Origin of the sequence: Bacillus sp. FSL K6-3176 (genome assembly GCF_038003325.1) — a bacterium.
Lineage (GTDB): Bacteria > Bacillota > Bacilli > Bacillales > Bacillaceae > Bacillus > Bacillus altitudinis.
The window spans coordinates 1,322,664-1,380,334 of the sequence record NZ_JBBOOX010000001.1; the positions used below are offsets into that span (position 1 = coordinate 1,322,664).

Consider the following 57,671-nt stretch of genomic DNA (forward strand, 5'->3'; position numbering starts at 1 on the left):
TTGTTGTCTTCCTTTCAAGAATTGCGGCATGGATCGCAAGCCGTTTCGTTCCACGAGAAGAGCTTGTGCCGATTGTTCACTTTATCGCTGTGATCGTCTTCCAAATTATTTTCTCTATCTTAGGAAGCCTTGTCGTATTTGCTTACTCTAGACATCGTGAATTCCATGCAGACCGCGGCGGTGCGGACCTTGCAGGAAAAGATAAAATGATTCATGCGCTTCGTTCACTAGAGGCGTATACATCAAGAATTAAAGATGATGATCAAGCAGCTGTTGCTACACTGAAAATCAGTGGTAAAAGAAAAGCTTCTCTTTTCTCAACACACCCTGATTTAAACGAAAGAATTAGAAGACTAGAAGCAAAATAAGAAAGATCAAAAGACATTCTGCGTAAGGATGTCTTTTTCTTTTTGATGAAAAAGTAAATAAAGCACAAAATACCTTTAAAATCTTCTTTCTTTTCATTAAAATGATATAGTATTCGAAAAGAAAGATAAAAGAAGGAATAACCATGAATCCAATGAAAAAACTAATCGACCGGCTGTCGGCTTTTCAGCTGATTGCCCTTTATTATTTTCTTGCTGTGACCGTGTCGTTCATTCTACTCAGCCTGCCAGTGGCTCACCAAGAAGGAGTCAAATGGACATTTATTGATGCGCTGTTTACAGCTGTGAGTGCTGTCAGTGTCACGGGTCTGACTGTTGTCGATACGTCACAAACATTTAGTGTGACCGGGATGTGGATCCTTGCATTTGTTTTGCAAATCGGGGGTATCGGCATTATGACACTTGGTACATTCGTCTGGCTGGTTATGCGAAAAAGGATCGGCATTAAAGAAAGAAAATTAATTATGGCAGACCAAAACCAGAGCAACTTATCAGGAATTGTAAAACTCATGAAGCAGGTCTTATATTTAATCTTACTGATTGAGTTTGTAGGCGGTCTGATTTTAAGTATGTATTTTCTAAAGTATTACGATGTGCAAGGTGCTTTTTTACACGGATTTTTCTCTAGTATCAGTGCCACAACCAATGGAGGATTTGATATTACTGGAAATTCGTTAATTCCTTATAAAGATGACTATTTCGTCCAATTTATTACGATGCTTCTCATCATTTTTGGCGCTATTGGCTTTCCGGTACTTGTCGAAGTAAAGGATTATTTATTCAATCAAGACCGAAAACATGCATCGTTTTCATTGTTTACGAAAATTACAACAATCACGTTTGGCCTGCTTGTTGTCGTTGGGGCAATTGGGATTTATGCACTTGAAGCCCGGTTTACTTTTCTAGGGAAGAGCTGGCATGAAATCTTGTTTTATTCTTTGTTTCAATCAACAGCTACCAGAAGTGGCGGGCTTTCGACATTAGATATTACGCAATTGACAGAGCCGACACTGTTATTTTTATGTTTGCTGATGTTTATCGGGGCATCTCCAAGCTCGGTAGGGGGCGGAATTCGGACAACCACGTTTGCCCTTAATTTACTTGCTTTGTTTCATTTTGCGAGAGGAAATAAGTCCATTAAAATCTTTAAAAGAGAGCTTCATCAAGCGGACATTAATAAATCCCTCATGGTGACGATGATGGCCTTTATTTTAGTGTTTGGTGCTACGTTTCTGTTAACTTTATCAGACCATCATACACTTCTTGAAACTTTATTTGAAGTTTGTTCTGCCTTCGGAACAACGGGACTGTCGCTCGGAATTACGTCTGACTTGTCCGTATTTGGTAAGTGTATTATTATGGTCGTCATGTTTATAGGACGGATTGGAATTCCAAGCTTCTTGTATTTAATTGGCCGCCGGGAAAGTGAAGCGAATTATCATTATCCGAAAGAGCGTGTGATCATCGGCTAACCAGCATTCCTACTGAATGCTGGTTTCAGCGTGTAGACAAACCCTCGCATTCGTTGTCAAATCTGTGCTCCGGTGCTCACGAATGTCAAATTCGCTCCGCTCCGCCGGTGCTCGACTTTTCTAGACTGCAAAGGTTTTCTATCACGCTGAAAAGAAGAAGAGCTAAAATAAAGATCATTTTAACTCTTTATCAACAATCAGACCAGCATTCCTACTGAATGCTGGGTTTTTTTATTTCCATTATATAACTGGCTAAATCACAAAGGATGTTCGCAATCTATAGGTAAGAGGTGAAAGAGACGTGCTGGATGTGTTATGGAAAGCAATTGTAATGCTGCTCGTTGGTACTTTGCTGCTGAGAATAGCAGGGCCTAAATCCATTAGTCAATTAACGGTTCAACAGACAGTCATCATGATTTCGATTGGATCGATTATTATCCAACCCTTTATTGAGCATAATTTACTTGAAACCATTTATGCGGCCGCCATTTTTATTGTGGCGCTTGTGATTATGGAAAAGCTGTCGATTCAATTTGATTTTTTTGAAAAATTGGTTTCAGGGAAGTCTGTGGTGATTTTAGAGGATGGAGAAATGCTTGATCACAAGCTGAAAAAAACGCGGCTGACAAGGGACCAATTCAAAATGCGCTTAAAGCAGCAGGGCATCACAGACATCAGCAGTCTCAAAAAAGCAACGCTAGAAGCGAATGGGCAAATTGGATATGAGTTAAAGCCTGAAGAAAAACCAGTGACAGTCAAACAAATGAAAGAGCTGTTTGATCAATTGAGCGAAGAACTAAACATGTTAAAAAGGAATGATGACAGATGAAAAGAAAAACAGCAAAAAATGAAGCACTCACGAATAATATGACGCCTACAGAAAGCATGGCACACGATCAAGGACAAACACAATTTGACGAGCAATCAGAAGACCGTCAGGCGAACCGAAATTCTCATCAAGGTAAACAGGGGGGAGCATCTCGTGACTAAAAAACATGTGAAAAGTAAAGATATGAAAGACCATAAAAAACCGATGAACCCTGATATCTTGGAAGAGGAATTTGGCAGCGAGCTGGGAGATATAAACAGCAGTAAATGGATTGATACCTTAATGAATCCTAAAAAAAACGATGAATGTCATACTGAACAGAAAAACAAAAAATAAATAGAAAAAAAAACGATCCAGAGAGATCGTTTTTTCTATTTAATATAACTGTTTTGTCTGCCAGTAATGGTTCGCATCAGACTGGTCATTTTGAGCTCGATGACTGGTTGTGCAACAGTTTTAACAAATGTACTAGATAGGGTAAAGGTTAAGAGGACCGTAAGTAGCAATAGAATCAATACACTTGCCGTATTTAGAGCCCAATCATCAAACCAAGTCGTTCTTAAAAGCTTAATCACAAAGCCATGAAGTAAATAGACATAAAGCGTTCTTGTGCCCCATTTGGTAAAGAAGAACCGGCGGGTTGGGACTAATGCAAAGAAACTAAAGGTAGCAGCAAATGCAAGTAAATACCATGCCATTCGTTTCATCGCTGCAATGAGTCCTTCATCTCCAAGAGAAGCGTAAGACTGTGACCCAAATAAAAAGGAATAATCGAATTCATAAAAATAGCAAAACATGAACACGGCCAACAGTACAAGAAGTGCAGTCAGTTTCCCTTTGCTTGTTCGGATAAATTCAAAGTGCTGCTTTTTTAAATAAAAGCCAGCTAAAAACATCGGCAAAAAGACAAACGTACGAGATAGGCTGAGCGTATCGCTAATGCTGTCCACGTAACCGACAAGTAACGCCATCGATAAACTGACAATCATTGCCCAGTGGAATGGCAGTTTTGAAAAAGGAATGAGTAGTAAGTTCCAAAAGAATAAACTGATTAAAAACCATAAAGACCATTGCGGATCAATCGGATTTAAGTTAGAGATGCTTTGATCCTGTAAGAAATAATAATACACAGAATAGATGACCTGAAAAATCAAATATGGGATGATCAGCTTAACTGCGACTTTTTTCATAAAACCTGGTTTTCTAAAACCTTTGGCAAAGAAGCCAGACACCAATATAAAAGCGGGCATATGGAATGTATAAATAAATTTATATAAGTAGAGTATCCAGTCATTATCATGTATGAATGACCGTAACAAATGACCAAAAACAACTAGAAAAATCAGAAGAAATTTTGCATTATCAAAATAACTGTCTCTCGTTGACGTCATAACATCACCTTTCCTGCTTCTTTTCGAACATAAACGTTCTAAGTGCACTGTTCCCTCATTTGCCCCATTTTAAAATACAAATTGGCTCATTTCGCTATTTGATGTGAAATTGTAGAGCGGTTGTAAAAGAAGCGTAAGAAAAGAGAATCGTTATACAATCGTGTCATCCAAATGAAACAAATGAAGCAAGCCTCGTGTAAAAAGTTCTCTTTTTTTATGAGTCGAATGAAGGAACAATGAAAATCTTGTAGAAATATTGTAGAGGAATGAGGCTGGAAAAGGAGTGTAAGAGAATGACTGAAACGCTCGATGGTGCGAAAAATATCAGAAAATTAGAAAAAGAAAACGAATATTTGCGAAATGAATTGATTCAGCACAAAATGCTGTTAAATAAGACGTTAGATGCCATTTTTATATTTGATCAGCACCTCAACATTATCCAAGCCAATGAAGCGACATGCAGGCTTGTACAAACACCGAAAGAAGACCTCCTCAATAAATCCGTTCTAGATTTCCTATACGGCATCCCGAAAAACAAAATTGACTGCTCACTTGAGATTTTTTTTCGAAAAGGAACTTTAAAAAGAGAGATCTCTATTCAACTAGAAAATGGAGAGACAAAATATATTGAATTTGCAGCAGAGCACGACGTGGTGAATCAACAATATATTGTCGTCATGCGTGATATTTCTTCAAAGAAAATATTAGAGCGAGAACGTTCGATGAATGAGCAGCTGTTTAAAGATTTATTTGATCGAGCGATTGACGGTATGGTCATTTTTGATCAGGATGGTTGTATGATTGACGCCAATCACTCTTTTTGCCAGAGCTTTGAACTTCAAAAAACAGATTTAACAGACCGCTACTTAAATGAATTTGTTGAAGAAGAAAACCTTCCAGCGCTCCAGCAGCTCTTAACTTCATTGAAAGAAACAGGGAAAGCAAAGGGAGAACTTCCTGTTACCCTTCAATCTGGGCAGCACAAATTATTCGAACTGACCATCACATCCAATGTGATGAGTGGTTTTTACATGTCCATCATGCGTGATATTACAGAAAAAAGATTAATGGAAGAAAAGCTGCTAAAAAGTGAAGAACGTTTTAGAGAAATATTCGAAAATGCGATGGATGCCATCATCATTTGGGCGGATGATGGAGAAATTGTCAGGGCAAATGAATCCGCCTGCCGAATTTTCGAATTACCGATGCATCAGCTGATTGGCAAGAAACTCATGGATTTTCTAGTCAAATCTGATCGCAGATACCGGCCGACAAGAAGACGGTATATCAGGAATCTTGAAATCAGAGAAGAACTCCTCTTTAGAATGGCGAATGGCCAATTCAAAGAGCTTGAGTTCACCTCTAAGCATGCGGTATTAGAAGGACAGCACTTAACCATTTTACGGAATGTCAGTGACAGAAAGCGAATGGAAGAGGAGCTTCGAGAAAGTGAGCTCAAATTCCGTAAAGTATTTAATGGCTCTATGGATGGCATTGTTCTTTTCGATAATCAATACCGGATTATTGATGTGAATCCTTCCGCAAGTGAACTGCTTGGCCTCAAAGATGATCACTTAACGGAAATGAACCTTTTTCATATCCTTGCGCCATATCAAATTGAAAATTTGGCGCAGCCAGCTCAGGCGATGTCATTAGATGAGATGGACAATGAAGTTCCATTTGTGCTGAACCATCCAGATCAACGTATTTTGGAGTTTTCTTTTAAACGAAATATTATTCATAACATGAATTTGGCCATCTTTAGAGATGTGACTGAGCGCAAGGAATTAGAGGAGCGGGTAAGAAAATCGGATACGCTTCATGTTGTCGGAGAGCTTGCCGCTGGAATTGCCCATGAAATTAGAAATCCAATGACGGCTTTAAAAGGCTTCATTCAGCTGCTCAAAGGAAACATTGAAGGGGAGTATTCGCTCTATTTTAATGTCATCACATCAGAGCTAAAAAGAATCGAATCCATCATTACAGAATTCCTGATTTTAGCAAAACCGCAGGCCATCATCTATGAAGAAAAAAATGTCGTGCAAATTGTCAAAGACACAATGGATCTTCTTCACGCACAGGCCAATCTTGGCAATGTGCAAATGCACTTAAATGTGCTGGATGATATTCCGCTCATCTACTGTGAACAAAATCAATTGAAGCAAGTCTTTATTAACATTTTAAAAAATGCGATTGAAGTAATGCCTCAGAAAGGAAATGTTTACGTGAGCATTCAAAGGAAGGGGGAGGAGCACATTGTGATTTCTCTTCGTGATGAAGGCTGCGGCATGACAGAGGATAAACTAAAGCGTCTCGGAGAACCATTTTATACAACAAAAGAAAGAGGCACTGGACTTGGGTTAATGGTTAGTTATAAAATTATTGAAGAGCATCAAGGAACCATTGAAGTAGAGAGTGAAGAAGGGGTCGGAACAGTGTTCCATCTCACGCTTCCACTCCGGCAGCAGAAACAAGAAGGGGAGCTTTAATGTGTATTATACAGTCTATACCGCACCAATCGGGGCATTATACATACTAGAGAAAGATGGTGCCATCATTGAAGTGAAGTTTGATGATGAATCGTTTTTGGTCAAAAAACAGAGAGACCGTTTTAAACAAGAAGAAACGCCTGTATTAAAAGAAGCGAAAAAACAGCTGGATGAATATTTTAAGGGCGATCGGAAAGTGTTCGATCTCCCGCTTAAGCAAGCAGGCTCTCCGTTTCAAGAGCAAGTGTGGGAGGCACTTTCTACTATTCCGTATGGTGAATCAAAAAGCTATGCTGATATTGCAGAAGCGATCGGCAATCCAAAGGCTGTCAGAGCCATTGGACAAGCTAATAGACGCAATGCATTGCCTATTTTTATCCCGTGTCACCGGGTCATTGGAAAAGACAGGACTCTGACTGGTTATGCAGGGACGAAGACAGGGATGAAAGCGATCCTGTTAGAATTAGAAGGCATCCCATTTGTTCAAAAATAAATGAATTGACCTGTTCCAAATGTTTAGCGAGCGACATATCCTTTTATTAAGCTAAAAAAGTTGGTCTAGGGAAAAAGGAGGCTGCTAACATGTTATGGGGCAAAAAAGATAAAATGTACGCCGTCACATCACTATGTGTCAAAATGAACGTATTGACAGAAGAGCAGAAAAAAGAAATATTAGCAAAAACGAACGAAACAAAAAAGCGCGGTGCTCTTAAATGATAAGAACCCCGCGCTTTTGTTTGATTAAAGTGACACGCTTTCGGTGAATAGTGCATCAATCTCTTCTGTATAGTTGGAAGTGATAATGCCTTTTTCTGTAATGATTCCGGAAATGAGGTGATGAGGAGTGACATCAAAGGCAGGGTTAAATACCTGCACGTCAGGAGGCGCAATTTGGATGCCGTTTAATTCCTTTACTTCCTGCGGGTCGCGTTCTTCAATCGGAATATCTGACCCATCCTGAGTTGACACATCAAAGGTCGAAAGAGGCGCTGCCACAAAAAATGGAATTTGAAAGTGTTTAGCTAAAATAGCCAGACTTAACGTTCCAATTTTATTTGCTGTATCACCGTTTCTAGCGATTCGATCTGCACCAACAATAACGGCAGAAATTTGTTTTTCTTTCATCGTATGGGCTGCCATATTATCCGTGATAAGCGTCACATCTACGCCGCCCTGCATTAATTCCCATGTCGTCAGACGAGCGCCTTGAAGGACAGGACGTGTTTCACATGCGTAAATGTGAAGATCGAGGTTTTTCTTTTTCGCTAAATAAAAGGGTGCAAGCGCTGTTCCGTACCGGCTTGTGGCAATGGAGCCTGCGTTGCAAATGGTCATAATTCGATCACCAGATTTAAAGAGCTGAAGAGCATTTTGACCGATTTGCCGGCATGTTTCTTCATCTTCGATTTGAATTTGAATGGCTTCATGGACAAGATCAGTTTTGGCTGCATTCACCGAAGCAGCACGCTGAGTGCGCTGATAAAGCCGGTCTAATGCCCAGGCAAGGTTCACAGCGGTTGGACGAGCACTGTTTAAATATTCTTTCAGGCGAGCGACTTCTCGCTTAAAGATATCAATGTCTTCTGTATCAATCTCTTGTGCACTGAGTGCAAGCCCAAAAGCCGCTGTAATGCCAATAGCAGGTGCTCCGCGCACTTTTAGCGTCACAATGGCATCATACACATCTTCTTTTGTATATAAATGCTCAAACACGGTTTCAGCGGGTAATTTTTGCTGATTCAAAATGTTGATACGGTTTTCTTCCCATTCGACGGAACGGGGAACTTCAAATTCTTTAGACAAAACTCGTCACTCCTTTACAGTTTGCTGGAATAATGCGACGAGGTCAGACGCTGTTTCCACTGCATGATATTGTTTGATCAATGTTTTTCCTAGTGTAAGTGCTGCTTTTTTCTGTTGAAGCCTTCTAGAATGTGATGGAATCGCATCGAGATCAGCCGCATGCGCAAGACCGATGGTTCGGCGAACAAGCTCACAGCCAGCAAAGCCGGTGGCTTCTTTTAAAATACGGTCAAAGGTTGTTTCTAAAAAGCTGTCCGATACACTAAACGCTTCAATACTGTCTTCTTTCCATGCTTTTGTGAACACTTCTTTGAATGTTGCCCACACATTGACGACATGATCAAAAAGGTGCTGCTGATCCTGCTCATTCTCATGAGATAAAGCATTGATGAACAGATTGGCAATAAAGTGACCGATATCGAATCCGAAAGGACCGTAAAAAGCGAACTCTGGATCAATGATTTTCGTTTCCGTTTCGTTTGCAAAAATACTGCCTGTATGAAGATCTCCATGTACCAGTGTTTCAGCAGAGGTTAAGAAGATCCGTTTCAATTCGGCTGCTTTTGCTTGCAGTTCAAGATCAGCCCATAGTGCTTGTGCCTCTTCTCTTAATTGCTCTTCGAAGTCATTCGTTTCGCTGTCAAAGAAAGGATCTGTGAAGACGAGTTTTTCTGTAATGTCACAAAGATCAGGATTCGTAAACTGTTTCACGAATTGTTTTTTGATTTTAGGATTTGTGGCAAAGTCAGACGTGTAAAATAGTGTTTTGCCTAAAAATTCTCCGACATGATCTGATAAATACGGGTATTGTTTTCCGGCAATTAGCCCTTTTCTGACGATTTCAAGGTGTGATAGATCCTCCATTGCCGTCACTGCAAGAGCTGTATCCGAATAATAGACGGCTGGTACGAGATGTGGTGCATACTCTGATTGCTTGATGAGTGCTGCACTTTCAATTCTTGCGCGGTCTAATGTCAGCGGCCAGCTTTCTCCAACGACTTTTGCGTAAGGAAGGGCCTGCTTGATAATCAGTCCTTTTGCTTGTTTGTGATCATAAATATGAAAGACGTAATTTAAATTTCCGTCGCCAATTTCAGTACATGTCAAATGACTGCTCTCTCGAATCAAGCCAAGTCTAATGGCAAGTGCAACTGCCGAACTTTCTGTTAATTCTTCATATGATGCCGTAAGTGTAACCAATTGCTTCCCCTCCAAATCATATAAAAAAGCCTCTTTCTCCTGAGAGAAAGAGGCTTGATGGCGTGTATGCTCGAAGCCTCTCTTATCTCTCAGCACATACGTCTGATGGAATTAGCACCGTGCCCTATAAGACAATGAATTGTCTTGGCGCTGTTCTTGCTGCGCCCCACTTCACAGTGGTATTAACGGTCGGTTGCTGTTGGGGTCAAAAGGCCAAATCCCTCGCCCAACTCTCGATAAGAGAAATCAATATGTAATTGTTTCATGTCTGCTTGCATTTCTTAATTCTAGATATTATCAGAGCTGCAGTTCACATGTCAATCTTTTTTCAAAATTGCTTTACAATTCATAAAACAATCCATTACAGTGATTGTATTGTCACGTAACTTGAATAGAAGGTGAAAAAATGGAATTCCAGCAATCAGATGTATTGAAACATTTACCGAAACAATTTTTTGCGTCGCTTGTTCAAAAAGTGCAGAAGAAAATGCAGGAAGGGGCAGATGTGATTAATTTAGGTCAAGGAAATCCTGATCAGCCCACTCCTCCACATATTGTGAAAGCGATGCAGGAAGCGGTAGCAAAACCTGAAAATCATCAATACTCCTCATTCCGCGGGACAGCGAAACTAAAGAAGGCTGCAGCTGCTTTTTATGAAAGAGAATATGGCGTCACGCTTGACCCAAAAACAGAGATTGCCATCTTATTTGGAGGGAAAGCGGGACTAGTCGAATTGCCTCAATGTTTACTGAATCCAGGTGATACGCTGCTTGTTCCAGATCCAGGATATCCAGATTACTGGTCAGGCGCTGTGCTTGCCGGAGCTCGCATGGTCACAATGCCTCTTCTTGAACAAAATGATTTTTTACCTGACTACCACCAACTGTCTAAGGAAGATAAGAATCAAGCAAAATTGATGTACTTAAATTACCCAAATAATCCGACTGGTGCGACTGCAACCCGGACATTTTTTGAAGATACTGTTGCGTTTGCGAGTGAAAATAAGATGTGTGTAGTCCATGATTTTGCATATGGTGGCATAGGATTTGACGGCGAAAAGCCCCTCAGTTTCCTGCAAATAGACGGAGCAAAAGAGACAGGTATTGAAATCTATACATTGTCCAAAACGTATAATATGGCTGGCTGGAGAGTCGGTTTTGCAGCAGGGAATGCCTCTGTTATCGAAGCCATTGAGCTTTATCAGGATCACCTGTTTGTGTCACTGTTTAAAGCAACTCAAGATGCAGCAGCAGAAGCACTTTTAAGCGATCAAACGTGCGTCCAAGTACAAAATGATCGGTACGAAAAAAGACGAAACACTTGGATTGCTGCATGCAAAGAGATTGGCTGGGACGTCAGTGCGCCAAAGGGCTCTTTTTTTGCTTGGTTAAAGGTGCCTGAAGGGTATACATCTGAAACTTTTTCTGATGTATTATTAGAAAAAGCACATGTTGTTGTTGCACCGGGGAATGGCTTTGGTGCTCACGGTGAAGGCTACGTCAGAGTCGGTCTTTTAACAAGTGAGGAGCGGCTAAAGGAAGCCGCTGATCGTATCGCTGCCTTGCAGTTATTTGAAAAAAAGCCATTGACAACGTAAAAAAATGGTGCGATAATTCAGGCAATATTTAAGAAAATTGAATATTCTTATCAAGAGTAGGCAGAGGGACTAGCCCAATGAAGCCCGGCAACCGACTTCCATGAAGCACGGTGCTAATTCTTGCAGCAAGCGCTGAGAGATAAGATTCGGATGAATGAGACGAAACCTCTTTAACGCGCTGATCAAGCACTTAAAGAGGTTTTTTTATTGACCATATACAGGACGCAATCGAAAGGGGATTCCTAGTGAGTGAACTACTGGCAACATACGTATTAACACATCGAGAGGATGAACAAATAGACCGAAAAGCAGAGCAGATCGCACTTGGGTTAACGGTCGGGTCATGGACGGACTTGCCGCAGCTCAAAAAGGAGCAGCTGAAAAAACATAAAGGCCGTGTGGTGAGCGTAAAAGAACAGTCCCCCGCAATTGGTGGTCTGTATCAATCAGAGGTGACCATTGCTTATCCTGAGGCGAACTTTTCAGCTGATATACCAGCGGTGTTGACGACGATTTTTGGAAAGCTTTCACTGGATGGGAAAGTAAAGCTCGTCGATATCGAATTTTCGGAAAGGTTTAAACGCTGTCTTCCAGGACCGGTATTTGGCATTGAGGGGATACGAAAGAAAGTAGGCGTGTTTGATCGGCCGCTATTGATGAGTATTTTTAAAGGCGTGATCGGCCGTGATATGGAGGATTTAAAAGAACAGCTCCGCTTACAGGCTTTAGGTGGAGTAGACTTCATCAAAGATGATGAGATTTTATTTGAAAGCCCATTAGCGCCTTTTGAAGATCGAATCAAGGAAGGAAAAAAGATATTAAAAGAAACATATGAAGAGACAGGACATCGCACGCTTTATGCTGTTAATTTAACTGGGAAAACTTTTGATTTGAAAGATCGAGCAAGAAAGGCAGCCGAACTCGGGGCTGATGCGCTTTTATTCAACGTTTTTGCCTATGGACTTGATGTCATGCAAAGCTTGGCTGAAGACCCAGAGATCCCATTGCCGATCATGGCACATCCAGCAGTGAGCGGTGCAATGACATCCTCTCCAGACTATGGATTCTCGCATTCCCTTCTTTTAGGCAAATTAAATCGATATGCTGGCGCTGATTTAAGTCTTTTTCCCTCTCCTTATGGATCAGTCGCCCTTCCGAAAAAAGATGCCTTTGGCATTTTCGAAGCATGTGTGAAAGAGGATACAGTTCAACAAACATTTCCTGTTCCTTCAGCAGGCATTCACCCGGGAATGGTGCCGATCTTAATCAAAGATTTTGGACTTGATCATGTCATTAATGCAGGCGGGGGAATTCACGGACATCCGCGGGGAGCAATCGGAGGAGGGAAAGCCTTTCGTTCGATCATTGATGCGGTGGTCAAAAAAGAGTCTATCGAAGAAAAAGCATCAACTTGTCAAGACTTACAAGCAGCACTTGATCTTTGGGGAAGGGTAGCAGAATAAATGAAAAAACCAATTGTATGTTGTGATTTTGATGGCACGATTACGAAAAATGATAATATCATTCGCATCATGAAGCAGTTTGCTCCAAAAGAATGGACGAAATGGAAGGATGGTGTTCTAGCAAAAGAAATCACGATCCAAGAAGGCGTCGGACAGATGTTTCAGTTACTGACGAGTGATCAGAAAGAAGCCATTCGGTCATTTATTTTAGAGGATACAGAGATTCGTGAAGGATTTGAACAGTTTGTCGATGATGTCAAAAAAGCAGACATTCCTTTCTATGTACTCAGCGGCGGTATGGACTTTTTTGTCTATCCCATCCTGGAAGGGATTGTCGAACAAGAGAATATTTATTGTAACCATGCATCATTTAAAGAAGACCATATTCAAATTGAATGGCCGCATGCCTGTGATTCAGAATGCCAAAATGGCTGTGGCTGCTGCAAGCCTTCCATTATTCGAGAGCTGACGCAGGAAGATGATTTTATTATCATGATTGGTGATTCAGTGACTGATATTGAGGCAGCGAAACATGCGGATCTCACGTTTGCGCGTGATTATTTACTGAACGAATGTAAAGAGCTAGGACTCGTACATAAAGAGTATGAAACATTTGTTGATCTAAAAGCGCAATTTGATCAAATAAAGGAAGTGAAGGAATGGCAGACGAGAAGAGTAAACGCTGGAAGGAACTAGCAGACGTCAAACGTGAATTGGCACAAAGAGACTGGTTTTACGGAACGAGCGGCAATTTATCGATAAAAGTGTCGGATGATCCCATCACGTTTTTGGTGACGGCAAGTGGCAAAGATAAACGAAAAGAAACCGATGAAGATTTTGTTCTTGTTGATGCAGCAGGTCAGCCGGTTCATCCGAATGAGCCGCTCAGGCCATCAGCTGAAACACTGCTTCACACATACGTTTATGAGCGGACGAAAGCAGGATGTTGTCTTCACGTCCACACGATCGATAACAATGTCATTTCTGAGCTGTATGGCGATAAAGGAGAAATTCGTTTTAAAGGCAACGAAATCATCAAAGCGCTTGGTTATTGGGAAGAGGATGCAGAAGTTACTGTTCCTATTATTGAAAACCCAGCTCATATTCCGCACCTTGCAGAGCAATTTGCAGTGCACCTGACGGACGATGCTGGTGCTGTACTCATTCGTAATCATGGCATCACCGTTTGGGGGAAAAGCGCATTTGAAGCCAAACGAGTCTTAGAGGCTTATGAATTTTTATTTACCTATCATTTGAAAGTAGCGCTTTATCAAAAGCAGCTTGTTAAATAAAAAGGAGGAAACACACATGGCGACCATTTACATTCATAATGAAGAGAACACGTTACTTGAGAACGAACAAGAGGTTCAGGCGTATTTAGAACAGCAAGGGGTCATTTATGAACATTGGGATATTGAAAAACTACCAAAACAGTTATCAGAAAAGTACGATTTAACAGATGATGAAAAGGAAGAAATTTTAACTGTGTTTCAAGAGGAAATAAAGAGTATTTCCGAGCGAAGAGGATACAAAGCGCAGGATGTGATTTCATTATCAGATGCGACTCCTAACCTTGATGAACTGCTTCAAAACTTTAAACGTGAGCATCATCATACGGATGATGAAGTCAGATTTATCGTGAGCGGTCATGGAATTTTTGCCATTCAAGGCAAAGACGGCGTCTTTTTTGATGTGAGACTGAATCCAGGTGATTTAATTTCTGTGCCCCCGAATATTCGTCACTACTTTACACTTCAAGAAGATCGTCAAGTCGTCGCAGTTCGCATATTTGTCACAACTGAGGGCTGGGTGCCAATTTACGAAGAAGAAACGGTTTAATAGTGGGAGCTGATCATTTCGCATGAGGCGGAAGATCAGCTTTTTTTTAGGAAAATAGACATAAAATGAGAGAGAAAATAGTTGATTTTGGTCTTCTGCATAGGATAAAATTCTGTTTAATCAATGTGTCAGTCCTGTCCAATTTTGAAGTTTACCCCCAGAATTCATTGGGTAAAAGGTCTTTAGGCTGTAAAAAATTAAATAAAATAAGCATATTTAATTTAATTTACAAATAAAGTATAATTTTGGTGTCGGATCATTTAGAGCGTAGACAGACGAATTCATAGCGGGAGCTGAGATCATGAATATTTATGTACGGAAAGAACAGCTATTAATGTCAATTGATGAAAAGAGAAGACAAATGGTAGAAGCTGCTCAAGTAGAAGGCTATACAGGTGAGACGACAATTAAATATAGTCAAGAACTGGACAACTTGATGAATGAGTATCAATATCTTCTTTTTCATGAACAACAATCTGTTGCTTCCTTTCATGATCTTGTATCACAAATGAGTCTCCTTTCTGTCAATCGTCCTTCTTATTGACATCAAAAAAACCGGTCTTGCCATTAGCAAAACCGGCTGAATGTTTCAGCTATTAGTGTGCAGAAGGGAGCATGATGATCACGGTTGTTCCTTTATTCACTTCGCTCTCGATATCGATTGTCCCCCCATACATCGAAATGATTCGTTTACACACAACAAGCCCAAGACCTGTTCCTTTTTCCTTCGACGTAATAAAAGGGAGGAAGATATGTTTCAGCATCTCTTCTGGTATACCTTCACCTGTATCTTTCACTTTTATGATGACCTGTTCTTTTTCAGCCTCAATGACAATCTTCAAATGACCGCCATTTGGCATCGCTTCTAACGAGTTTTTCGCTACATTCAATACCACTTGTTTAATGTGATCCTTCGTGCAATACACGCCAACATCTTGAATGGTATTGATTTGCAAATCAACCTCGACATTATAAAGGTTCGCCTCAGAAAATACAATGGGCATGATCTCACTCACAATTTCTTTCACAGAATTATTTTGCCACTTTTCAGCCGTTGGTTTTCCTAGCACAAGAAACTCACTGACGATTTGGTTAATCCGTTTAATTTCTTCCTCGATGACAGAAAAATAAAGCTGATCCTCTTCTGAACGATACTTCTTTTGCAAAAGTTGAATAAATCCGCTAATGCCTGTTAATGGATTGCGAATTTCATGCGCTGTACTTGCCGCGAGTGTTCCAATGAGTTCAAGTTTTTGTGCTTCATTTTGGTGGCGTTCCTGCTGGGTTTGTCGTCTTAAAATGATATATTGGACGAGTGTGAATAAGATATTTAAGAGAATAAATGCACTGGATAAAGGAAACAGCATCACAGACAGTACTTCACTTGTTGTCGCACGCTGCGGAAAAACCTCCAGCTTCCAGCTGTTTTCATCTAAATATGTAGACACGGTGCTATCACTTTCAGATGCTGGCTGTGGACCACTTGTAAACACAACGTCTCCATTTTGATTCAGCATCTTAAAATGAAGCTCTGGGTTTAATACATTCATAATATTTCTTAAATAATCAATTTGAATCGCAGCGACTAGCACATCCGTGACTTCGTCGTTTTCATTCAAAACAGGGACACAAATGGAGAGAATCCGCTGCTTAGTAATGCGGCTTACATAGTTATCTGTGATGACGGTCTGTTTTGTAACTTGAATACGTTTAAAGTAATCTCTAAATGACAGGTTGATCTTTTCCTTTAATGGTGTGGTGCTGGCTGTGACATTTCCTTTTTGGTCTAGGAGATACAGGCCTGAAAAACGAGGTTCTTGTTTATAGATTTTCTCTAGGATGTTTTGTACTCTTTTCGTTTCAAGCGGCTGGTCAAATCCCATGGCAAGGGAAGTTAATCTTGCTTCTGTTTCACTGATTAAATAATTCATTTGGTTTTTGTGAATATTTAACATAAGTGTAGCGGTTTGTTTGTTTTTTACATCAATTTTCTCAGTTTCTTTTTCGTAGATAAAATAACTAATGATGAGGGTTGGAATCACGACCAAAATAAGGTAAAGCTTGATCTTCTTCCAAAACCCTTTCAGTATACTCATGATTCATCGCTCCAACGTATTACCTAATAGACTTATTATAGCATTGAACCTATCTTTATTACGATGACTTGTGAGATTTTTAAAAAATTAGGTGATTCGTTCTGGTCTCTTTTTCATGCTAAAAATGGTTCAACATGTTGACATTTTACTTATTGTTTATTAATGTCACATTAGTGGGTTGCATTTCATAAAGGATGATAAAAAAATGGAAAATCATAATGTTGAGAAATCTTTGAAATTATTTATTGTACTATCACGTGCCTATCGCTCCATTAATCACCACATGAACAAACATATTGTAAAGCACGGTCTGAATCCGACTGAATTTGCTGTATTAGAATTGCTGTATCATAAAGGTGATCAGCCGCTTCAGCAAATAGGTGATAAGATCTTACTCGCAAGCGGAAGTATCACGTATGTGGTTGATAAATTGGAGAAAAAAGAACTCCTTAGCCGGAAAGCTTGTGCAGAAGACCGCAGGGTGACATTTGCACATATTACGGAGCAGGGAAGAGCTTTGCTTGATGACATCTTCCCAGATCATGCAAAAGAGATTCACGAGATGATCAGTGTGCTTAGTGAAGAGGAAAAGGATGCCTGCATCGATATGCTCAAACATGTAGGACTGCGTGCCAAGCATTTATATGATCATAAAGAATAAACACATAAAAAAGGAAGCCGCTGGCTTCCTTTTTAGTATGTAGACTAATCCGCGCATATGGTGTCAGTCCTGCGCACCGATAAACGACAAGTGCTTGCAAACGCGCTCATAAGAAAAACAAAGGACTAAAATAAACATCATTTTAGCCCTTTGTCATGATCTGAAAGGAAGCTGCTGGCTTCCTATTTATTTTGCTTTTTTCTCAATTGGCAAAATAAGAACTTCGACGCGTCTGTTTTTACTTCTGCCTTCTGCGGTATCGTTAGAGGCAATCGGTTTAAATTCACCGTAACCTTTTGTGCTAAAGTTCTCTTGGTCTAGGTTGCTGTTTTCAAGGAGAATATTTAAAAAGTTGACCGCACGAATGGCGCTTAAATACCAGTTGGATTCAAATTCAGAATTCCGAATCGGAACGTTATCTGTATGTCCGCTAATGACGATATCACGAGCAGGGTTAATGACGAGCAGCTTGGATATTTCTTTGGCTAACGGAACATCCTGCGAGCGGATTACCGCTCGCCCAGAATCAAAGAAGATGCTGTCTTCAATTGTAATAAGCAGACCTTCATCCGTCAGCTTTGTTTCAAGCTTCGAACCAAGTTTTTTATCCGCAATGAATGAATCTACTTGCTTTTTAACCTTTGTTAAAACCGCTTGGTCACGAGCTTTCGCTTTTGCTTCTTCTTCTTCATCTTCTGCGGATTTTTTGGTTTGATTGCTGTTTTCTGTTTCCTCGGTGCTCTGCATGCTTGATTGGTCCATTACGCCAGTGCCGCCAGTAAAGACAACATTAAACGATTTAGCCATCTGTTCATATTTTGCCGCATCAATGGAGCTAGATGCAAACAGCACAATGAAGAGGGCGAGAAGAAGCGTAAGAAGATCGGCGTAAGGGATCAGCCAAGACTCATCTACATGGTCTTCATGATCATGTTTTTTACGTTTCCTAGCCATTCTGTTTTTCTCCTTCTTCAATGACAAGATTTGCACGTTCTTTTGCTGGTAAGTACATCAGAAGTTTTTGCTCAATGACCTTTGGAGACTGGCCTTCAAGGACAGAAAGAATCCCTTCAATCATAATGAGACGAAGCTTTACTTCTTCCTTTGATTTACGCTTCAGCTTGTTGGCAAATGGATGCCACAACACATACCCTGTAAAAATCCCTAGAAGTGTGGCGACGAAGGCAGCACTAATCGCATGTCCAAGTGCTTCAATGTCTCCCATGTTTGCAAGTGCGGCAATAAGTCCGACAACGGCACCAAGTACCCCTAGAGTCGGAGCGTATGTACCAGCTTGTGTAAAGATTAATGCGCCTGACTGATGTCTCTCCGACATGGCATCGACTTCTTCTGTTAAGACGTCGCGAATAAATTCAGCACTTTGACCGTCAACTGCCATGCTTAAGCCGTTCTTTAGAAAATCGTCATCGACTTCCTCAAGATTTGCCTCTAATGCCAAAAGACCTTCACGACGAGCAATTTGTGCCCAGTTTGAAAATAGAGGAATCATCTCTTGTATCGTTGGAAGCTTGCTATCTTTGAAAATTTTGCCGAATAATTTTGGTGTTTTCTTAATTTCACTAGATGGGAAGGCAATGACAACAGCTGAAATTGTCCCAACCACAATGATCAATATAGCCGCCGGGTTGATAAGAGCGGTTAGACTCACACCTTTCAAAACCATACCGACACTCAGTGCAATAAATGCTAAAATAATACCAATTAACGATGTTTTGTCCATTATCTCACCAAATCCTTTAACTATCTTTTTCTATAGTTAATATCGGTGTCTTCTAGAAGGGTTTTAGTCAGAATATAAAATTAAGACAGTTTATGTGAAGAAATTTTGACGAAAGCGCTTTCTGTGAGCCTTAAAAAAAGAAACTCCCTCATATAAAAGGGAGTTTTCAGCGTGTAGACAAACCCTGCATTCTTTGTCAGTCCTGCGTGCTAGTGCTCACGAATGTTACATTCGATCCGCGCCAGTACTCGTCCTACCTAGACTGCAAAGGTTTTCTATCACGCTGAAAAGAAGACACAGGGCTAAAATCAAGTTCATTTTAGCCCTGTGTCAACAATCTGGAAACTTCATCTTTTTTGAGCTGTTTCATCTAAGAGCAATTCTTTTAATTTTTCTTCATGTATGATTTTAATCAAATCGTAGTTCCAATTGATCATGTGATCCATGTGTTCCACCTCTTTTTCTTTTATCGTAAAGGAAAAGAGGCGGGGGAGCGTCGGCGCTCAGATGGAATTTAGACACTGCCACATGATGGAGCTGAAGATCCTCCTTAGGATGTACTTAGCTCTTTTTCACAACAATTTCGTCATGTTCAACATCGACTGTAAATCCAGTAAGTTGTTCTTCTTCAAGCAACATGTCCGTCATTTGATCCTCAACATGCTCTTGAATCGTTCTTCGTAACGGACGAGCTCCAAATGCTGGATGGTAACCAAGTTCAGCGATTTTTTCTTTCGCTTCGTTTGTGACGTGAACAGTTAGATTTTGTTCTTTTAACTGCTCTGACAAATCTTTGAGCAGAAGATCCACAATTTTGACTAAATCGTCTTTATCTAATGAATCAAACTGAATGATGCTGTCAAAACGGTTCAAGAATTCCGGTTTGAAATAAGCGCTCAGTGAATCAATCAATGATTGTTCTTCGATGGCTTCTTCTTGTTCAGACTGGAACCCGACTTTGACCGCTTTTTTATCTGTGCTGCCAGCGTTACTTGTCATAATGATGACCGTGTCTTTAAAGCTGACGGTTCTGCCTTGGCTGTCTGTTAGCCGGCCATCTTCCATGATTTGAAGGAACATATGCTGGACATCAGGGTGCGCTTTTTCGATTTCATCGAGCAAAATGATGCTGTATGGTTTTCTGCGAACCTTTTCCGTGAGCTGTCCGGCTTCATCATGTCCAACGTAACCAGGAGGAGAACCGATGATTTTGGACACGGAGTGTTTCTCCATGTATTCACTCATATCTAAACGAATGATCGCTTCTTTTGAGCCAAATAATTCTTCCGCTAATGTTTTAGACAATTCGGTTTTCCCGACGCCTGTTGGCCCAACGAAAAGGAAGGAGCCAGTTGGTCTGTGTTTTGATTTTAAGCCGGCTCTGCTTCTTTTTACGGCTTTCGCCACTTTTTCAACCGCATGTTCCTGACCAATGACGCGGGCTTTTAAGCGGACATCAATTTCTTTCATTTTTGTTTGTTCGTCTGCTTGTAGTTTGCCGACAGGGATACCTGTTTTTTGTTCTACAATCGACTGAATGTCCTCAGCTGTGACGACATGTTCTTTGTCATTTGTTTTGTTTTGCAATCTCGCTTCAATCGCTTCTTCTTCGTCTCGAAGCTTCGCTGCTTTTTCATAGCGTTCTTCATTTAAAGCGGCTTGTTTTTCAGCGGCAATTTGCGCAAGACGGTTTGTTAATTCATCTTCACTTGCTGCATCAATGGAGAGATTCGCTTTTGAACCTGCTTCATCCATTAAATCAATGGCTTTATCTGGCAAGTGGCGGTCTTGAATATACCGCGAAGATAATTGAACACACGCTTTAATGGCTTCGTCAGAATAGGTGACGCCATGATAGGCTTCATACTTATCCTGAATGCCTTTTAAGATCTCGAATGCTTCATCCTGTGTTGGCTCATCAACGATGACAGGCTGGAATCTGCGTTCAAGGGCAGCATCTTTTTCAATCTGACGATACTCTTTTAATGTTGTCGCACCTACTAGCTGCAGTTCCCCTCGAGCTAGAGCTGGTTTCAAAATGTTTCCGGCATCCATTGACCCTTCGGCAGAGCCTGCGCCTACAAGAAGATGAATTTCATCAACGAATAAGATGATATTTTTACGGCTTTGCAATTCTTTGATTAATTGCTTCATCCGTTCCTCAAATTGACCACGTACACCTGTGTTTGCCACAAGTGAAGAGACATCTAATAAATAAACTTGTTTGTTCTTTAATTTATTTGGTACATCTCCATTTGCAATTTTTAGTGCTAGTCCTTCGGCTATGGCCGTTTTACCAACACCAGGTTCACCAATGAGGACAGGATTGTTTTTATTTCTTCTATTTAAAATCTCAATGACTCTTGTGACTTCTTCATCACGGCCAATGACAGGATCGATTAAACCAGCATGTGCGCCATCCGTTAAATTCCGGCCAAGCTCGTCTAGCAAGCCTTTTTGTTTAGGCCGCTCTTGGCTCGTCGCATGTCCTGCTTGCTCAGAGAAGAATGAACCGCCTCCGAACAGGTTAGGACCCATTTTCATTTTTGACTGTTCCATCAAAGAGGTATAGCAGTCTTCACATAAAACCATTTGGCTACGGGACGAATTTACTTGCATATTCAGGCGAATAGTTGCTTCATTCACTTGACAATGTTGACAACGCATGAGCCATGACCTCCTTAAAATAAAGTTTGACTTTATTTGACCAATGAATGTTAAATAAAATGGTCTGTTGTTTGACCATCTTTGACTATAGTATACTCTGACCTATTTTGACTTTCAACTGTTTTGCTCATAGCTGAATGAAAAATCCTTTTTTGCATTTAATCATGGTTTGTCCTTCTTTTCAAGGAACTTGTCTCATAGGATAAAAAAGAGACAATCGAAAGTGATGGGTGCGGAGGGGTCATATGAAACGTTCAAATGAATCCGCTTTTCAGCTTGCCTTTGTATATGTAGGAACAGTGGTTGGAGCTGGGTTTGCGACAGGAAAAGAAATCGTAGAATTTTTTGTTCGTTTTGGCTGGATTGGATTGATCGGGATTTTGATTAGCGGTGTTATTTTTACCGGCCTTGGCGCAAAAATGATGCTGATTTCCAAACGAATTGAAGCGGAGTCTTATCAAGATATGAATCGGTTTTTATTTGGAGCTGCTGCGAGTCGATATATTAACATCGTCATGTTTTTTATATTACTAGGTGTGACGTCAGTGATGATTTCTGGAGCAGGCGCTATTTTTGAAGAACAACTTGGCATCTCAAAAGAATATGGTATTTTTTTAACGATTATTTTAAGTGTCATTGTCCTTTTTAAAGGGTCAAAAGGGTTATTTGGTGTCAATGTACTTGTCGTTCCAATGCTGATTTTCTTTTCGCTGATTGTGTTTCTAGACTCATTTGTGTTTAGTAGCGGTGAAAGCCACGTTCTGGGGCTGCAAATGGGAGAGGGCGAATGGATGTTGTCTGCGATTTCATATGGTGCATTTAATTTAGCGCTGTCTCAAGCCGTATTAGTGCCGGTCGCAAACGAAATGACATCCGAAGCCGTGATCAAAAAAGGAGCGGTGCTTGGGGGTCTGATGCTGACACTCATTCTGCTCGCCTGCTTTTTATCCCTTTCTTCATTAGAAATGCTGGAAGCGTATGATATTCCGATGGCCCAAGTGGTGTATCAAGTCGCAAACTCCATTCATCTCATCTATTTATTCGTGATCTTTGGTGAAGTCTTTACATCCGTTATAGGGAATTTATACGGTCTCGAAAGACAGGTGAGGGCGTATATCCGATTGAACAGTATGTATACGATATCCTTTATTCTGCTTTGCTGTTATGTCATCAGTAAAATTGGATACGGCACACTCATTTCAACGGTTTACCCTGTTTTTGGCTATGTCAGTATCTTTTTTATCCTCTTTCTTTGTCTGAAAAAAGTGCCTGCATCACGTGATAAGTAAAGAAGGGATAGCTTGTACACCAATTATGTGGTACACTATCCTCTGTGAAAATTGAACAAAAATCCGTGAAAACGGGAGAGGTTCTAGCAAAACCCTCTATAAAAAACTAAGGACTTGCCGTATCCTTGGATGTGGCATTTTTTATTTTTTATGGCTGGGACACCTCATACACATGTAAAGGTGTCTTTTCTTTTGAGAAAAATAGGGGTTTTCATGAACCTTTCAGATGCAGCTTTGTGCGGTGGTACGGGTCTGCAAAAGGAGGAAAAGGAAAATGAAAAATGAAAAAGCGGTCGTTGTCTTTAGCGGGGGACAGGACAGTACGACATGTTTACTATGGGCACTTCAACAATTTAAAGAGGTTGAAACCGTAACCTTTCATTATAATCAGCGTCATCAAGAAGAAATTGATGTCGCTAAAAGAATTGCTGACAAGCTAGGTGTGAAAAATCATCTATTAGATATGTCTCTTTTAAATCAGCTTGCACCCAATGCCTTAACAAGAGATGACATTGATATTGAAGAAAAAGAAGGAGAACTGCCTTCCACATTTGTTCCGGGGAGAAACTTAGTTTTCTTATCCTTTGCATCCATTCTTGCGTATCAAATTGGAGCACGTCATATTATCACGGGTGTGTGCGAGACAGACTTTAGCGGCTACCCAGATTGCCGAGATGAGTTTGTGAAATCTTGTAACGTCACGGTGAATTTGGCAATGGAAAAACCATTTGTCATCCATACGCCGCTCATGTGGCTGAATAAAGCTGAAACGTGGAAGCTGGCTGATGAACTGAATGCGCTAGATTTTGTGAAAAATGAAACACTCACTTGCTATAATGGCATCATTTCTGATGGCTGCGGGGAATGTCCTGCATGTAAGCTTCGGAAAAATGGCTATGACACTTATATGGACATGAAGGAGGCAAACTAAATGCTTTCTCAAATCTATCCACAGACGGATCATCCATTTTCGTTTGAATTAAATAAAGATATGCATCTATCGGCAGCCCATTTTATCCCGAGAGAAGATGCTGGCGCTTGTAGCCGCGTACATGGTCATACGTATACGATTAATATAACCATTGCTGGAGATGACCTAGATGAATCGGGTTTCCTTGTCAATTTTAGTACATTGAAAAAACTTATTCATGGTAAATATGATCACACGCTGCTCAATGATCATGAGGAATTCTCCTCAACCGATCCATATGCGATGCCTACCACTGAGGTTGTCGCAAAGACTGTATATGATAAAGTGGCCGCATATTTAACGACTTTAGCGAACAAACCAGTATGTGTTCAAGTTTTTGTCAGAGAGACACCAACAAGCTACTGCATTTACCGTCCGAAACGAGTTGAGCTCAATGACTAAAGCGATTCCTGTCTTAGAAATCTTTGGTCCAACCATTCAAGGAGAGGGAATGGTCATTGGCCAAAAAACCATGTTTGTCAGAACGGCTGGCTGTGACTACTCTTGCAGCTGGTGTGATTCATCTTTTACATGGGATGGATCAGCTAAGCATGATATTCAGTGGCTTCAGGCAGAGGACATTGTAAAAGAGCTGAAGAGAATAGGTGGAAAGGCTTTTTCTCATGTCACCATTTCAGGTGGGAATCCTGCGCTTTTAAAACAAATGGAATCACTTATTGATTTATTGCATGAAGAAGGAATTGATACGGCGCTTGAAACGCAGGGAACGATGTATCAAGATTGGTTTTTGAAGATAGATGATTTAACCATTTCTCCAAAACCACCAAGTTCAAATATGAAAACAGATTTTACGAAACTTACACGTATCATAGATGAATTGAAAAATGGAAACAGATTGCAACATGCAAGCCTGAAGGTCGTCATCTTTAATGATCTTGATCTAGCCTATGCAAAGGATGTCCATGCGAAATACCCAGAACTCCCCTTTTATTTGCAGGTGGGAAATGATGATACGACGACAGCTGATGATGCGTACTTATTAACGCACTTATTAAAGAAATACGAAATGCTTGTAGATCAAGTAGCGCAAGATCCTGATTTGAATCGTGTGAGAGTCTTACCACAGCTGCACACGCTATTGTGGGGAAATAAACGAGGCGTATAGAAAGGAAGAGACAAAATGACGACAAGAAAACCAGAAGAATTAGAAGGTGTCACTTTACTAGGAAATCAAGGGACCAATTACTTGTTTGACTATGCACCACAAGTGCTTGAAACGTTCCCGAATAAACATACGAATAGAGATTATTTTGTGAAATTCAACTGCCCAGAATTCACATCACTTTGCCCGCAAACAGGGCAGCCAGATTTTGCGACCGTGTATATCAGCTACATCCCAAATGAAATCATGGTCGAAAGTAAATCATTAAAATTATATTTGTTCAGCTTCCGTAACCACGGTGACTTCCATGAGGATTGTATGAATATTATCATGAACGACCTCATTGAATTAATGGACCCAAGATATATCGAAGTATGGGGCAAATTTACACCAAGAGGCGGTATTTCAATTGATCCGTACACGAACTACGGAAAACCTGGGACAAAGTATGAAGAGATGGCATCGTATCGTATGATGAATCATGATATGTATCCTGAAACGATTGATAATCGCTAATAAATAAGAAAAGACATGTGGATGACATGTCTTTTTTTATGGAATAGATCATGATGACACATAAAAAAAGAGAAGAGTCATGTCACTCTTCTCATACCAATAGGAATAGAACTTGCTAGGACGGCTGGGGGCTACCAGCTCGTATGTATAGTATACACGACAGAACGTATGTTTGTAAAGGTGAATCATGCTTTTATTCTTGATATATTTACTTTAAGATAAAATTGAAACGAGCGAATGAAAATGGAGGCGTTTGTGTTGGCAAACAAAGAAGACAAAACAGAGAAGCTGCTAATGGAATTAAGGGAAGAGCTTCAGATGCTTGAACATCAAAACAAAGAACGATATAAATGGAGTGCCTCCACATTACTTGGAGTGATCGCCCTTTTAATTGATAAAGGCGTGATAACACCTGAAGAAGTTGATATGTACAAAACAAAAGCGGAAATGCAAACCTTTCACGCGCAAAAAGACTGACGCCACTTAATATGGTTGTCAGCCTTTTTCATATGTGATGGTCAAAAGAGAACAGAGCTGTCACACGAGTCAGCTTTGCTGTGTATATCCTTATGTAACGGTAGTCTGAATTGAGGATTGCAAATTAATGTACGGAGTCTTTGATGATTTTATAGTTTTTATGATTAACGACTGTTAGTGAATCCAGTTCTAAATCTCTATAGTTGTCCATAATGGTGACATCCACAATAACAGAGTTTTCATTCACTTTTTCAACTACACCTGTTAAACCATTTCTAAATTCGATCACATTCCCAATTTTTGCAATCTTCAACCGATCCCTCTCCTTTAAAAACAGATTTCATTCCCTATTAAAAAGTATTTTGCAATATTTTCATACCAATGTAAAGGATAAAGACGTTTTTCTTTCGTTTTCGTTGTACGCTTTGAAAACGAATGGTATATTTAATATTTGATCAAGGCTGAAAAGGAGCGGTTTTTTTGACTGAAGAACACATCAACACAATACTAGAATCATTACGGAATGGTACTGAAAAACAAGTGACCATTCAAAAGGATGATTTTTTAACATTTCGTTCTGTATTGGTCAATCAAGATGATTTTAAACATTTTCGCGGAATCGCCAAGCATGGTGGAGATGTTATTTTTGAATATCTTAAAGAAGCAAGAAGCTAAAGCTTTTTCTCATTCATGAGAAAAAGCTTTTTATTTTGGTTCTTTTGTCACACTTCAAACCAGCTTGATACATATGAAAAGAAAATGTAATAACCCATAATCAGGAGCATAAGGATGATTATAGGCTAAAAAGAGACTATATTAAACGCTTACATTACCAGTTCATGCGTATTTCAACTAGGACATGCCATTTAATGACGGAATTTGGACAGGCATGAAAATCTTTGTGCGTGAAAATAGAAGAAGCTCTTGTTAGAGTGGACAAGTATCTTACAGCCTACATTGATTAAAGGAGGAATGAGGCGAATGATCAAAATTCATACAGCTCTTTTTGCCATCCTTATGCTCATCTCAGCGATCAAGATGGACAATATACAAGAGCAAGAAGGCACATTAAGTCAGAAACTTGAACAAGCACCTGTAAAGCATCAGCTTTCATATATAGATCAAGATGAAAAGCATACTGTGATCCCAGCGTTTTCAGAGGAGAAACATCAGCCGAAAGTGAAAATGCTAAGCACGTCAACAGAGGAGAAGGCATCAAAACCGAAGCTGAAGAAAAAGGAAACGGCAAAGCCAGCAAGCTCAAGAAATCAATCACACTATTCTAATGAAGAAATGGACTTGCTTTCTCGGTTGGTACATGCCGAAGCAAAAGGTGAATCTTACGCCGGGAAAAAAGCGGTAGCAAGCGTCGTCTTAAACCGCGTAGAACACCGCTCTTTTCCTGACAGTGTCAGAGGCGTGATTTATCAGCGAAATGCCTTCCAGCCCGTATCAAATGGAAGTATCAATGATAAGGCAGACCAGGATTCCGTAAAAGCTGTGAAGCAGGTTGTCAAAGAAGATGACAGAACAACAAAGGCGATTTATTTTTATAATCCAAAAACGGCGACAGATAACTGGATTCGTTCTCGTAAAATTGTAGAACGCATTGGCCGTCATGTGTTTGCAGTGTAAAGAAAAGCAGCGATCAATCAGTCGCTGTTTTTTTGTCTTCAATTATTAAAATATTTTCAGGACTTGTCTCATAGAATGTGAAAAGAATTTGCTTTTAGACAAGGGGAGGCTACATGAATCGATTTGTAAAAGGGGTCATTCTGCTATCTGTCGCAGCTTTCATTGCTGAGTGTATCGAGTTTTTAGTCAATATGATTTTAGCGAGAGAGCTTGGAGAACATGGAATGGGTTTATATATGAGCATCCTTCCCATCATCATGCTTGTGCTTGTGATCGCCAGCTTAGAGCTGCCAGTCTCCATTTCTAAATTCATTGCAGAATCGCATGAGCGGCTTCATAAAAGTATGCTTCGCCATGCATTTAAAATGACGCTTGTGGTGACATGCACCACAACGGCAATAGCAGCCATTGTACTGCCTTTCATTCCTGTATTTCAATCGTATCATCCGCTGATGAAGGGCTTGGTTCTGTCACTCATTCCAATCATCGCATTTACTTCCATTGCACGCGGCTATTTTATGGGCAAGCAGCAAATGGGCAGAATTGCTCTAGCCAATATGCTGAAAAAAACGATCCAGCTTATCTGTTTGTTTTTGTTTTTTCATTGGTATTCGTTTGATATTGAAACAGCTGTGCTTATCGCGATTGGCGTGATTGTTGCAAGTGATCTCGTCGTCTTTATCTATTTATATTCCCAATACGTCATGGCAAAAAATGCTGTGAATGTCAGATCGGTTGAGTTAAGAGGGATTGACGTCAGAAAACGTTTGTTAGCAGTCTCCATTCCGACAACAGGTATGCGTATCTTTCATGCCATTGCCAATGCGATTGAACCGTTTTTAATCAAAGGAGCCCTCGTTGCAGCGGGCATTTCTGGTACGCTTGCTGTTGATCATTACGGAATGCTTGCTGGCGTAGCGATGTCGATCGGTTTTTTTCCGGCGTTTATCGCTCATTCCATTATGATTGTGATGATTCCGAATGTATCAGAAGCCTATGCCTTGGGGCAGTATGATCTCGTGAAAAAACGTGTCAGACAAGCGATTCTCATTACGTTTGGATACGGGGTGCCAGCGGTGATGATCATGTATTATTTCGCTTATCCGCTCACGCAGCTCTTTTTTGACTCACCTCAAGCAGCCGTCTACTTGCAGCTGCTATGGCCTTACTTCTTATGCCACTTGTTCGTGATGCCGTTTCAAGCGTGCTTAATTGGTATGGGTCTCATTAAAGATGTGTTCCTACATAATATATGGGTGCACGTGGTGTCGTTCTCTATGGTGTATTTTCTAGGATCCATCGAATCCTTAAATATGATGGGCGTTATCTTAGGAATGAACACGGGGATGCTGCTATTAACGGCTTTGCATTATGCGACGATTTGCAAGGAACTCGGCGTCTCCATGTTTCTTACATTGAAAAAAGCTTGAATGTCATGTGCAGCTAGCGGGCAAGCTATAGGAAAATCAGGAAGGAAGATGCTGATGAATCGTAAATATCTACCCGCCAGTCTTCTCATGATGACCCTTCTTTTATTTCTGATGAACATAGAGGCTGAAGCAAAAGAGCCTGTCATGGCGCCGAGGATAGAAGCTCCTACATTAACAGGTGAAACTCAGGTGATCCCGGTGAAAGGGAAGCGGACCATTCTGCATTTTTGGACAACGTGGTGCCCGTCCTGCAAAATGGAGCTTCCAGCCTTTGAACAGATTGTGAAAGAAAATCAAAGTGATGTAGACATACTGACTGTGAATTTACTTGGTGCTGAGCAAAGCAAGCAGGCAGTTGCCCAATTTGTGAAAGACAGAAAGTTCACATTTCCGATCGTTCTCGATGAGCACGGCGAAATGATGAAGAAATACCAAATCATGACGATCCCGACGACTTTTTTCATCAATGAAAAGGGTGAAGTAGTCAAAAACCATGTAGGTCCGCTGACGAAAAAACAAATCAAAGAGTGGACAAATTCGTAGAACACAAGCTTTCTGTAAGAACCAATGGTCGATCCGTTGGTTCTTTTTTGTGTTCAATTACCTTTCAGATGAATAAAATGTGCTCAGAAAGAGGAAGAAATGTCGGGTGCTAATAATGATAATTATTATCAAAAAGAAATTATAATAATTATTAATTGAAAATTGATCAGAACCTGTTATAATGAGTTACAGACCTATAAAAAGCTTGAAATAGCAGAAAATATAGATGATAAACGGAACGGGCAACGATTGATAATGTGAAAATCATTATCAATTAGAGAGGAGAAAGTAATCATGAATGAGAATACAGCACTTTATCAAACGACAGATCAAAAGGGATCCAACTCGCTCTTTCATAAATGGGCACAGCACGGAGAATTAATCGCAGCAGGAATTTCGGGGATTCTCATCTTGATTGGATGGTTTCTAAAGGATGAAACGATGTGGAGTATTCCTCTTTTTATTCTTGCTTTTGTTATTGGTGGTTTTGCAAAGGCAAAGGAAGGAATTGAAGAAACCATTTCATCCAAGACATTAAATGTAGAACTTCTAATGATATTTGCTGCGATAGGCTCAGCGATCATTGGCTACTGGGCAGAGGGCGCCATTTTAATTTTTATTTTTTCTTTGAGCGGTGCGCTAGAAACGTATACGTCAAATAAAAGTAAAAAAGACTTAACGGCTTTAATGAGTATCGCTCCAGATGAAGCCACTTTAATTGAAGAAGATGGCAGCACCATCCAAATCGCTGCTTCTTCACTTACGCCAGGCGACCGTATTTTAATCAAAGCGGGCGAACGAATTGCAGCAGATGGTGTGATCATGAGCGGAAGAACAAGTGTAGACGAATCTGCCTTAACGGGTGAATCGGTGCCTCAGGAAAAAGGGCAAGGGGAAGATGTGTTTGCAGGAACAGTGAATTTAAATGGTTCATTAACAGTAGAAGTAACAAAACATAATGAAGAAACACTTTTTCATAAAATCATTAAGCTGGTGGAATCTGCACAAGAAAGTGTATCGCCAAGCCAAGCGTTTATTGAAAAATTTGAAGGTGCATATGTAAAAGGTGTGCTCATCACTGTAGCGATTTTAATGTTCCTACCTCATTTTGTACTTGGCTGGAGCATGAGTGAAACGTTTTACCGTGCGATGGTGTTTATGGTGGTTGCTTCGCCTTGTGCACTTGTTGCCTCAATTATGCCAGCAGCTCTTTCACTCATTTCAAACGGTGCAAGAAACGGTATGCTTGTAAAAGGAAGTGTCTTTTTAGAAAAACTGGGCACAAGTACGATGATTGCATTTGATAAAACGGGTACGATTACAAGTGGAAAACCAGCTGTTGAAAAAGTGGTTTTGGCAAAAGGGCAAGATGAATCGACCTTTTATCAAGCGCTCTATCAAATTGAAAGTCAGTCAAACCATCCATTAGCTAAAGCCATTTCTGACATGGCAAAAGAGCATCATACAGAGCGGGCAGACCACGTAACCATTGAAGAAACATCAGGTTTTGGTGTGGAAGCACAATTAAATGAGGACACATGGCGGATTGGGAAGAAAGATTTTGCCGGAAAAGCTTCAATGGATCGTGACATTGAAGAGAATGGTGATGTTCTTTCATCCAAAGGATATACAGTTGTCTATGTTCAAAAAAATCAAGAAGTTGTCGGCTGTCTCGGTTTGAAAGATCAAATCAGACCTGAAGCCAAAAAAATGATTCAGGAGCTGAATGATTTAGGCATCCAAACCGTCATGCTCACAGGGGATCAGCAAAAAACAGCTGAAGCGATTGCAGAGGAAGCAGGCATCCAAACCGTTGTCGCTGAATGTCTTCCAGATGAAAAGGTACATGAAGTCAATCAACTGAAAAAACAAGGTGATTCGATCATTATGGTCGGAGATGGAATCAATGATGCACCTGCACTCGCCACAGCAGATGTTGGCGTCGCAATGGGCGGAGGCACAGATGTTGCTTTAGAAACAGCAGACCTCATTTTAATGAAAAATAACTTAAACAATCTGACAAAGATGATCCGTCTTTCAAGAAAGATGAACCGAATCATTAAACAAAACATCATCTTTTCATTAACAGTTATTTGTCTCTTAATCTGTGCGAATTTCTTACAAGTTCTTGATTTACCTTTTGGTGTCATTGGGCATGAAGGCAGTACGATTTTGGTTATTTTAAACGGACTTCGTTTGCTTCGTGCTTCTTAAGCAAATCACAAAAGCGCACTGGCTTTAGGTCAGTGTGCTTTTGTGCGAAATACAGTGAAAACTGATACAATAGATCAGTAGTCAAACGTGTGAGGAGGATCACGATGAATCGAATGAAAAACTTGTCTTCTTGGCTTAAGAAAAAAGACATTCAAGGTGCATTTATACATACAAAGGAGAATGTATTCTATCTATCTGGATACTTCACAGAGCCGCATGAAAGAGTGATGGGGCTGTTTGTTTTTCAGGAAGCAGATCCATTTTTCATTTTGCCTAAGATGGAAGTTGAGCAAGCAAAAAATGCGGGATGGGCTGGAGATCTCATTGGATATGAAGACCATGAAAACCCCTTTGATTTCATACAAAAGGCACTAGAAAAACGAGGAGTAAAAGCGACTCGCCTAGCGATTGAAAAAGAATCCATTCCTTTGCAAAGAGCAGAGCAGCTTCAAGCTGTCACTGGGGCAGAAACATTCGTCCGGGCAGAAGATGTGCTCAATCAGCTAAGACTAATTAAAGACGAAGCTGAAATTGAAACATTGAAAAAAGCTGCTCAATTGGCAGACGAAGGCGTCAAAATTGGGGTTCATGCCCTAAAAGAAGGGGTGACGGAAACCGAAGTTCTTGCTGTCATCGAATATGAACTGAAGAAAAAAGGCATTCAGGGCATGTCCTTTTCAACCATGGTACTATTCGGAGAAAAATCAGGAGAACCTCATGGAAATCCGGGGCAGGCAGCCTTGAAAAAAGGTGATTTTGTTTTATTTGACCTCGGCGTGATTGTGGATGGCTATTGTTCAGATATTACAAGAACCTTCATCTATCAAGAAGCGTCTCAACAACAAAAGGATATTTACAACACCGTCTTGAAAGCCGAATTGGCAGCACTTGATATGAGCCAGCCGGGTGTGAGAATTGGTGACCTTGACTTAAAAGCAAGAGGGTTGATCGCAGAAGCAGGGTATGGCGAATACTTCCCGCATCGTCTAGGGCATGGACTCGGGGTTTCTGTTCATGAGTTCCCTTCTATGAGTCAAGCAAATGATGACCTTCTAAAAGAAGGGATGGTCTATACGATCGAGCCGGGTATTTATGTACCTGGAGTCGGCGGGGTTAGAATTGAAGACGATGTTCTCATTACAAAAGATGGCCCAGTCACGTTAACCAATTATCCAAAAGAGTTGACGATCATCAAGTAATGAAAAAAATCACGATGAACGTCCAAGTATTGGGAGCGTCATCGTGATTTTTTTGTCACTCTTTGCGATCCTTATCAACAAAAAAATCATCAATTGATTGAAACGGCTTGATTTTATGTTCTTTTCCTAAAGGATGTAGTGCGAATCGAGCAGAAAACAAAATAGTCAAACATAATATGATCCATATGATAATACCCATCTTGAATTCCCCTTTCCACCCAGTGATTTGTTCAGCTCACATACATCTTAAAGTATGAAACGCTTACCATATCAAGAGAAAGTAGGAGAAAAAATGCCTAACATAAGGGATATTGCGAAAAGAGCGGGTGTATCTGTTACCACCGTATCACGAGTGATGAATGATCATCCTTATGTCAAAGAAGAAAAGCGAGAGCGCGTACTTAGTGCGATGAAAGAGCTCAAATATACACGGAATATTCAGGCAGTACATTTAGCAAAGGGATATTCCAATATGCTTGGAATTGTACTTCCGACAATTGATCACTCCTATTTCAGCGGAATTGTCACAGGGATTGCAGAGAAAGCACAGGAGTGCGGAATGCATTTTGCCTTGTTTCAAACAGGATATGACCCAGTAAAGGAAAAAGAAGCATTAATGAGCTTAAAAGAGCAACGTGTGGATGGTTTAATCTTTTGCTCAAATGCGTTAAGTGATCGAGACATTTTAAAGTGGCAGGAATCTGGTCCTATTATCTTTTGTCATCCTACTCCGCATGATCCATGTTCATCGGTATCGATTGCGCATGATCAGGCTTTTAAGGAAGGGCTTGAACACTTAGCGGCATGCGGTCATGAGCGAATCGCAATCGTTCTTGCTAGAACAGAAGGGGAGAATAGCCAAGTTCGCATTCAGACTTATCAAGAAATGATGCGGTCGCTTGGGCAGGAGATTGATGAGGAATGGATCATTGAAGGAAAACTGACCATTTTTGATGGCAAGCAATTATTTACAGAATGGAAAGAGATGAAAAATCGTCCGACAGCCTTACTGATTACAAACGATGATGTCTCAGCAGGTTTTTTACTAGAAGCACAGCGTCACCAAATAAACGTTGGAGAATCACCAGCCATACTTGGCTTTCAAAACGATCAATTGAGTGAAGCATTGGGTATTTCTAGTATAGACATTCCTCTTAAACAAATGGGGCAGGAAGCATTTGACTTGTTCAAGCAAGCATTACAAGGTGAGGCACCAGAAAAAAGAGTGCTGTCATATCGACTCGTTGAGCGCACAACGACTATTTTGAAAAACAATCGTTGACGCACGTTTCATCTGTTTTGTACGATAAGAAAGATTGAATAAGAAGGAGGTGGGGATGTTCATGGAATCCTTCACCGTTGATAAAGCGTTAAATAATAATGTCATCATCGCAAAACACCCTTCTTTAGGTGAAGTGGTCCTGATTGATAAAGGGATCGGCTTTGGGAAAAAATCGGGTGACGTTCTCGATCAAGCGGCATTTGAGAAAATGTTTGTGTTAAAGAATACAAAAGAGCAAACAGAATACAAACAATTGCTGCACCACATAAATGAGGACATGATTGAGCTTGCCAATGACGTCATTTATCATATACGAGAAAAAATGGGGCATCGTTTAAATGAGCATATTCATATTGCACTGACAGATCATATTGCCTTTAGTTTTAAGCGAGTTAAGCAAGGCTATGATATCACCAATCCTTTTATGCTTGAAACGAAATCCTTATACCCGAAAGAATACGAGGTCGCAAAGGAAGTCGTGGAACTGATAAATGCGCGGCCAGATGTTGAAACAAAGCTGCCCGAAGGAGAAATTGGGTTTATTGCGCTCCACATTCACTCTGCTTTAACGAACCGGCCTTTATCCGAGGTCAACCGTCATTCGCAGCTCATGACACAAATGGTCCAAGTCATAGAAGATGCATTTCATATGAAAGTAGATAGAGAAAGTATTCATTATTTACGCTTACTGCGTCATATTACGTTTTCGATTGAACGTATAAAACGGGAAGAATCATTAGAGGAGCCAGAAAAGTTGCTTCATCTATTGAAAAATGAATATCCTTTATGCTACAATACTGCTTGGAAAATGATCAAAATTTTGCAACATGCATTGAAAAAGCCTGTACAAGATGCCGAAGCTGTCTATTTGACACTTCACCTGTACAGATTGACGAATAAAATTTCATAGTTTCCTTGAAACGTGTAACTGATTCGATCAGGCATGAGTGACTTAAGGTAAATACAGGATAAGATCCTGTTATTTGCGCAACCTTATATCACCATGCCTTTTTTGTGTTCTGAAAGTGAAATGTAAACGGTTAATTATGAAATGTACGTCAATATGTGATTGAAATGTATGTTGTAAGCGAAAACAAAAGGAGGTTCAACCAGTGTTTAAATCACTTTTTGGTGTGTTGCAAAAAATTGGACGAGCACTTATGCTTCCAGTTGCGATCCTTCCTGCTGCTGGTATTTTACTAGCACTCGGAAATGCGATGCAAAATCCGCAGCTGATTGATGTCGCTCAATTTTTAAGCAATGATACAATTCAGCTTGTTGCTAGTGTTATGGAGAATGCGGGGAATATTGTCTTCTCGAATCTTCCGCTCCTATTTGCTGTAGGGGTTGCCATCGGTCTTGCCAATGGAGACGGTGTGGCAGGGATTGCCGCGATCATCGGTTACCTTGTCATGAACGTAACGATGAGTGCCGTATTAATGGCCAACGGTTCCATTCCATCCGATTCAATCAAATTGGCTAAGTTCTTTAAGGAAAGTCATCCAGCATATGTGAATATGCTCGGCATACCGACCTTGTCTACCGGCGTGTTTGGCGGGATTATTGTCGGGGTATTAGCGGCTTATATGTTTAATAAATTTTACAAAATTGAGCTCCCGCAATATCTTGGCTTCTTTGCTGGTAAGCGTTTTGTTCCAATCGTTACGTCGATTTCAGCACTTATTTTAGGGCTTTTGATGCTCGTCATTTGGCCGCCAATCCAAGGTGCATTGAACTCATTTTCAACTGGACTGCTTGCAGCGAATGAGCCGCTAGCTGCCTTTGTATTCGGTGTCATTGAACGCTCATTAATTCCGTTTGGTCTACATCACATATTCTACGCACCATTCTGGTATGAATTTTTTAGCTATAAGAGCTTATCAGGAGATATTATCCGTGGTGACCAGCGTATTTTCATGGCGCAAATCAAAGATGGTGTTCAGCTGACAGCCGGTACATTCATGACAGGGAAATATCCGTTCATGATGTTTGGACTTCCAGCAGCAGCACTTGCGATTTACCATGAAGCAAAACCTAAGAATAAAAAACTTGTAGCAGGAATTATGGGGTCAGCGGCCCTTACTTCTTTCCTAACAGGGATCACTGAACCGCTTGAATTCTCATTCTTGTTTGTTGCACCGATATTATTTGCGATTCACTGTGTATTCGCTGGATTATCCTTTATGATAATGGATATTCTAAACGTGAAAATCGGGATGACCTTCTCAGGAGGGTTAATCGACTTCTTCCTATTTGGTATCCTGCCAAATAGAACCGCTTGGTGGCTTGTTATTCCAGTCGGTCTCGTACTGGCTGTCATTTACTACTTCGGATTCAGATTTGCGATTCGCAAGTTTAATCTGAAAACGCCAGGACGAGAAGATGAAGCAGCTGACGGTGCAAGCAGCGCTCAATCTGGAAAAGGCGATGACTTACCTTATGAAATTCTTGAAGCAATGGGTGACCAAGAAAACATTAAACACCTAGATGCTTGTATTACGCGTTTACGTGTCACTGTAAATGATCAGAAAAAAGTGGATAAAGACCGCTTGAAAAAGCTTGGCGCTTCAGGTGTCCTTGAAGTCGGGAATAACATCCAGGCCATCTTTGGACCACGCTCTGATAATTTAAAAACACAAATGCAGGACATTATTGCAGGGCGCACACCTCGACCAGCGAAAGACCCTTCTGCAAAAGAAGAAGTCAGTCAGCAGGTTGAAGAAGTCATTGCAAAACCGCTTCAAAACGAACAAGGGGAAGAAATGTTTGCTTCACCAATTACAGGGGAGCTGCATCCAATTACAGATGTGCCAGATCAAGTATTCTCAGGGAAAATGATGGGTGACGGTTTTGCTATCTTGCCAAAAGAGGGAACAGTGGTTTCACCAGTAAGAGGAAAAATCTTAAATGTGTTCCCAACAAAACACGCCATCGGCCTCCAGTCTGATGGTGGACTTGAAATCTTGATTCACTTCGGGATTGATACAGTCAGCCTCAAAGGAGAAGGATTTGAAGCATTTGTACAAGAGGGAGATCAAGTAGAAATCGGTCAAAAACTTTTAGAGGTTGATATTGATAAAATTAAGTCAGAAGTACCATCTTTAATGACACCAATTGTATTTACAAACTTAAGTGAAGGACAATTTATTGACCTTCAAGAATCCGGTGAAATCAAAGCTGGCCAAGAAAACATCATGAAAATTTCAAAATAATTTTCATAACTGCCGTTCTTGTTAGATGACAAGCTCGGCAGTATGATATAATATTGTGGATGTATGAAATGTATAAAAAGGAGATTGATAAAAATGGCTCAACAAACATTCAAAGTAACTGCAGATTCTGGAATTCACGCACGTCCTGCAACAGTTCTTGTACAAACTGCTAGTAAATATGATGCTGATATCAACTTAGAATATAATGGTAAAACAGTGAACCTGAAATCTATTATGGGTGTAATGTCTCTAGGAATTGCGAAAGGTGCTACAATCACAATCTCTGCTTCTGGTTCTGATGAAAATGATGCACTTGCTGCGCTAAAAGACACAATGAAAAGTGAAGGCCTAGGCGAGTAATGCAACAACTGAAAGGAATCGGTGCTTCAGCAGGCGTTGCGATTGCAAAAGCATATCGTCTAGAAGAACCAGATTTAACAGTTCACCAAAAAGACATCAATGATCCAGAGACAGAAGTTAAACGCTTTGAAGAAGCAATTCATGTTTCAAAGCAAGAACTTGAAGCAATTAAAGAACATGCGCTAAAAGAACTTGGCCAAGATAAAGCGGATATTTTTTCTGCACACCTTCTTGTGTTAAGTGATCCTGAGCTGCTCAACCCAGTGAAGGATAAAATCACATCGGATAAAGTAAATGCTGAATTTGCTTTAAAAGAAACAGCAACAATGTTTGTTACAATGTTTGAAGCAATGGACAATGAATACATGAAAGAACGTGCAGCGGATATTCGCGACGTTACAAAACGTGTCACTGGTCATTTGCTAGGCGTTGACATTCCAAACCCAAGTATGATTTCTGAAGAAGTCATTATCATTGCTGAAGATTTAACACCTTCTGATACAGCTCAGCTGAACAGACAATTCGTCAAAGGTTTTGCGACAGATATCGGTGGTCGTACTTCTCACTCAGCGATTATGGCAAGATCAATGGAAATCCCAGCAGTTGTTGGAACAAAAGAAGCAACAAAAACGGTGAAAAACAATGATCTGATCATTGTTGATGGTATTAGTGGAGACGTCATCATTCAGCCTTCTGAAGATGAAGTGAAAGCGTATCAAAAAAAACATGAAGACTACTTAGCTCAAAAAGCGGAATGGGCGAAACTTGTTGACCAACCAACGGTCACAAAAGACGGCGTTCACGTAGAGTTAGCTGCGAATATTGGAACACCTGAAGATGTGAAAGGTGTACTTGAAAATGGCGGCGAAGCAGTTGGATTGTACCGTACAGAATTTTTATACATGGGCAGAGATCAGCTCCCAACAGAAGAAGAGCAGTTCGATGCGTATAAAACCGTTTTAGAGAAGATGGAAGGCAAAGCAGTGGTTGTCCGCACACTAGATATTGGTGGCGATAAAGAACTTCCTTACTTGCAGCTTCCAAAAGAAATGAACCCGTTCCTTGGCTATAGAGCGATCCGCCTTTGCCTTGAAGAGCAGGAGATTTTCAGAACACAGCTACGCGCGTTACTTCGTGCAAGTACATATGGAAACTTGAAAATCATGTTCCCTATGATCGCGACGTTATCAGAATTTAGAGAAGCAAAAGCTATTTTACTTGAAGAAAAAGAAGCATTGGTTGCTGCTGGTACAGAAGTATCTGATTCCATTGAAATCGGAATGATGGTAGAAATTCCATCAACAGCTGTTATCGCAGATCAATTTGCAAAAGAAGTAGATTTCTTCAGTATTGGAACAAATGATTTGATTCAATACACAATGGCTGCTGATCGAATGAACGAACGAGTGTCTTATCTTTACCAGCCATACAATCCAGCTATTTTACGCCTCATAACGCTTGTGATTGAAGCAGCGCATAAAGAAGGTAAATGGGTTGGCATGTGCGGTGAGATGGCAGGAGATGAAATCGCAATCCCGCTCCTACTTGGACTAGGATTAGATGAATTTTCAATGAGCGCAACATCGATTCTTCCAGCAAGAACGCAGTTAAGCAAGCTTTCTAAGGAAGAAGCTGCATCATTTAAAGAGCATATTTTATCACTGAGTACAACTGAAGAAGTGGTTGATTTCGTGAAAAAAACGTTTCAACATAACTAGGTGATGTAAACCAGACAGGTCAAACTGTCTGGTTTTTTTGTCGAATTTTATCATAATCAGTCATATCGCTTGCAGAGAAGGGCATCCTAACATAAAAAATGGAGGTGACCAGTTTGTCTTTCTCTAACTATAAGCCAGGTGATCAAGTATATGTCATTTATCGAAATCCACATGCAGCCAATGTTGCACAAATTAAAGAAGCGGAAATCGTTTCACACCCTTACAATGAACAAGAGCTTGCGCTATTTCTACTTGAAACATATCACCCATTAGCCCCTGATGATGCCGTATTTCCAACATACGAAGAAGCAGAAGCCCTTTATCAAGATCTGTTTGAATAAGGGAGATTTTAGAAAGGATAGAAGCCATCCTGAGAGGTTAAAGTAACGGTATGAACCTATAAGGTAAGGATGTGCTAAATATGATCAAACCGTTCGTTCCCCAGCTTGTGTATATTGAACCTCGGGCGCTAGAGTACCCATTAGGACAAGAGCTGAAAGAAAAGTTTGAAGGTATGGGAATTGAAATTAGAGAAACAACCTCACACAACCAAGTGAGAAATATTCCGGGGAAAAATGATTTGCAAAAGTACCGTAATGCAAAATCGACGCTCGTTATCGGCGTGAGAAAAACCTTGAAATTTGATACATCTAAACCATCTGCAGAGTATGCCATTCCGTTTGCGACAGGATGCATGGGGCATTGCCATTATTGCTACCTGCAAACGACGATGGGGAGTAAGCCGTATATTCGTACGTACGTCAATGTAGAAGAGATCTTAGATCAGGCTGAACAGTACATGAACGAGCGTGCCCCTGATATCACGCGATTTGAAGCCTCGTGTACATCTGATATCGTAGGAATTGACCATTTGACTCACACACTCAAACGAGCGATTGAATACTTTGGTCAAACCGATCTTGGCAAACTACGCTTTGTTACGAAATTTCATCATGTAGACCATTTGTTAGACGCAAAACACAATGGGCGAACAAGATTCCGCTTTAGTATCAATGCCGATTATGTCATTAAATATTTCGAACCTGGAACATCACCACTCGATCAGCGGATTGAAGCGGCTGTAAAGGTAGCAAAAGCAGGCTATCCACTGGGCTTTATTATTGCCCCTATTTACATTCATGAAGGGTGGCAAGAGGGCTATAAAGTCCTATTTGAAAAACTCGATGCAGCTCTCCCTGAAGAAGTGAGACAAGATATCACCTTTGAAATGATTCAGCACCGTTTTACAAAACCGGCGAAGCGTGTCATCCAAAAAAACTATCCAAAAACAAAACTAGAACTAGATGAAGAAAAGAGAAGATATAAGTGGGGTAGATACGGAATTGGAAAATATATCTATCAAAAAGATGAAGAACAAGAACTTAGGCAGACATTAGAATCATATATCGAACAGTACTTTCCGTCTGCAAAAATTGAATATTTTACTTAAAACAAGTCATTATGGCTTGTTTTTTCTATTTAAATTTTCTTACAACTATTGAATGCGGTACCAATTTTGCCGATATACACATTAAGATGCGAAAGTAGGATGTAGGGGTGATGAGATGTTTAAGAAACTTCAAGTGAGAATAGCTGTTTTCATCTCAGTTATTTTAATTTTAACCGTTGTCGCAGTTCAAGTGGGTTCCAATTTAGTATTAAGACCACTGATTGAACGAGATGCGAAAACAACGACATCAGCAACGGCAGAAAGCATGAGAGACATCATAGCACTAAAGCTTGAGAATTACGGTGATACGATTAACAAATTGGCAACAAGTACACTTACTGAAGATTTTGCACAAAAACAAACAAAGCAGACATTGGCATTTGAAAACGATGAATTAAAAGGATTGCAGGAGCAGGATGAACTCATCTCGCTTGCCTATATAGGAACAAGTGATGGTAAAATGTTTGCTTTCCCGGAGTCCGATTTTGGTGAAGGGTATGATCCGTCTAAACGAGACTGGTATATTCAAGCGGCTGAAAAGCCTGACGAAGTCCTATGGACAGATCCGTACATTGATAAAGCAACAAGTGAAATGGTCGTTTCAGCCACGAAGGCGATCGTACGAAATGGGAAAGTAGTCGGTGTCGCTGGACTTGACTTGAAACTGGCTTCCATTCAGTCCTTTATAAATGAACAAAAGATTCCTTACATGGGAACGGCTTTCTTAGTTGACGGCACAGGGACCATTTTGGCACATCCAACAGAGCAAGGAAAAAATATCTCAAAAGTCGCTTCTGTGAAAAAAGCGATCGATAACTCGGGTATTGATAATGACAAACAGCTGACCGTCATCTCAAAAATTAAAGAGGCAAACTGGACGATCGGTGTGAGCTTCGAGAAAAAGAAACTTCTTTGGATCACTGAACAAATGAATCAGACAAGTATCATTATTTCTGTCATTGCCATTATACTTGCCATGATTCTAAGCTACTTATTGGCTAGAAGCATTACTACACCAATTAAACGCCTCATCGAGCATGTTCGTAAAGTGTCTGAAGGCGATTTAACCAGCTCGCTTGAGTCGAAGTCTCAGGATGAGATAGGTTTCCTGACGAAAAGCTTTAATCAAATGACTGAAGGTATCAGGGACTTAATTGAAAAAGTGAAAGAGTCTTCAGATCAGGTTGTGAAATCAACGGATGAAGTGACCCAAATTTCAAACGAGACCTTGCTGTCTAGTGAACAGATTGCAACGGCTATTCAAGAGGTCGCTGTAGGAGCGACGAAACAAGCATCAGAAGCGGAAACCATTAATGAAAAATCAGAGCATTTGTATGAAAAAGTTCGTCATATGGGTGAGCTTGCCACGCAAATGCAAACCAATTCAAAATCATCGGAAGATGCAAGCTATAGAGGACTTGATGCTCTTGGTCTGCTCGTCCAAAAATCAACACAAGCGAATGAAGAATCGAAGAAGGTAGAGCAAATGCTGCTTGACCTTGAGCATAAAACAAAAAATATTGAAAACGTCGTAACAGCGATTTCTGAAATCTCAGATCAAACGAATTTACTCGCACTGAATGCAAGTATTGAAGCAGCGAGAGCAGGAGAAAGCGGAAGAGGATTTGCTGTTGTTGCAGAAGAAGTCAGAAAGCTGGCTGAACAATCTGCGGAATCAACGAAACATATTAGTGAAACCGTAAAACTCATTCAAGATGAATCGAAAAAGGCAGCTGAAGCGATGACAGCAGCAAGCAAAATGAATGAAGAACAAGGTGATGCCATCAATTCAACAGGAGAGGCACTCAGCAGTATCACAATGGAAATGCAGGCACTTGTCGGCTCCATTGACAGCATTCATACACAAATCAATGAAATGACTGAAGAACAGCAGAAAATGAATGATTCCATTCAAAGTATTGCGGCCATTTCACAAGAATCCGCCGCTTCAGCTGAGGAAGTACATGCTTCCACAGACGAACAAGTACAAGCTTTAGAAAGAACGAAAACATCAACAGAAATGTTGAACGAATCAAGTCAGGCACTGCGTCAGGCAGTCAATCGGTTTAAACTATAATCTTGCAGAAAAGAACCTTGCCATGTGAGCAAGGTTCTTTTTGTATGATAAAATATGAACAGAGGAGGGTGCCAACATGCATGTTAATCTATCTGGCAAAAAAGCATTGGTCGCAGCAAGCAGTCAAGGTATCGGTAAAGCCATTGCCTTTCATCTTGCAAAAGAGGGAGCAGATGTGATGCTCTCGGGAAGACATGAGCAAACGCTGCAAGAAGCGGTCAAAGAATTATCCCCGCTTGTAAAAGGGAAGCTGACGTATCAAGTATGTGATGTATCTGACGCCGAGCAAATTAAAGCGCTTGTCGTCGCAGCAGCAGGTGATGAAAAACGTCTTGATATACTCGTGAACAATACAGGCGGTCCTCAAACAGGAACACTTGAAACCTTAACGGATGAAGATTGGATGGAATCATTTCAGCTTCATTTACTCAGCTATATTCGGTTATTAAAAGAAGCCTTGCCGTATTTAAAAAAACAAGGTGCACGCGTGTTAAATATTGCATCTATGTCGGTCAAAGAACCGATCCCAGGCTTGATGCTGTCGAATACATTTAGACCGGCCATTACCGGCTGGACAAAAACAGCTGCCCAGGAGCTTGCCAAAAATGGCATTTTGATCAATACCTTAGCCCCTGGGAAAATTGAAACAGAGCGCGTGAAACAGTTAGACAAACACCGTGCACAAGAGGAGCAACAATCGGTTGAAGAGATCAAAGCACAAGCTGAACGTATGATTCCGCTGGGCCGTTACGGACAGCCAGAGGAATTTGCAGCATATGCGGCTTTTCTTTTATCTGAAGCCAATACATATATGACAGGTCAAACCCTCATTATTGATGGTGGATTGACAAAGTCTCTATAAGGAGGAATTCGTGATGGCACAAATCAAAACAGTTGGTTTTATTGGAATCGGTGTAATGGGACGTAGTATGGCAGGGCATTTAATGGATGCTGGCTACGAAGTTCTCGTTTATACAAGAACAAAAGCAAAGGCAGACACATTGGTTCAAAAAGGTGCTCATTGGAAATCGACCGTAAAGGAGATCGCAAAGGAGGCAGATGCCGTCATCACAATGGTCGGGTATCCATCAGATGTAGAAGAAGTCTATTTAGGAGAAGATGGACTCGTGACACATGCTGCGCCTGGTACATACCTCATTGATATGACCACATCGAAACCTCAGCTGGCAAAAGAAATTGAAACGAAAGCGAAGGAAAAAGGACTATTTGCATTAGATGCGCCGGTCTCTGGCGGAGACGTTGGAGCCCAAAACGGCACGCTGGCCATCATGATTGGTGGAGAAAAAGCGGCCTATGAAGCGTGCCTGCCGCTATTTCAGCAAATGGGAGAAAATATTCAATATCAAGGACCTGCAGGAAGTGGTCAGCATACAAAAATGTGTAACCAAATTGCTATCGCAGCAGGGATGGTAGGTGTGGCTGAGGCAATGGCCTATGCTGAAAAATCAGGACTTGATCCAGAGCAGGTACTTAAAAGCATCACAACAGGAGCAGCCGGCAGCTGGTCTTTGTCAAACCTTGCGCCAAGAATGCTGAAAGGTGATTTCGAGCCAGGATTTTATGTGAAGCATTTTATCAAGGATATGGGCATTGCACTTGAAGAGGCAGAGCTGATGGGAGAAAAGATGCCAGGCCTTTCACTAGCGAAGTCATTATATGAAAAGCTCAGTGAACAGGGCGAAGAAAACAGCGGAACACAAAGCATCTATAAATTATGGGTGAAATAAAAAAACTGCCCCGCCTAGGTGGAACAGTTTGTAGCGTGTAAACAAGCCCTCACATTACTGAAAAAAGAAGACAAACTAAAAACCTGTCCCAAATAGAGACAGGTTTTTTTGATCTTATTTTCCGATGAATTGCTGCGTCCAGTAGTTACCAGATTTCACATAACCTACACCGATATGTGTATAGTTTTTGTTTAAAATGTTCGCTCTATGACCTTCACTGTTCATCCAAGCTGTTACTACTTCTTGAGGTGATCTTTGACCTTGCGCAATGTTTTCACCTGCTGTTTTGTATGTGATACCAAATTGCTTCATTTGATCAAATGGAGATCCGTAAGTTGGGCTTGTATGAGAGAAATAGTTTTTATCTTTCATATCTTGTGATTTAGCGCGAGCAGATTTGCTTAATTTAGAATCAACAGAAAGAGCTTTTAAGCCTTGTTTTGCACGCTCTTTATTTGTCAGTTCAACCACTTCTTGTTCAAATGCATTTAAGCTGCTGTCTGCTTTTGTTGCAGTTGTGTCTTTTTGATCAGATTTTGAGCTGTTGTTCGTTGTGTTTTGTTTTGCTGGTGTGCTTGGTTTAGAAGCAGCTGGTTTTTTCACTGATTCTTGTTTTTGCTCATTTTTTGCTTTATTAACTTCTTTCACCACTTTTGTACCAGTAACAGGTTGACCACTTTTGATCAGCTTGTTTAATAGAGCTTCGATCTCTTTTTGGTTTGATGTGCTTAGCTTGTTTACATCTGAAGAGATATGTAATTTTGCAGCTAATGTATGAAGATCAATGGCTTGATGCTGTACGTTTATGACTTGTTTCAGGTTAAGCTCTTTCGCATCAGCTGAATGCCCTCCAGTAAACGTGATCAATGCAGCAGCTGTCAGCGCTGAAAAAATGAATGATTTCTTTTTCATTTTGTAACTCCTCCTAAAATCTTTGTTTTGTTTTCTCACAGAAAATCATAACATGGACTTTTTGTTATAAACGTACCAGCATCCTCCATTGACAACGCCCATTTGTCATTTTTGTTAAAGTCATAGAAAGAGTCTCCTCATATCAATGAATGGAGAATCTTTCTATTTAAAGAAAACGACATAAACATACCAATATTTTAAAGTGTTAGTATATTTTTTTGCAGAATAGGGATTGACAGCTTTTTTTCACTTGTTTCGCTGTAACAACTATTACAAAAGTGTTACAATAATGAGTGGTAATTGTAAAAGATTGAAAGGATGAGAGGAGCTACATAAGTGGGAGAGAAACAGCATCAAGGTGCTGCCGAGCAGAAAAAAATGAAGCGCCGGAACGCCTGGAGAATTAATCTCTTTTTCTTCGCTGTATTTAGTTTATTTGCTGGACTTGTCATCAAGCTCGGCGTGCTGCAAATCGTCAATGGTGAGGATTATAAAAAGCAAGCCAACCGAACTGAGGTCAAAACAGCATCATACCCGTCTCCAAGAGGAAAAATGTATGACGCGAGAGGAAGAGTCGTTGTTGATAACGAAAGTGTACCTGCCATCGTTTATACATCAGAAAGCGGTGTGAAAGCGGAGGATAAGATTAAAGTAGCAAGAAAACTTGCGACTTATATAAAAATGGATACAGATTTTTTGAGAGAGCGTGACATTCGAGATTTTTGGCTGGCAAGCCATCCGGAAGAAGCGGATAAGCTCATTTCAAAAGCAGAGCAAAAGAATCTTAAATCAAAAGATGTCTATCCACTTCAAGTAGAGCGTGTGCCTAAGAAAGAAGTCAAGGCGATCGAAAAAGATGCAGAGGAAAAAGCGGTTGCAGCGATCTATCGCAGGTTTACAGGCGGATATGCCTTTGAACCTCAAATCGTGAAAGCGATGGACCCGAACGAAGAGAAAAAAGGGGACGAAAAAGTTGCGCTGCTTGATGAAACAAAAGAATCAAAACAGACATCATCCGTAAGTTTGACATACGAAGAGATCTCACTTGTATCAGAGCATCTTGATGAACTGCCTGGTGTAAATGTCATCAATGACTGGACAAGGAAATATCCATATGAAAAAACCCTCTATAATGTCCTTGGCGGTGTCACCACCCCAGAGCAAGGCATTATAAAAGAGCGTGAAGATTACTATATGGCAAGAGGTTACTCGCGAAATGACCGAGTAGGAAAAAGTTATTTAGAATATCAATATGAGGATTTTCTCAATCCAGAAAAAGCAACTGTTCAATATACACAGGTCGGCGGAAAACTGCTTGATGAAATCAAGCGGACAGAAGGACGAAGAGGACTTGACCTTGCACTCACATTTGATATGGAGCTGCAAAAGGAAGTCGACAAAATCGTTGAATCAGAGCTAAGATCCGCTAGTGCAAGAAACTATATGATGGACCGTGCCTTTGTTGTGATGATGGACCCTAACACAGGTGATGTTCTCGCGATGTCAGGGAAGAAAATGGACGGCAGGGACGTCACAGATTATGCGATCGGAACATTTACGACACAGTATGAAATGGGCTCTGTTGTCAAAGGAGCTACTGTCCTCTCTGGTTATCAAGATGGCATGTCACACAATCAATCCTATTTGGATACACCGCTGTATTTTGCGGGAAGTGGAGGAAAGCCTAAACAGTCTTACAAAGTTCTTGGATGGGTTAACGACCTTCAGGCACTCCAAAAAAGTTCCAACGTTTACATGTTCCAAGTGGCGATGAGAATGGCAGGGATCACCTATCAAAAAGATGGCCCGTTACGGGCAAGACCTGAACACTTACAAAAAATGAGAAACTACTATGCGCAATTCGGTCTTGGCGTGAAAACAGGCATCGACTTGCCGCAGGAATCAAGCGGAATGCAGACGCATCCTCAGACAGTCGGCGGACTCTTGCTTGATGAAGCGATTGGCCAGTATGACACGTATACACCGCTTCAAGTCGCACAATACATGTCGACCATCGCAAATGGAGGTAACCGTATTCAGCCAAGAGTGGTGAAAAGTGTTCACTTTCCAACGAATAAGGAAGAAGTAGGCCCTGTTGTGAAGAAATATGAGCCAAAGGTGCTGAACACCATTAACAACTCGAAAGCAGATATCGACCGCGTCAAAATGGGACTAAAAATGGTCACATCAACAGGCGGGACTGCCGCTGGCCGGTTCGGTCAGCATGATGTCGCAGGGAAAACGGGTACAGCCCAAACCTTCTACTATGGTGCCAACCGGAGCTGGTGGGGGAATGCCACGTACAACTTAACCTTTGGAGGATATTATCCTTCTTCCAATCCGAAAGTGGCATTTAGTGTCGTCACACCGTATGTATCAGATAAAGATCCTGTCATTAAAACCATTCCAAGTAAAATTGTTGATAAGTACGTTGAATTACAAAAGAAATATGAAAAGCAATAAACAGCAGGGAGCACAGCAAGAGAAAGTGCTCCCTTTTTGCTGAAAATATGGACGTTTCACACGAGATTGGGAGGAAAATACGGTTTTTCTAGCGAATCCTTTTTATACATCAAACTAAGGACAACCCTAAAAAAATTAAAGGAGGGTCGGACGACGATGGAACAAAAAATGAAAGATTCGAATCAGCTGTACTCGAATATTGATTTACATGCCGTTCTTTCTTCTAATGGCCGCTTTCTCTACATTTCTTCCAATTGTAAGCAGCTTTTGCTCTATGAACAAAAGGATTTACTAGGGTGTTTTTTGAAAGACTTTGTTCATACCGAAGATCAATTTCTCGTCGAAAGTTATTTCTATAATCAGCACATGCTAGAGATTTGCCACTTTAGACTGCTTAGAAGTGATCTTACAGCTGTATGGGTAGAAGCAAGCATTGATTTTGTTGCTTGTGATGGGTTAGACAACGAATTAAGTAGAGAAATGATCCTGAAAATGAGGGTAATGAATACAAAGCCTCAAAAAGCAGCATTTCAACCAACAGAAGTGTCAGAACAGTCGTTAGGCAGTCTACCGGCTTTCCAAGATGTCAGTGAAGCTGAAAATCTGATTGCCATGCTGCCAAATCCGTTATGTATTACGGCGCTTGGGAAAATTGTGTATGCCAACGATGCGATGCTGCAATTAATGGGTGTATGTACAAAAGATGAAATGATCGGCAAGTCTGCGTTTGATTTTATTGCCGAGGAGTACCATGACATTGTGAGAAGCCGAATCAAAAGACTGCAGCAAGGCCTTCCAGTCGGAATGATTGAACAAATATGGAAAAGGAAAGACGGGAGCATGATTCATATTGAAGTGAAGTCATCTCCAGCAATTTATCAAAATCAAAGGGCAGAACTTTTACTCTTAGTGGACATCTCTTCCCGTAAAAAATTTCAAACCGTTCTTCAAAAAAGCAGAGAGCGGTATCAGCTGCTTATCCAAAATTCTATTGATACCATTGCCGTCATCCACGATCATAAATGGGTATTTATGAATGAATCAGGTATTAAATTATTTGAAGCCGAACATTACGATAAATTAATCGGAAAAGATATCTTTCATCAAATCCATTCATGTGATCAGCAAAAAGTCAAAAAGAGCATATCACGTATTATCGAAAGAGCATCAGATTCTGAGATTGTGACGATGAGCTGCCATACGTTTAAACACCGATTAATTTATACAGAAATGGTTTGTATCCCTACCACATTTTTTGGTGAAACAGCTGTTCAAATTATTTTAAGAGATATATCTGAACGAAAACAAACAGAAGAACTCATGCTGCGCTCTGAAAAATTATCAATCGCAGGTCAATTGGCAGCAGGCATTGCACATGAAATAAGGAATCCACTGACGGCGATTAAGGGCTTTTTACAGCTCATTAAACCAAAAACAAAAGACCGTGATCAATATTTTGAAATTGTCTTCTCTGAGCTGAGCCGGATTGAAATCATTTTAAGTGAGCTACTAATGCTTGCGAAGCCGCAGCAAACGGCATCCATGCAGACGCTTGATTTGAAAAAAATCATTAGCGAAGTCACCGCTCTGCTAGAAACACAGGCCAACTTAAATGGAATTTTGATGAACACAAGTGATATTGAGGAGGATCTCCTGATGAATGGGGATCAAAACCAGCTGAAGCAGGTGTTTATCAATTTAATCAAAAATGCCGTCGAATCCATGCCGGACGGAGGGAAGGTAGACATTACCGCCAAAGCCGAAAAAGAAGGGATACTTGTCACGATTAGAGATGAAGGAATTGGTATTCCTGAATCGGTCATGAAGCGGATCGGCGAACCTTTTTTAACGACAAAAGAAAAGGGAACAGGGCTTGGGCTCATGGTGACATTTAATATTTTAGAAAATCACAACGGAACCATCCGGGTAGATAGCCATCCAGAGAAAGGGACTGTGTTTCACATCATGTTTCCCGCAAAATAAAAACAACGGCAAGAGAGCCGTTGTTTCATCCGTCTATTGATTGTATGGAACGCTTTTCAAGTACAAATTGTTCGAGACGGTCAAGTCCTTCTTTTAACGTTTCAAGTGAATATGCATAGGAAAGGCGCACAAATCCTTCTCCGAGTGAAGAGAAAGCAGAACCAGGTACGACCGCAAGTCTTGTACTTTCTAACAACTCCATGCAAAAATCAAATGAACTCATCCCAAACGATTCAATGGAAGGGAAAATATAAAAAGCGCCGGAAGGCTTAATGACCGGAAGCCCCATAGAAATGAGTCGATCATATACATAGTCGAGTCTTTTCTTATATTGCTCTCTCATGATTAGTGCATCATCCACACCGTTTGTCACTGCTTCAAGTGCCGCCTTTTGTGAGATAGCCGAGGCACAAGACACGTTATATTGATGTACTTTTAATACATGTTTAGCAAGAGGAGCGGAAGCAAATAAAAAGCCGATTCTCCATCCGGTCATGCTATGAGATTTTGACAGTCCATTGATGACAATCGTCTGTTCCTTTAAGAAAGAAGCAATGGAATGATGTGGACGATCAAATGTCAGCTCACTATAAATTTCATCAGATAGAATAAAAATATCCTTTCCTTCAAGAAGCTGTGCAATTTCTTTCAATTCTTCTTCTAATAGCGTGACCCCAGTTGGATTTGAAGGGTATGGAAGGACAACACACTTTGTCTTTTCCGTTAATGCATCTTCAATCAGCTTGGCATTTAATTTAAAACCGGCATTTGTTGTGTCGATATGCACGGGCACCGCACCGCACATCCGAATGATCGGTTCATAGCCAGGGTACACAGGGCCTGGCAGGATGACCTCATCGCCTTCAGTCAAAATGGTTCGAAACGCAGCATCAATTGCTTGACTCGCACCTGTTGTCACAATGATTTCTGTCTCTGCATCATAATCAAGATGGACTTTCTTTTTGATGTATTGCTGGATCGCTTGTCTTAGCTCTAGAAACCCAGCGTTATGAGTATACGAGGTGAAATTCTCGTCAATGGCTGTTTTGGCAGCTGTTTTGACATGATGCGGCGTATAAAAATCGGGCTGACCTATGGTCAATGAAACGACATCCTCATATGAAGATACGAGATTTGAAAATGTTCGAATGCCTGAAATTTCAATATCCTTTACTCTTGGATTCAGCAAATGCTCCATTTCTCATCACCTTAAAAATTTATGTTTTTATCCTATTTTACCATTCACTGCATAAATGTCACCTGCGGAAAGGCTTCGGATATCGTTATATGTAGTCTATTCTCCTATCCATCACAGCATGAGTGATATATGAAGAAAGAGCAACATTTATTATAGCGTAACCTGCTCGGAAAATACAGCTCTGCTTAAGATGATTAGAATAAGGCAAAACGGTATAAACTGAAAGAACGAGAGAATCAAGTCATGGGAATTGCTTTCACAGGCATACGATCTCTTGAAGGAGGACGATAATAGATGGATCAATCAGCAAAAACATCGAAAATAGCCTTTTTATCCGTCATGAGTAATACGTTTGTTGTGGTCCTTAAAATCATTGTAGGGGTGTTAACTGGATCTGTTGCGGTTTTATCAGAAGCCATTCACTCTTTTCTCGATTTAATGGCCTCTTTTATTGCATTTATCTCTGTTCGTATTTCAAGAAAGCCGGCAGATTCAAAACATCCTTATGGACATGGGAAAGTTGAGAATATTTCTGGAACGATTGAAACTTTGTTAATTTTTGTTGCTGGGATTTGGATCATTTATGAGTGTGTTCATAAATTAATGCATCCTGAGCCTGTTAAACTGCCGGTACTTGGTATTGTGGTCATGCTGATCGGGGCACTTATCAATTTTGTTGTGTCGAGAGTTGTGAACAAAGAGGCAGAGCGAGTACATTCTGTTGCCATGAAATCGAATGCACTGCATCTTTTAACAGATGTGTTTACGTCACTAGGAGTCGCCATTAGTTTATTGCTTGTTGCATTAACGGACTGGTATTTCCTCGATCCGATTATTGGAATGGTGCTAGCGCTCTATATTATGCGTGAAGCGTTTAAACTCATGAAGGAAGCCTTCCCGCCGCTTGTCGACGCCCGGTTAACCCCGGAAGAAGAACAAGCGATAGAGGCCATCATTCAAACATTCAGTCAAGAATTCATTGAATATCATGACTTTCGAACAAGACGATCCGGTGCTGAAGAATATATTGACTTCCATTTGATTGTTCATGGAAAAACAACCATTGAAGATGTTCACCAATTATGTGATCGAATTGAAGAGAACATTCAGCAGGCGTTTCCGCATGCACAAATCTTTATTCATGTAGAACCTGAAAGTGAAAGAAGCACACAAACGTAAAAAGGCGATACCACCTCTTTGAAGGTTGTATCGCCTTTTTTTACGCTTCATCTATGAAATGAAATCAATATCCATAAGCAGTATCGTAATCTTCATACCAAGAGATATAAGCAGCATCTTCATTAGATAAACCATGTTTCATATCTAAAAAATCAGCTTCGCAAATATCTTCAATCACAGTCATTTCGTTGTTCTTTAATAGTACGACAGTTCCCATCATGAACACCTTTCTTTAAAAAATCCTTGACTATTGTACCATGTGAAACGTGATTGTCAACAGAAGAATCGAAATGAGACAAAAATATCACAAAACGTTAAAAAATCAGGCGTTGAAAGAACTAGATGTGCCATAATTTCTGTGAATTTTCAGTATTTATTCACATAAATCATCATTGAAAAATGATCTAAAATTCATGTAAAAATGTAAAGCTCCATTGATCTTGCGATATTCATAAGATATAATAACGAATGATTATAAGAAATTTATAGAAAACATACATAATAAAGGAGAAATAGGATGGAAACAAACATGTCAGAAGCACCTATTCAAGAAGAAAAACATCCTGAACTAGCTGGTGTAGGTTATCGTTTTCTTGCTCATCTTTTAGACGGTGTCATTATTAGTGTACCATTTTCATTCATTGTATTTATTCTCGCAACACTCTTTTTTGTCTCAAGCCCTGAGGCGGCATTTTTAATGTATGATGATAGCTATTACTATTCTTCAACGGTGATCACGGATGAAGAATGGGCAGTCATTGTGGGCCTTCTCTTTTTCTATGGCGTAACGACCTTAATCGGTATCGCGGTGACTTGGCTGTATTATGCGATCATGGAATCATCAAAGCTGCAAGGAACTCTTGGTAAAATGGCTCTTGGAATCAAAGTGACAAAAGTAACGGGTGGAAAAATAACATTCGGGCGCGCGACAGGCCGCTTTTTTGCAAAAGGCTTTTTGTCTCCAATCTTATGTATTGGCTACATCATTGCGTTTTTCACAGAAAAAAAACAAGCACTTCACGATTTGATTGCAAGTACCATTGTCGTAAAGAAATAATGAAAAGAAGCACCTCTGCTAAATAGTAAGGGGTGCTTTTTGTATAGATTGCTTGTATGGAAGAGGGAAACGTCACATAAAGTAGAATGATAGTGAAAATAAAAGCAGAGAAGGGAGTCAATCTATTGAAAAGAGGGAAAATGACCGTTCAGAAAAAAGGGGCAAGCTTCGGGCTCTTTTTCACCGCACCTGTTTTGGCCTGGGCATTGTATGATTTTGCAAATACGATATTTTCATCGAATATGATCACCATTTTCTTCCCATTTTACTTGCAGGAGACGATAGGCGACAGTGCGAGGATGGATCAAATCGCCAGTACATTTATTTCTTATGCGAACGCACTTGCAAGCTTTTTTCTCGTCATTTTTACGCCTTTATACGGTGTGCTGATTGATCGTACAGGGAAAAAGAAGCGGTATATCACAGTGTTTACCCTGATTTGTATTGCCTGTACCTTTATGATGGGGATCTTTGCTGGGATTGATTTCTCAAGCGAATGGTTTGGTCTTCCTGTCTCCTTATTGGTGGTGGTTACCTTGTTCGTCATCGCCAAATTTTTCTATCACTCTAGTCTTGTTTTTTATGACACCATTTTGCCCGATCTTGGGACAAAGGATGAAATCCCCCTCATTTCTGGATTCGGTATTGCTGTCGGCTATTTAGGTACACTTGTCGGCCTTTCTGTTTATTTACTTGTAGGAAATGACCAGTTTCATGAAGCATTCATTCCGACAGCCCTTTTATTCTTTCTCTTTTTTCTGCCCTTTCTCTTTATTATAAAAGATCCTCAACCTCTCCCGCAGCAAGAGAAAAAGGCGTCTTTTTTCAGCGGGTATAAAGAGATTATTCGTACATTTAAAGAGATGAAGCAGTACAAACCGGCCTTTATTTTTATGATCGCTTTCTTTTTTATGAATGATGCGTTGCAGACAGCGATTGCGATGATGGCTGTTTATGCAAAAATTATCATTGGTTTTACGGCAGGTCAATTTATTTTGCTTTATCTTGTGTCCACGATTTCAAGTATCATTGGCTCGTTTCTATTCGGATATGTCACAAAGGCCATCGGGGCAAAGCGCTCGATTACAGTCGTGTATGTCATTTTAATTGTGGCGCTCATTCTAGCTGTGACAGCGACAACTGAATGGGTCTTCTGGGTAGCAGGCAGTTTATTCGGCATTTCACTTGGCGCAAGCTGGGGATCATCACGAATCCTCATTATTGAGCTGACGCCTAAAGAAAAACGAGGACAATTTTTTGGTCTCTTTGCGTTTTCGGGAAAGGTGTCTTCAATCGTCGGTCCCATCATTTATGGCTCCGTCACACTTCTATTTGCAGCACATGGGAATCTCGCAAGCCGTCTTGCATTAGGGTCTTTGCTCATCCTTGCAGCCATAGGACTTGTGATTCATCAATTCGTGCGAGAGAAAGCGTAAAGAAACGTCAACTTTTTACCCATGCTGCCGATATAAAAAGTACAATCTTATATTGAAGAATAGAGGGATTTCCGTGGCTTTAAACAAACAAGAAATTTTACTTGACTCTGGTACTAATGAATTGGAAATTGTGAAGTTTGAAATTGGTTCAAATCAATTCGGCATTAACGTCATGAAAGTAAGAGAAATTATTCAGCCAGTTGAGGTGACAGTTGTACCGCACTCTCACCAAGATGTAGAAGGGATGATTAGTTTACGAGGCGAGATTTTACCAGTCATCAATCTATTTTCCTTTTTTAATGTCGAGTCAGATCAGTCAGAACAAGAGAAATACATTGTGACTGAATTCAACCAACGGAAATTTGTGTTCCATACAGGAACGGTATCACAAATTCACCGCGTCAGCTGGGAAGAGATTGAAAAACCAACTGCACTCAATCAAGGAATGGACCGTCATTTAACAGGGATCATCAAGCTTGACGAGAAAATGATTTTCCTTCCAGATTACGAAAAAATCATCTATGATATTGAATCCGCATCTGGTGTAGACACATATCATATGTTTGACGGTGAGAAAGACGAGAGAAGAACAGGGAAGAAGCTGTATGTTGTTGAAGATTCTCCGCTTCTTATGCGCTTATTAACAAATGAATTAACCGAGGCAGGCTATAAAAACATTGTGACCTTTGAAGATGGAAAACAAGCATATGACCATGTCATGGATCTTGTCAGTAAAGGCATTAGTGTGACAGAAGAAATTGATATGATTATTACAGATATAGAAATGCCAAAAATGGATGGACATCGATTAACAAAACTGCTGAAGGACAATCCTTTAACACAGTCCATTCCAATTCTCATTTTCTCTTCATTAATTACGGACGATCTGCGTCATAAAGGGGAAACCATCGGTGCAGATGATCAAATTAGTAAACCAGAAATTCATCAGCTGATTGAAAAAGTAGATCATTTTATTATCTAAAGAAAAAACCACTCGCTTTGAGTGGTTTTTCAGCGTGTAGACAAACCCTCGCATTCTTTGTCAGTCCTGCGCTCTGGTGCTCACGAATGCCACATTCGCTCCGCGCCAGTACTCGTCCTTCCTAGGGCTGCAAAGGTTTTCTTTCACGCTGAAAAGAAGACAAAGAGCTAAAATAAACAACATTTTAGCCCTTTGTCCATAATCTGAAAAACCACTCGCTTTGAGTGGTTTTTCTGTTTAAAAATAACTTTCCCCGAGCCGTTTGAAGACGGGTTTTGTATAATGTGATTTTTGTTTTGTGGCGGCAGGTTTTTCTTTTAAACCGACATACGTTTGAAGTATTTGTTTCGCTCGATTTAATGACATATTCGCTTTTGGATTGCGATATGATTGATTTAAATTTCCTAAGTGTGGCAAAAATTCGAAGTCTTCTTTGGTTGGTGGCAGATGAAAATAATAATCTCCAATTTCAATCAGCACGTCGGACTGTTGTTGACTATATCTGGGATTGTTAGAGAAATGTAGGCCCACTTTTCTTCCTTTACCTTCTTGCAATAGTTTTTGCAGCGCACGTTTTTTCAAAAGATAAAGAAACTTGGGATTTGGTGCGGTTTTAGCATGGCGGTTAACAGTATAAATGGCTTTTGCGATGTTTTCTGCTGTAGGTTCTATGTCTTTAGTATGAGCATAATCGTCCATTTTTTCTCTCCTTTGTCTTTCGTCTTCCTGTGCTTAGTATAAATTATACGTTTTTATTAGTAAATTGCAAATAGACTTATTGTAAAAAGCATTAGATTTTCATCACTCTTATTTACAATAGCCATTCATGATGATTCTGAAACGTGAAGAAGAACAATGAATGAATCATTCTTAGCAAGAGCATCATCATTTATCCGGTATCCTTTCCAACTAGGCGTTTCAGTTGGATGTAAACGATGCCTTTGATTTTCTATATGATAAAGGTGTTGTATTTTTTACTCTTTTAAAAATACTAATAAAATAGCTAGTGCTGCTGAAGCCAACTTGGTAGGCGATTTCTGTTATGTTTAAGTCCGTCTTTTGAAGCAAAATGAGGCTTTGTTGAATTCGATATTCATTCACATAATGTATAGGAGATTTCTTTAAAATATCATTGAAATATCTACAGCATTCAGAGCGGCTTAATTGTCCTTCACGAGCGATATCTTGAAGAAGAACCTTTTCATGATAATGTTCATGAATCCAATTCAGCATATGTTTCATACGTTCATTTCTATCGTGCTTACGTGCATCATATGTCAGTTGAAAACGATTTTGTAAAAGGCATTTCCAAATCGTGATGAGCTGTATATTAAGTTCGAGTTCAAAATATGCCGGAGTTTGTTCGATTAATCGTTGAATGATTTGTATACATTGATAGATTTGGTTTGGCCATCCGTCTTTTCGGTTGAATAAAATAAAAGGTGTTTGACTCGCATGCATATATGGATGAACGAACGTGGTGAATAACTCATTGGCTGTGATGAAGTGAGGTGAAACGTTTAAACAAATATAAGTACATGTCGTCCCATTTGCATCCTTTGCCATGTGTAAGCAGCCACTGTT

At 40.3% G+C, this 57,671-nt stretch carries 56 protein-coding genes, 1 pseudogene and 2 riboswitches (2 of these 59 cut by a window edge); of the genes and pseudogenes, 44 read left to right on the top strand and 13 right to left on the bottom strand.

From position 1 onward, the window contains the following. From htpX to MHB38_RS06895, 5 genes are all read left to right on the top strand, one after another. On the top strand, positions 1–368 hold the 3' portion of the coding sequence (gene htpX, locus MHB38_RS06875) for a protease HtpX (RefSeq protein WP_008346130.1). Its footprint begins 532 nt before the window's first position; 368 of the gene's 900 nt are visible here — the last part of the coding sequence; its start codon lies beyond the left edge, outside the window; its stop codon occupies positions 366–368. A gap of 143 nt (positions 369–511) precedes the next feature. Next, positions 512–1,858, top strand: a complete 1,347-nt coding sequence (locus tag MHB38_RS06880) for a TrkH family potassium uptake protein (protein ID WP_007498761.1) — start codon at positions 512–514, stop codon at positions 1,856–1,858. 301 nt (positions 1,859–2,159) lie between these two features. Beyond that, positions 2,160–2,687 (top strand): DUF421 domain-containing protein, encoded by a 528-nt coding sequence (locus MHB38_RS06885; RefSeq protein ID WP_019743078.1) that lies wholly within the window; start codon positions 2,160–2,162, stop codon positions 2,685–2,687. After that, positions 2,684–2,848 carry a hypothetical protein gene (locus MHB38_RS06890; protein WP_008346124.1) on the top strand — a complete coding sequence of 55 codons (165 nt, stop codon included), beginning with the start codon at positions 2,684–2,686 and terminating at the stop codon, positions 2,846–2,848. The genes MHB38_RS06885 and MHB38_RS06890 overlap by 4 nt, the downstream gene beginning before the upstream one ends. Then, positions 2,841–3,023 (top strand): hypothetical protein, encoded by a 183-nt coding sequence (locus tag MHB38_RS06895; RefSeq protein ID WP_050827210.1) that lies wholly within the window; start codon positions 2,841–2,843, stop codon positions 3,021–3,023. The genes MHB38_RS06890 and MHB38_RS06895 overlap by 8 nt, the downstream gene beginning before the upstream one ends. Before the next feature lie 35 nt (positions 3,024–3,058). On the opposite strand, the gene MHB38_RS06900 is transcribed toward MHB38_RS06895, so the two are convergent. After that, entirely contained in the window at positions 3,059–4,078 is a 1,020-nt protein-coding gene (locus MHB38_RS06900; protein ID WP_081114181.1) for an acyltransferase family protein, read from the bottom strand. A 293-nt stretch (positions 4,079–4,371) separates the two neighbouring features. Between MHB38_RS06900 and MHB38_RS06905 the strand changes: the two genes are divergently transcribed. The 3 genes from MHB38_RS06905 to MHB38_RS06915 all read left to right on the top strand — a co-directional run bounded on the left by MHB38_RS06905 (position 4,372) and on the right by MHB38_RS06915 (position 7,284). Further along, entirely contained in the window at positions 4,372–6,567 is a 2,196-nt protein-coding gene (locus tag MHB38_RS06905; protein ID WP_019743075.1) for a PAS domain-containing sensor histidine kinase, read from the top strand. Between the two features lies 1 nt (position 6,568). Beyond that, positions 6,569–7,060 carry a methylated-DNA--[protein]-cysteine S-methyltransferase gene (locus tag MHB38_RS06910; RefSeq protein ID WP_008346117.1) on the top strand — a complete coding sequence of 164 codons (492 nt, stop codon included), beginning with the start codon at positions 6,569–6,571 and terminating at the stop codon, positions 7,058–7,060. Between the two features lie 89 nt (positions 7,061–7,149). Beyond that, positions 7,150–7,284: a hypothetical protein gene (locus MHB38_RS06915; RefSeq protein WP_017359454.1), complete on the top strand. Its 135-nt coding sequence runs from the start codon at positions 7,150–7,152 to the stop codon at positions 7,282–7,284. Positions 7,285–7,308: 24 nt separating this feature from the next. Here the strand turns inward: MHB38_RS06915 and mtnA are convergent, their stop codons facing one another. After that, positions 7,309–8,370, bottom strand: coding sequence for an S-methyl-5-thioribose-1-phosphate isomerase (mtnA, locus tag MHB38_RS06920; RefSeq protein ID WP_216099285.1), 1,062 nt, complete (start codon positions 8,368–8,370; stop codon positions 7,309–7,311). Positions 8,371–8,376: 6 nt separating this feature from the next. Further along, a complete protein-coding gene (mtnK, locus tag MHB38_RS06925) occupies positions 8,377–9,570 on the bottom strand; it encodes an S-methyl-5-thioribose kinase (RefSeq protein WP_341002972.1) in 1,194 nt (397 codons plus the stop codon). Between the two features lie 406 nt (positions 9,571–9,976). Between mtnK and MHB38_RS06930 the strand changes: the two genes are divergently transcribed. The 6 genes from MHB38_RS06930 to MHB38_RS06955 all read left to right on the top strand — a co-directional run bounded on the left by MHB38_RS06930 (position 9,977) and on the right by MHB38_RS06955 (position 15,013). Beyond that, on the top strand, positions 9,977–11,167 hold the full coding sequence (locus MHB38_RS06930) for a pyridoxal phosphate-dependent aminotransferase (protein WP_135226810.1): 1,191 nt from the start codon (positions 9,977–9,979) through the stop codon (positions 11,165–11,167). A gap of 44 nt (positions 11,168–11,211) precedes the next feature. Next, a riboswitch (SAM riboswitch) is annotated at positions 11,212–11,313 on the top strand. 99 nt (positions 11,314–11,412) lie between these two features. Next, positions 11,413–12,630 carry a 2,3-diketo-5-methylthiopentyl-1-phosphate enolase gene (mtnW, locus tag MHB38_RS06935; protein ID WP_341002976.1) on the top strand — a complete coding sequence of 406 codons (1,218 nt, stop codon included), beginning with the start codon at positions 11,413–11,415 and terminating at the stop codon, positions 12,628–12,630. Further along, complete coding sequence (locus tag MHB38_RS06940) at positions 12,631–13,326, top strand: 2-hydroxy-3-keto-5-methylthiopentenyl-1-phosphate phosphatase (protein WP_017367123.1); 696 nt, start codon at positions 12,631–12,633, stop codon at positions 13,324–13,326. It begins immediately after the preceding gene. Next, positions 13,290–13,922: a methylthioribulose 1-phosphate dehydratase gene (locus MHB38_RS06945; protein WP_341002978.1), complete on the top strand. Its 633-nt coding sequence runs from the start codon at positions 13,290–13,292 to the stop codon at positions 13,920–13,922. The genes MHB38_RS06940 and MHB38_RS06945 overlap by 37 nt, the downstream gene beginning before the upstream one ends. A gap of 16 nt (positions 13,923–13,938) precedes the next feature. Beyond that, complete coding sequence (locus MHB38_RS06950) at positions 13,939–14,469, top strand: 1,2-dihydroxy-3-keto-5-methylthiopentene dioxygenase (RefSeq protein ID WP_024719646.1); 531 nt, start codon at positions 13,939–13,941, stop codon at positions 14,467–14,469. Between the two features lie 301 nt (positions 14,470–14,770). After that, positions 14,771–15,013: an aspartyl-phosphate phosphatase Spo0E family protein gene (locus MHB38_RS06955; protein WP_008346101.1), complete on the top strand. Its 243-nt coding sequence runs from the start codon at positions 14,771–14,773 to the stop codon at positions 15,011–15,013. 52 nt (positions 15,014–15,065) lie between these two features. Here the strand turns inward: MHB38_RS06955 and MHB38_RS06960 are convergent, their stop codons facing one another. Next, positions 15,066–16,565 (bottom strand): ATP-binding protein, encoded by a 1,500-nt coding sequence (locus tag MHB38_RS06960; RefSeq protein ID WP_008346092.1) that lies wholly within the window; start codon positions 16,563–16,565, stop codon positions 15,066–15,068. Between the two features lie 205 nt (positions 16,566–16,770). On the opposite strand from MHB38_RS06960, the gene MHB38_RS06965 reads away from it, so the two are divergent. Beyond that, the gene (locus MHB38_RS06965; RefSeq protein ID WP_003211701.1) at positions 16,771–17,226 is read left to right on the top strand and encodes a MarR family winged helix-turn-helix transcriptional regulator; all 456 of its coding nucleotides are present in this window, start codon (positions 16,771–16,773) and stop codon (positions 17,224–17,226) included. Between the two features lie 186 nt (positions 17,227–17,412). Here MHB38_RS06965 and motB read toward each other — a convergent pair whose 3' ends face one another. From motB to MHB38_RS06980, 3 genes are all read right to left on the bottom strand, one after another. Next, on the bottom strand, positions 17,413–18,180 hold the full coding sequence (gene motB / locus MHB38_RS06970; protein ID WP_024719648.1) for a flagellar motor protein MotB: 768 nt from the start codon (positions 18,178–18,180) through the stop codon (positions 17,413–17,415). Beyond that, entirely contained in the window at positions 18,173–18,967 is a 795-nt protein-coding gene (gene motA, locus MHB38_RS06975; protein WP_008346088.1) for a flagellar motor stator protein MotA, read from the bottom strand. The genes motB and motA overlap by 8 nt, the downstream gene beginning before the upstream one ends. Before the next feature lie 561 nt (positions 18,968–19,528). After that, complete coding sequence (locus tag MHB38_RS06980) at positions 19,529–21,634, bottom strand: ATP-dependent Clp protease ATP-binding subunit (protein ID WP_210552421.1); 2,106 nt, start codon at positions 21,632–21,634, stop codon at positions 19,529–19,531. Between the two features lie 245 nt (positions 21,635–21,879). Here MHB38_RS06980 and MHB38_RS06985 point away from each other — a divergent pair, with 245 nt between their 5' ends. The 6 genes from MHB38_RS06985 to MHB38_RS07010 all read left to right on the top strand — a co-directional run bounded on the left by MHB38_RS06985 (position 21,880) and on the right by MHB38_RS07010 (position 26,009). Next, the gene (locus tag MHB38_RS06985) at positions 21,880–22,923 is read left to right on the top strand and encodes a YkvI family membrane protein (RefSeq protein ID WP_098680947.1); all 1,044 of its coding nucleotides are present in this window, start codon (positions 21,880–21,882) and stop codon (positions 22,921–22,923) included. Between the two features lie 71 nt (positions 22,924–22,994). Continuing rightward, positions 22,995–23,039, top strand: a riboswitch (PreQ1 riboswitch). A gap of 158 nt (positions 23,040–23,197) precedes the next feature. Further along, positions 23,198–23,854, top strand: coding sequence for a 7-cyano-7-deazaguanine synthase QueC (gene queC / locus MHB38_RS06990; protein WP_008348090.1), 657 nt, complete (start codon positions 23,198–23,200; stop codon positions 23,852–23,854). Next, on the top strand, positions 23,855–24,295 hold the full coding sequence (gene queD / locus MHB38_RS06995; protein WP_202734535.1) for a 6-carboxytetrahydropterin synthase QueD: 441 nt from the start codon (positions 23,855–23,857) through the stop codon (positions 24,293–24,295). Next, positions 24,288–25,019 carry a 7-carboxy-7-deazaguanine synthase QueE gene (gene queE / locus MHB38_RS07000; protein WP_041092381.1) on the top strand — a complete coding sequence of 244 codons (732 nt, stop codon included), beginning with the start codon at positions 24,288–24,290 and terminating at the stop codon, positions 25,017–25,019. The genes queD and queE overlap by 8 nt, the downstream gene beginning before the upstream one ends. Before the next feature lie 15 nt (positions 25,020–25,034). After that, a complete protein-coding gene (gene queF, locus MHB38_RS07005) occupies positions 25,035–25,532 on the top strand; it encodes a preQ(1) synthase (protein WP_003211403.1) in 498 nt (165 codons plus the stop codon). Positions 25,533–25,790: 258 nt separating this feature from the next. Next, entirely contained in the window at positions 25,791–26,009 is a 219-nt protein-coding gene (locus MHB38_RS07010) for a hypothetical protein (RefSeq protein ID WP_017367128.1), read from the top strand. Between the two features lie 124 nt (positions 26,010–26,133). Here the strand turns inward: MHB38_RS07010 and MHB38_RS07015 are convergent, their stop codons facing one another. Then, positions 26,134–26,322, bottom strand: coding sequence for a YkvS family protein (locus MHB38_RS07015; RefSeq protein ID WP_003211747.1), 189 nt, complete (start codon positions 26,320–26,322; stop codon positions 26,134–26,136). A gap of 167 nt (positions 26,323–26,489) precedes the next feature. Here MHB38_RS07015 and MHB38_RS07020 point away from each other — a divergent pair, with 167 nt between their 5' ends. The 17 genes and pseudogenes from MHB38_RS07020 (at position 26,490) to MHB38_RS07095 (ending at position 44,877) form a co-directional block, all read left to right on the top strand. Beyond that, entirely contained in the window at positions 26,490–26,684 is a 195-nt protein-coding gene (locus MHB38_RS07020) for a hypothetical protein (RefSeq protein ID WP_008348081.1), read from the top strand. Between the two features lie 306 nt (positions 26,685–26,990). Next, a complete protein-coding gene (locus tag MHB38_RS07025) occupies positions 26,991–27,644 on the top strand; it encodes a cell wall hydrolase (RefSeq protein ID WP_181891543.1) in 654 nt (217 codons plus the stop codon). A gap of 113 nt (positions 27,645–27,757) precedes the next feature. Further along, complete coding sequence (locus tag MHB38_RS07030; protein ID WP_017359440.1) at positions 27,758–29,074, top strand: polysaccharide biosynthesis protein; 1,317 nt, start codon at positions 27,758–27,760, stop codon at positions 29,072–29,074. Between the two features lie 54 nt (positions 29,075–29,128). Continuing rightward, complete coding sequence (gene stoA / locus MHB38_RS07035) at positions 29,129–29,617, top strand: endospore biogenesis thiol-disulfide oxidoreductase StoA (protein WP_025207247.1); 489 nt, start codon at positions 29,129–29,131, stop codon at positions 29,615–29,617. Between the two features lie 294 nt (positions 29,618–29,911). After that, positions 29,912–31,831 (top strand): heavy metal translocating P-type ATPase, encoded by a 1,920-nt coding sequence (locus MHB38_RS07040; protein ID WP_341002983.1) that lies wholly within the window; start codon positions 29,912–29,914, stop codon positions 31,829–31,831. A gap of 104 nt (positions 31,832–31,935) precedes the next feature. Then, complete coding sequence (locus MHB38_RS07045; RefSeq protein ID WP_146270068.1) at positions 31,936–33,030, top strand: M24 family metallopeptidase; 1,095 nt, start codon at positions 31,936–31,938, stop codon at positions 33,028–33,030. 292 nt (positions 33,031–33,322) lie between these two features. Further along, positions 33,323–34,312, top strand: coding sequence for a LacI family DNA-binding transcriptional regulator (locus MHB38_RS07050; protein WP_035392239.1), 990 nt, complete (start codon positions 33,323–33,325; stop codon positions 34,310–34,312). Positions 34,313–34,367: 55 nt separating this feature from the next. Then, positions 34,368–35,222: a glucose PTS transporter transcription antiterminator GlcT gene (gene glcT, locus MHB38_RS07055; protein WP_017359435.1), complete on the top strand. Its 855-nt coding sequence runs from the start codon at positions 34,368–34,370 to the stop codon at positions 35,220–35,222. Positions 35,223–35,424: 202 nt separating this feature from the next. Beyond that, on the top strand, positions 35,425–37,524 hold the full coding sequence (ptsG, locus tag MHB38_RS07060; protein ID WP_017359434.1) for a glucose-specific PTS transporter subunit IIBC: 2,100 nt from the start codon (positions 35,425–35,427) through the stop codon (positions 37,522–37,524). Between the two features lie 93 nt (positions 37,525–37,617). Beyond that, on the top strand, positions 37,618–37,884 hold the full coding sequence (locus tag MHB38_RS07065; RefSeq protein ID WP_003211078.1) for a phosphocarrier protein HPr: 267 nt from the start codon (positions 37,618–37,620) through the stop codon (positions 37,882–37,884). After that, complete coding sequence (ptsP, locus tag MHB38_RS07070) at positions 37,884–39,602, top strand: phosphoenolpyruvate--protein phosphotransferase (protein WP_008348058.1); 1,719 nt, start codon at positions 37,884–37,886, stop codon at positions 39,600–39,602. Before MHB38_RS07065 ends, ptsP begins: the two co-directional genes overlap by 1 nt. A gap of 98 nt (positions 39,603–39,700) precedes the next feature. Next, positions 39,701–39,943 (top strand): transcriptional regulator SplA domain-containing protein, encoded by a 243-nt coding sequence (locus tag MHB38_RS07075; protein ID WP_034646394.1) that lies wholly within the window; start codon positions 39,701–39,703, stop codon positions 39,941–39,943. Between the two features lie 80 nt (positions 39,944–40,023). Further along, positions 40,024–41,052: a spore photoproduct lyase gene (gene splB / locus MHB38_RS07080; protein WP_007498710.1), complete on the top strand. Its 1,029-nt coding sequence runs from the start codon at positions 40,024–40,026 to the stop codon at positions 41,050–41,052. Between the two features lie 115 nt (positions 41,053–41,167). Beyond that, positions 41,168–42,190: pseudogene (locus tag MHB38_RS19550) on the top strand (cache domain-containing protein); the annotation flags it as partial. Then, entirely contained in the window at positions 42,182–43,129 is a 948-nt protein-coding gene (locus tag MHB38_RS19555) for a methyl-accepting chemotaxis protein (protein WP_370529227.1), read from the top strand. The pseudogene MHB38_RS19550 and the gene MHB38_RS19555, both read left to right, overlap by 9 nt. A 76-nt stretch (positions 43,130–43,205) precedes the next feature. After that, entirely contained in the window at positions 43,206–43,991 is a 786-nt protein-coding gene (locus MHB38_RS07090) for an SDR family oxidoreductase (protein ID WP_202734530.1), read from the top strand. 13 nt (positions 43,992–44,004) lie between these two features. Then, positions 44,005–44,877, top strand: coding sequence for an NAD(P)-dependent oxidoreductase (locus tag MHB38_RS07095; protein WP_202734529.1), 873 nt, complete (start codon positions 44,005–44,007; stop codon positions 44,875–44,877). 114 nt (positions 44,878–44,991) lie between these two features. Here MHB38_RS07095 and MHB38_RS07100 read toward each other — a convergent pair whose 3' ends face one another. After that, the gene (locus MHB38_RS07100) at positions 44,992–45,789 is read right to left on the bottom strand and encodes a CAP domain-containing protein (protein ID WP_048003071.1); all 798 of its coding nucleotides are present in this window, start codon (positions 45,787–45,789) and stop codon (positions 44,992–44,994) included. A gap of 336 nt (positions 45,790–46,125) precedes the next feature. Between MHB38_RS07100 and MHB38_RS07105 the strand changes: the two genes are divergently transcribed. Together MHB38_RS07105 and MHB38_RS07110 are read left to right on the top strand one after the other, a co-directional pair. After that, positions 46,126–48,252, top strand: a complete 2,127-nt coding sequence (locus MHB38_RS07105; RefSeq protein ID WP_008348045.1) for a peptidoglycan D,D-transpeptidase FtsI family protein — start codon at positions 46,126–46,128, stop codon at positions 48,250–48,252. 156 nt (positions 48,253–48,408) lie between these two features. Then, entirely contained in the window at positions 48,409–50,235 is a 1,827-nt protein-coding gene (locus MHB38_RS07110) for a PAS domain-containing sensor histidine kinase (protein ID WP_202734528.1), read from the top strand. 25 nt (positions 50,236–50,260) lie between these two features. On the opposite strand, the gene MHB38_RS07115 is transcribed toward MHB38_RS07110, so the two are convergent. Beyond that, entirely contained in the window at positions 50,261–51,433 is a 1,173-nt protein-coding gene (locus MHB38_RS07115) for an aminotransferase A (RefSeq protein ID WP_144684369.1), read from the bottom strand. Positions 51,434–51,727: 294 nt separating this feature from the next. Between MHB38_RS07115 and MHB38_RS07120 the strand changes: the two genes are divergently transcribed. Then, entirely contained in the window at positions 51,728–52,612 is an 885-nt protein-coding gene (locus tag MHB38_RS07120) for a cation diffusion facilitator family transporter (RefSeq protein ID WP_017359428.1), read from the top strand. Between the two features lie 64 nt (positions 52,613–52,676). Here MHB38_RS07120 and MHB38_RS07125 read toward each other — a convergent pair whose 3' ends face one another. Next, complete coding sequence (locus MHB38_RS07125; protein WP_017367142.1) at positions 52,677–52,829, bottom strand: hypothetical protein; 153 nt, start codon at positions 52,827–52,829, stop codon at positions 52,677–52,679. 300 nt (positions 52,830–53,129) lie between these two features. Between MHB38_RS07125 and MHB38_RS07130 the strand changes: the two genes are divergently transcribed. The 3 genes from MHB38_RS07130 (at position 53,130) to MHB38_RS07140 (ending at position 56,087) form a co-directional block, all read left to right on the top strand. After that, a complete protein-coding gene (locus MHB38_RS07130) occupies positions 53,130–53,669 on the top strand; it encodes an RDD family protein (protein WP_202734527.1) in 540 nt (179 codons plus the stop codon). Between the two features lie 125 nt (positions 53,670–53,794). After that, on the top strand, positions 53,795–55,105 hold the full coding sequence (locus MHB38_RS07135; protein ID WP_007498688.1) for an MFS transporter: 1,311 nt from the start codon (positions 53,795–53,797) through the stop codon (positions 55,103–55,105). A 73-nt stretch (positions 55,106–55,178) separates the two neighbouring features. Further along, positions 55,179–56,087 carry a chemotaxis protein gene (locus tag MHB38_RS07140; RefSeq protein WP_008348035.1) on the top strand — a complete coding sequence of 303 codons (909 nt, stop codon included), beginning with the start codon at positions 55,179–55,181 and terminating at the stop codon, positions 56,085–56,087. A gap of 237 nt (positions 56,088–56,324) precedes the next feature. Here the strand turns inward: MHB38_RS07140 and MHB38_RS07145 are convergent, their stop codons facing one another. Together MHB38_RS07145 and MHB38_RS07150 are read right to left on the bottom strand one after the other, a co-directional pair. Beyond that, positions 56,325–56,786: a YkyB family protein gene (locus MHB38_RS07145; protein ID WP_007498684.1), complete on the bottom strand. Its 462-nt coding sequence runs from the start codon at positions 56,784–56,786 to the stop codon at positions 56,325–56,327. 219 nt (positions 56,787–57,005) lie between these two features. Continuing rightward, a protein-coding gene (locus MHB38_RS07150) for an AraC family transcriptional regulator (protein WP_202734526.1) crosses the window boundary here: on the bottom strand, positions 57,006–57,671 show its 3' portion. The gene runs 231 nt beyond the window's last position; 666 of the gene's 897 nt are visible here — the last part of the coding sequence; the start codon falls outside the window, past its right edge; it ends in the stop codon at positions 57,006–57,008.

Excerpts from the sequence above, each read along its gene's own strand:
- MHB38_RS06880 (WP_007498761.1), top strand. The coding sequence starts at position 512 with ATGAATCCAATGAAAAAACTAATCGACCGGCTGTCGGCTTTTCAGCTG.
- MHB38_RS06955 (WP_008346101.1), top strand. The coding sequence starts at position 14,771 with ATGAATATTTATGTACGGAAAGAACAGCTATTAATGTCAATTGATGAA.
- MHB38_RS06930 (WP_135226810.1), top strand. The coding sequence starts at position 9,977 with ATGGAATTCCAGCAATCAGATGTATTGAAACATTTACCGAAACAATTT.
- MHB38_RS19555 (WP_370529227.1), top strand. The coding sequence starts at position 42,182 with ATGACTGAAGGTATCAGGGACTTAATTGAAAAAGTGAAAGAGTCTTCA.
- queF (WP_003211403.1), top strand. The coding sequence starts at position 25,035 with ATGACGACAAGAAAACCAGAAGAATTAGAAGGTGTCACTTTACTAGGA.
- MHB38_RS07090 (WP_202734530.1), top strand. The coding sequence starts at position 43,206 with ATGCATGTTAATCTATCTGGCAAAAAAGCATTGGTCGCAGCAAGCAGT.
- splB (WP_007498710.1), top strand. The coding sequence starts at position 40,024 with ATGATCAAACCGTTCGTTCCCCAGCTTGTGTATATTGAACCTCGGGCG.
- glcT (WP_017359435.1), top strand. The coding sequence starts at position 34,368 with ATGTTCATGGAATCCTTCACCGTTGATAAAGCGTTAAATAATAATGTC.
- MHB38_RS07075 (WP_034646394.1), top strand. The coding sequence starts at position 39,701 with ATGGAGGTGACCAGTTTGTCTTTCTCTAACTATAAGCCAGGTGATCAA.
- motA (WP_008346088.1), bottom strand. The coding sequence starts at position 18,967 with ATGGACAAAACATCGTTAATTGGTATTATTTTAGCATTTATTGCACTG.
- MHB38_RS07040 (WP_341002983.1), top strand. The coding sequence starts at position 29,912 with ATGAATGAGAATACAGCACTTTATCAAACGACAGATCAAAAGGGATCC.
- MHB38_RS06965 (WP_003211701.1), top strand. The coding sequence starts at position 16,771 with ATGGAAAATCATAATGTTGAGAAATCTTTGAAATTATTTATTGTACTA.
- MHB38_RS07050 (WP_035392239.1), top strand. The coding sequence starts at position 33,323 with ATGCCTAACATAAGGGATATTGCGAAAAGAGCGGGTGTATCTGTTACC.
- MHB38_RS06945 (WP_341002978.1), top strand. The coding sequence starts at position 13,290 with ATGGCAGACGAGAAGAGTAAACGCTGGAAGGAACTAGCAGACGTCAAA.
- queC (WP_008348090.1), top strand. The coding sequence starts at position 23,198 with ATGAAAAATGAAAAAGCGGTCGTTGTCTTTAGCGGGGGACAGGACAGT.
- MHB38_RS07065 (WP_003211078.1), top strand. The coding sequence starts at position 37,618 with ATGGCTCAACAAACATTCAAAGTAACTGCAGATTCTGGAATTCACGCA.
- stoA (WP_025207247.1), top strand. The coding sequence starts at position 29,129 with ATGAATCGTAAATATCTACCCGCCAGTCTTCTCATGATGACCCTTCTT.
- MHB38_RS06900 (WP_081114181.1), bottom strand. The coding sequence starts at position 4,078 with ATGACGTCAACGAGAGACAGTTATTTTGATAATGCAAAATTTCTTCTG.
- MHB38_RS06960 (WP_008346092.1), bottom strand. The coding sequence starts at position 16,565 with ATGAGTATACTGAAAGGGTTTTGGAAGAAGATCAAGCTTTACCTTATT.
- MHB38_RS07130 (WP_202734527.1), top strand. The coding sequence starts at position 53,130 with ATGGAAACAAACATGTCAGAAGCACCTATTCAAGAAGAAAAACATCCT.
- MHB38_RS07030 (WP_017359440.1), top strand. The coding sequence starts at position 27,758 with ATGAATCGATTTGTAAAAGGGGTCATTCTGCTATCTGTCGCAGCTTTC.
- MHB38_RS07110 (WP_202734528.1), top strand. The coding sequence starts at position 48,409 with ATGGAACAAAAAATGAAAGATTCGAATCAGCTGTACTCGAATATTGAT.
- MHB38_RS06940 (WP_017367123.1), top strand. The coding sequence starts at position 12,631 with ATGAAAAAACCAATTGTATGTTGTGATTTTGATGGCACGATTACGAAA.
- motB (WP_024719648.1), bottom strand. The coding sequence starts at position 18,180 with ATGGCTAGGAAACGTAAAAAACATGATCATGAAGACCATGTAGATGAG.
- MHB38_RS07095 (WP_202734529.1), top strand. The coding sequence starts at position 44,005 with ATGGCACAAATCAAAACAGTTGGTTTTATTGGAATCGGTGTAATGGGA.
- MHB38_RS06985 (WP_098680947.1), top strand. The coding sequence starts at position 21,880 with ATGAAACGTTCAAATGAATCCGCTTTTCAGCTTGCCTTTGTATATGTA.
- MHB38_RS06890 (WP_008346124.1), top strand. The coding sequence starts at position 2,684 with ATGAAAAGAAAAACAGCAAAAAATGAAGCACTCACGAATAATATGACG.
- queE (WP_041092381.1), top strand. The coding sequence starts at position 24,288 with ATGACTAAAGCGATTCCTGTCTTAGAAATCTTTGGTCCAACCATTCAA.
- MHB38_RS06905 (WP_019743075.1), top strand. The coding sequence starts at position 4,372 with ATGACTGAAACGCTCGATGGTGCGAAAAATATCAGAAAATTAGAAAAA.
- MHB38_RS07115 (WP_144684369.1), bottom strand. The coding sequence starts at position 51,433 with ATGGAGCATTTGCTGAATCCAAGAGTAAAGGATATTGAAATTTCAGGC.
- MHB38_RS06950 (WP_024719646.1), top strand. The coding sequence starts at position 13,939 with ATGGCGACCATTTACATTCATAATGAAGAGAACACGTTACTTGAGAAC.
- MHB38_RS07025 (WP_181891543.1), top strand. The coding sequence starts at position 26,991 with ATGATCAAAATTCATACAGCTCTTTTTGCCATCCTTATGCTCATCTCA.
- MHB38_RS06980 (WP_210552421.1), bottom strand. The coding sequence starts at position 21,634 with ATGCGTTGTCAACATTGTCAAGTGAATGAAGCAACTATTCGCCTGAAT.
- MHB38_RS06915 (WP_017359454.1), top strand. The coding sequence starts at position 7,150 with ATGTTATGGGGCAAAAAAGATAAAATGTACGCCGTCACATCACTATGT.
- MHB38_RS07145 (WP_007498684.1), bottom strand. The coding sequence starts at position 56,786 with ATGGACGATTATGCTCATACTAAAGACATAGAACCTACAGCAGAAAAC.
- MHB38_RS07100 (WP_048003071.1), bottom strand. The coding sequence starts at position 45,789 with ATGAAAAAGAAATCATTCATTTTTTCAGCGCTGACAGCTGCTGCATTG.
- MHB38_RS07125 (WP_017367142.1), bottom strand. The coding sequence starts at position 52,829 with ATGGGAACTGTCGTACTATTAAAGAACAACGAAATGACTGTGATTGAA.
- ptsP (WP_008348058.1), top strand. The coding sequence starts at position 37,884 with ATGCAACAACTGAAAGGAATCGGTGCTTCAGCAGGCGTTGCGATTGCA.
- MHB38_RS07045 (WP_146270068.1), top strand. The coding sequence starts at position 31,936 with ATGAATCGAATGAAAAACTTGTCTTCTTGGCTTAAGAAAAAAGACATT.
- MHB38_RS07120 (WP_017359428.1), top strand. The coding sequence starts at position 51,728 with ATGGATCAATCAGCAAAAACATCGAAAATAGCCTTTTTATCCGTCATG.
- queD (WP_202734535.1), top strand. The coding sequence starts at position 23,855 with ATGCTTTCTCAAATCTATCCACAGACGGATCATCCATTTTCGTTTGAA.